Origin of the sequence: Burkholderia sp. Cy-637, from assembly GCF_011753175.1 — a bacterium.
GTDB lineage: Bacteria > Pseudomonadota > Gammaproteobacteria > Burkholderiales > Burkholderiaceae > Burkholderia > Burkholderia gladioli.
Genome location: NZ_VWWC01000002.1, coordinates 57,534 through 113,238, shown reverse-complemented (window position 1 = coordinate 113,238; position 55,705 = coordinate 57,534). Strand labels below are relative to the sequence as shown.

The window sequence follows — 55,705 nt, the reverse complement described above, 5'->3', positions numbered from 1 at the left end:
CGAGAATCGTGCGCGAGTCGATCTTCGAGGACACCTGGAAGGCCATGCGGGTCGGCACGTTGGCCTTGATCAGGCCGGTGATCACGTCCACCGAGGGGCGCTGGGTGGCGAGGATCAGGTGGATGCCGGCCGCGCGCGCCTTCTGCGCGATGCGCGCGATCAGCTCCTCGACCTTCTTGCCGACCACCATCATCAGGTCGGCCAGCTCGTCGATCACCACCACGATATTGGGCAGGCGGCCGAGCGGCTCGGGATCCTCGGGCGTCAGGCTGAACGGGTTCGGGATCTTCTCCTCGCGCTTGGTGGCCTCGTCGATCTTGTTGTTGTAGCCGCCCAGGTTGCGCACGCCGAGCTTGCTCATCAGCTTGTAGCGGCGCTCCATCTCGGCGACGGTCCAGTTCAGCGCGTTGCCGGCCTGGCGCATGTCGGTGACGACCGGGCAGAGCAGGTGCGGAATGCCTTCGTAGACGCTCATTTCCAGCATCTTCGGGTCGATCAGGATCAGCCGGACCTGGTCGGCGGTGGCCTTGTAGAGCAGCGAGAGGATCATCGCGTTGATCCCCACCGACTTGCCCGAGCCGGTGGTGCCGGCCACCAGCAGGTGGGGCATCTTGGCGAGGTCGGCGCATACCGGCTTGCCGCCGATGTCCTTGCCCAGGCCCATGGTGAGCGCCGAGGACGCGGCGGCATAGACCTCGGAGCCGAGGATCTCGGACAGGCGCACGGTCTGGCGGCGCGGGTTCGGCAGCTCCAGCGCCATGTAGTTCTTGCCGGGAATCGTCTCGACCACGCGGATCGACACCAGCGACAGCGAGCGCGCCAGGTCCTTGGCGAGCCCGACGATCTGGCTGCCCTTCACGCCGGTGGCCGGCTCGATCTCGTAGCGCGTCACCACCGGCCCCGGATAGGCGGCCACCACGCCGACCTCGACGCCGAAGTCCTTGAGCTTCTTCTCGATCAGGCGCGAGGTGAATTCCAGCGTGTCGGCGGGAATCGCCTCCTGGGACTGGGTGGCGGCATCGAGCAGGGAGATCGCCGGCAGGGTGGAGTCGCCCGGCAGGTCGGTGAACAGCGGCACCTGGCGCTCGCGCTCGACGCGCTCGGACTTGGCCGGCGTGACGATCGGCGGCACGATGGTGACCGGCTCGTGCTCCTCGATGCGCACCCGCTCCTCCTCGACCTTGCCCTCGCGACGCACCGCGGCGGCCTCGCCGAGCTTGCGGTCGCGCTCGGCCTCGCGGCGCAGCTTGGCCAGCGTGAAGGCGTTGATGATGGCGTCGCCCACGCGCTCGCAGACCGACAGCCAGGAGAAGCGGAAATACAGGGAAAGGCCGATCGCGAGCGCGACCAGCAGGAACAGGGTGCCGCCCGTGAAGCCGAGCGCGTGCGAGACGCCGCGCGCGACCATCTCGCCGACCACGCCGCCCGGCGCGCGCGGCAGCGGCACCTTCAGCGACCACATGCGCAGCGCCTCGATGCCGTCGCTGGCGAGCATCACCAGCACGAAGGCGAAGCCCTCGGCCAGCCAGCCGATCGGGCGGGCCGGCGGTTCCTCGTCGAGCGCCTCGTGGCGCGTGATACGGCGGTAGTTGGCGGCCACCCGGCGCGCCAGCAGCACCACCAGCCAGTAGGCGGAGATGCCGAACAGCAGCAGCAGGATATCGGCCGTCCAGGCGCCGACGCGCCCGGCCCAGTTCGAGATGTGGTCGATCTGGACCGCATGCGTCCAGCTCGGGTCGCGACGGCTGTAGCTCAGGAGCGCCATCAGCAGGAACGCGAACACCGCGACCTGCAGAATCCAGCGAATCTCGACGAACAGCCGCGACATACGATGCGGTAGCGCCTGCGCCTGAGCCGTAAAGGGAGCTTTTGCCATGAATCCGTGTAGAAGAGGCGGCCACGCCGGGCCGGCCGCCGATCGTTCGATCGCGATTATTGTAAACGCAGCCGCGACCGGGCAAGTGTAAATGACGGTAACCCGTCGATCGAGGCATGCTATCGGCGCGATAAAAACGCCGGTTCGGCAGTGCAGCAAACGCCCCTTTATAATGCGCGTCTGGTACCCATCTATGGCATCGTCCCCGGCGCGCAAGGCGCGGCCGGGCCGGCTTGCCGCCTTGCCGAGCGCCACGTCATCCGGGCGCCCGGCCGCTTTTAACGGATCCTGCACATGTCCACGCCCAAACACGCGAAAGTCCTGATTCTCGGTTCCGGCCCCGCCGGTTATACCGCGGCCGTCTATGCCGCCCGCGCCAACCTGTCGCCCCTGCTGATCACCGGCCTGGCACAGGGCGGCCAGCTGATGACCACGACCGACGTCGAGAACTGGCCGGCGGACCCGAACGGCGTGCAGGGCCCGGAACTGATGCAGCGCTTCCTGGAGCACGCCGAGCGCTTCAACACGGAAATCGTGTTCGATCACATCCACACGGCCAGGCTGGAGGAAAAGCCGATCCGCCTGATCGGCGATTCGGGCGAATACACCTGCGACTCGCTGATCATCTCGACCGGCGCCTCGGCCCAGTATCTCGGCCTGGCCTCGGAAGAAGCCTTCATGGGCAAGGGCGTGTCGGCCTGCGCGACCTGCGACGGCTTCTTCTACCGCAACCAGGAAGTGGCGGTGGTCGGCGGCGGCAACACCGCGGTCGAGGAAGCGCTCTACCTGACCGGCATCGCGAAGAAAGTGACCGTGATCCACCGCCGCGACAAGTTCCGCGCCGAGCCGATCCTGATCGACCGCCTGCTGGAGAAGGAAAAGGAAGGCAAGGTCGAGATCAAGTGGAACCACGTGCTCGACGAAGTGACCGGCGACGACTCGGGCGTCACCGGCGTGAAGATCAAGCACACCGGCACCGGCGAGACCGAGCAGCTCACGCTGCAGGGCGTGTTCGTGGCGATCGGCCACAAGCCGAACACGGACCTGTTCCAGGGCCAGCTCGAGATGAAGGACGGCTATATCGTCACCAAGAGCGGCCTGGCCGGCAATGCCACGGCCACCAACATCCCGGGCGTGTTCGCGGCGGGCGACGTGCAGGACCACATCTATCGCCAGGCGATCACCAGCGCCGGCACGGGCTGCATGGCCGCGCTCGACGCGCAGCGCTACCTGGAAAGCCTGCACGACGCGAAGTGAGCCGGCGGCCGGCCGGGCCGCGCGCGGCGACGTTACAATAGCGTCGCCACGCGCCGCAGCCCGCCTGGCCTTCCGAAGGCCGCTGCCCCGCGCAGCGGCCTTTTTCATTCCCGTCCCACCTTCGATCCGTAGACCATCATGGCGAAGAACCAGCCCCATCCGAGCGACCCGGCCAAGCGCCGCGCCGCCGCCCCCGCGGCCAAAGCGGCCGAGCCGATCGTGCCGAAACCCGAGCCCGGCGCCCTCCAGGGCGGCCTGGCCGGCCTCGGCGCCCTGCGCGATTCGCTCAAGGGCGAGGCCGAGCGGCGCGCCAGGCAGCAGGTGCAGGTCGCGCGCGAGACGCGCGAGGCCGAGCTCAACGCCAACCTGTTCCGCAACGAGATCGGCACGATCACGCCGCTGGCCGCGCCGCCGCGCGTGCCTGTCCGCCGCGAGCCGCCGCAGCCGGTGCCCAAGCAGACCCAGCTCGACGAGGAAGCGGTGCTCAGCGAGACGCTGTCCGACGAATTCGACCCCGAGACGCTACTCGACTCCGACGAAAGCCTCTATTACCACCGCCCCGGCATCAGTCGCGAGGTGGTGCGCAAGCTGCGCAGCGGCGCCTGGATCGTGCAGGCCCAGCTGGACCTGCACGGCATGCGCCGCGACGAGGCGCGCGAGGCGCTCGCCGTGTTCATCCGCGAGGCCGGCAAGAAGGGGCTGCGCTGCCTGCGCGTGATCCACGGCAAGGGGCTCGGCTCGGTCGGCAAGGAGCCGGTGCTCAAGGGCAAGGTACGGGCCTGGCTGGTGCAGAAGGAGGAAGTGATCGCCTTCTGCGAGGCGCGCGGCAACGACGGCGGCGCCGGCGCGGTGCTGGTGCTGCTGCAGCCGACCTCGATGCTGGGCCTGCTCAACGAGAGCGATCGCGGCACGCCGCGCGAGGTGCGCTGAAGCCGCGTCGAGAATCGATGGCGCGGCGGCGGCGTCGAGCACCGCGCCGCCCATGCGAAACGGGCCGCCCAAGGGCGGCCCGTTTTTTTTCGCTACGGCCTTCGCCGCGCCAGGCTCAGGCGATCCGCGCTTCCGTCGACGGATCGAACACCACCGCCTTCGAGACGTCGAACAGCAGCTTGAGCTGCTGCTTCGGCTGCGGGTTCGCGGCCGGGTGCACACGGCTCACGATGCGCTTGCCGTTGACCTGGGCGAACACGTGCGTATCCGGGCCGGTCGGCTCGGTCACGTCCACCACCACGTCGATCGGCTGCAGCGAGGAAGCCTGGCCGTCATGGGCATTGCGCGCGTCGGTGATGCGCTCCGGGCGCAGGCCCAGGATCACCTCGCGGCCCACGTGGCCGTTCATCTTCGAGCGCTCGAAGGGCAGGTTCAGCACGCCGCGCGAGGCGCCGGTGTCGATCTCCAGGCCCACGCCGCTGCCCTGCTCCACGACCCGGCCATTGATGAAGTTCATCGGCGGCGCGCCGATGAAGCCGGCCACGAACAGGTTCGAGGGCGAATCGTAGATGTCCTGCGGCGCGCCGAACTGCTGGACCACGCCGTCCTTCATCACCGCGATGCGGTCGCCCAGCGTCATCGCCTCGATCTGGTCGTGCGTCACGTAGACGATGGTGGTGCCCAGGCGCTGGTGCAGCAGCTTGATCTCGGCGCGCATCTCGATACGCAGCTTGGCGTCGAGGTTCGAGAGCGGCTCGTCGAACAGGAACAGCGAGGGATCGCGCGCGAGCGCCCGGCCCATCGCCACGCGCTGGCGCTGGCCGCCCGAGAGCTGGCCCGGCTTGCGGTCCAGCAGGTGCTCGATCTGCAGCATCGCGGCGACGCGATCGACGATCTGCTTCTGCTCGTTCTTGGGCACCTTGCGGATGTTCAGGCCGAAGGAGATGTTCTCCTTGACCGTCATCGACGGGTAGAGCGCGTACGACTGGAACACCATCGCGATGTCGCGATCCTTCGGCGAGAGATCGTTGACGACCTTGCCGCCGATGCGGATCTCGCCCTTGGTGACGGTCTCCAGGCCGGCGATCATGTTGAGCAGCGTCGACTTCCCGCAGCCCGAACCGCCGACCAGGATCAGGAACTGGCCGTCCTCGATGTCGATGTCGACGCCCTTCAGGACCGGCACCCCGTTCGGATAGGTCTTGTACACGTCACGGATGGAAAGGCTTGCCATGCTGTGAATCCTCTGTCTCAGGTGCGGCGTCTCGCGCCGCGTCGGTTCTGCTCGCCGCGCGGGACATGTGCCCGCGCGGCCGGTTCGTTCAGGAATACTGGCCGCGGATCAGCCCTTCACCGCGCCCGCCGTGAGGCCGCGCACGAAGTAGCGGCCGGCGACCACGTAGACCAGCAGCGTGGGCAGCGCGGCGATGATCGCGCCCGCCATGTCGACGTTGTATTCCTTCACGCCCGTCGACGTGTTCACGAGGTTGTTCAGGGCCACCGTGATCGGCATCGAATCGACGCCCGAGAACACGATGCCGAACAGGAAGTCGTTCCAGATCTGGGTGAACTGCCAGATCAGGCAGACCATGAAGATCGGCAGCGAGACCGGCATCAGGATCCGCGTGAAGATCGTGAAGAAGCCGGCGCCGTCGATCCGCGCGGCCTTCACCAGTTCCGCCGGCACGCTCACGTAGAAGTTGCGGAAGAACATGGTGGTGAAGGCGATGCCGTAGACCACGTGCACCAGCACCAGGCCGGCGGTGGTGTTGGCCAGGCCGAAGTAGCCCTCGACGCGCGCCATCGGCAGCAGGATCACCTGGAACGGGATGAAGCAGCCCACCAGCAGCAGCGTGAACAGCGCGTCGGCGCCGCGAAAGCGCCAGTGCGTGAGCACGTAGCCGTTGAACGCGCCGATCAGCGAGGAGATCAGCACGGCCGGGATCACCATCTTCAGCGAGTTGAAGAAGAACGGCTTCATGCCGTCGCAGCGCACGCCGGTACAGGCCGAGCCCCAGGCCTTGAGCCAGGGATCGATGGTCCAGCTGGTGGGCGGCGTCAGCAGGTTGCCGGTACGCAGCTGGTCGAGATCCTTGAAGGAGGTCGACAGCATCACGTACAGCGGGAGCAGGAAGTAAATCGCGAACAGGATCAGCACCGCGTAAATGACGGCGCGGCTGATCGTCATCTTAGGCTGCATTGCGGGTGCTCCTCGATTCCATATACATCAGCGGCACCAGCACCGCGACCACGGTCGCGAGCATCATCACCGACGAGGCCGCGCCGACGCCGAGCTGTCCGCGATTGAACGAATAGGTATACATGAACATGGCGGGCAGCGAGGACGAGGTGCCGGGGCCGCCGGCGGTCAGCGCGACCACCAGGTCGAAGGTCTTGATCGTGATGTGGCAGAGGATCAGCAGCACCGAGAAGAACACCGGGCGCATGCTCGGGATCACGATCTTGCGGTAGATGGTCGGCAGGGTCGCGCCGTCCACCTGGGCCGCCTTGAAGATCTCGCCGTCCACGCCGCGCAGGCCGGCCAGGAACAGCGCCATCACGAAGCCGGTCGATTGCCAGACCGCGGCGATCACCACGCAGAAGATCGCCTTGTCCGGATCGTCCAGCCAGTTGAACGAGAAGCTGGTCCAGCCCCAGTCGTGCAGCACCTTCTCCAGGCCCAGGCCCGGGTTCAGGATCCACTGCCAGGCCGTGCCGGTGACGATGAAGGACAGCGCCATCGGGTACAGGAACACCGCGCGCAGCGCGCCTTCGTTGCGGATCTGCTGGTCCAGCAGGATCGCCAGGAACAGGCCGAGCACCACGCACAGCACGATGAAGGGAATCCCGAACCAGCCGAGGTTGGCGGCCGAGGTCCACCAGACGTCGTTCTGGAACAGGTCCGTGTAGCGGCCGAAACCGTCGAAGGTGTAGTTGGGCAGCAGTCGCGACTTGGTCAGCGACAGGTAGCCGGTGATGACGATGAAGCCATAGATGAACACCACGGCGATCGCGATGCTGGGTGCGAGCACCAGCTTCGGTATCCAGCGATCGGCCAATGCCGAGAGCGGCGACGTGCGGCGGGCGACGTCAGCGCGGCCGGGTTCGTTTCCGCTGAGAGGGGCAGCCACTTGATTCGACTCCTGGAACGAGGGTGCCGCCGCCTTTGGGGCGAGGCGCGCGGCATCGGGTACGGCGCGGGCCGCATGCGGCCGGCCCGTTTGCGACGGTACGGGCGAGGCCAGGCCTCGCCCGTGCTGCCTTTACTTCACCTTCGCGGCCTTCACGAGCGCGGCGACGGCTTCCTTCGGATCCTGCTGCGAGTTCATGAACTTGGTCACGACGTCGCTGATCGCGCCGGCGGTGGCATCGCCCTGCGCCATGCCGTGGGCCAGCGAGGGCACGTAGCCGCCGGCCTTCAGCGCGGTCTGCTCATCCGCGTAGGACTTCTTCGCGCAGTCGTCGTACTTGTCCATCTTCACGCCCAGGCGCACCGGGATCGAGCCCTTCAGCAGGCTGAACTGCTCCTGGAAGTCCGGCGTCATGATGGTCTTGGCCAGCGCGAGCTGACCCGGCGTGGCGTTCTCCGAACCCTTCTGCTGGAAGAACACGAAGGAGTCGACGTTGAACGTGTAGGCGCTCGAGGTGCCCGGCACCGGCGCGCAGATGTAGTCCTTGCCCGACTTCTTGCCGGCGTTCTCGAACTCGCCCTTGGCCCAGTCGCCCATGAACTGCATGCCGGCCTTGCCGTTGATCACCATCGCCGTGGCCAGGTTCCAGTCGCGGCCGTTACGACCGGCATCGAAGTAACCCTGGATCTTGCGCACCGTGTTGAACACGTCGAGCATCTTCGGCGAGCCCAGCGTGGCCGGGTCGAGGTTGACGATCGCCTTCTTGTAGAAGTCGGCGCCTTCGGACAGCACCACGTCTTCCCACAGCGTCAGGTCCTGCCACGGCTGGCCGCCCATCGCGACCGGCTGGATGCCGGCGGCCTTGAGCTTGTCGGCCAGGGCGAAGAATTCCGGCCAGGTGGTCGGCACCTTGGCGCCGACCTTGTCGAGCGCGGCCTTGTTCAGGTACAGCCAGTTGACGCGGTGCACCGAGAACGGCGCCGCCACGTAGTGGCCCTTGTACTTGATGATCTTGTCGATTTCCGGCGGCAGGTTCTTGCCCCAGTCGCCGGCGGCCGAGTCGATGTTGACGAGCACGCCCTGGTCCGCCCAATCCTGGATCAGCGGGCCCTTGATCTGCGCGGCCGACGGAGCGTCGCCGCTGATCACCTTGGTCTTGAGCGCCGTCATGGCCGCGGCACCCGCGCCGCCCGCCACCGCGAAGTCCTTCCACACGTAACCTTGCTTCTGCAGGTCGTCCTTCAGCACGCCGACCGCCTTGGATTCACCGCCCGAGGTCCACCAGTGCAGCACCGTGACGTTCTCGGCAGCCTGCGCCGTGGCGGCGCCGATCATCAGGCCTGCGGCGCACAGCGCGCCCATCATCGCGCGAACTTTCATTACTCATCTCCTCCAGTTTGGATTAACCGACTCGTGAGGCTCTCGTGCGTGCGAGAGCCGGCTTGCTCAGGAACTTGCGAAACGAAACAACCGGGATATCGCGCCGCGAACGACCGGAAAACGGTCGGGCCGTGGCCGGCCGCGGGCGCTCAGGGACTGAGTGGATCGAGATTCAAAGAGTGTCTCCTCTGATCTGTTGGTTCCGGTCCCGCCGCCGCGCGGCGCCGAACCTCGGGGCCGTCGCGGACCGGCTCGTGATGCGTTTCGCCAATGTCCTTTAACATGCGGTCTCGGCGCGCTGCCGCACCGGCCGTCCCGTCCGAAGAGCGCGCTTCCCCGACATCCATCGTGTGCGCTTCTTTTTCTTCTTCCGGGTCTACCCCTTGCGGCGGATTGTAGTTAAACTACAATTCAGTGTCAAAAATATTTTTATCGCACTACGGCTCCGCTTGCCGCCGTCCGCGCCCGTCGGAACGGCCCAGCCAGGCGGCTTCCATCCATGCCGTGGTACGCGCATTTCCAACCGGGCGGAGACAATGCAAAACGATTCCAGCAGCTTCACCTTCGTATTGTTCGGCGGCACCGGCGACCTGTCGATGCGCAAGATCCTGCCGGCACTGTTCGAGGCCCATCGCGCCAACATGCTCGCCGAGTCCGGCCGCATCGTCGCGGTCGCGCGCCACGATGCGGATCGCGCCGGCTATCACGGCTGGGTCGAGGAGCACGTCAAGCCGCATGCGAGGAAGGCTTCCGGCAGCGCCTTCGACGAAGCCGCCTGGAAGCGGTTCCTGGAACGCATCGACTATCTCAACGTCGATCTCGGCCGCCCCGAGGATTACCAGGTCCTGCGCCAGGCGATCGGCGAGCTGCCCGGCACGCGCGTGTTCTACCTGGCCACCGGCCCTTCCCTGTTCGAACCGATCTGCAAGGCGCTGGCCGGCGTCGGCCTGAGCGAGGGCGCGCGCATCGTGCTGGAGAAGCCGCTCGGCTACGACCTGGCCTCCTCCAACGAGATCAACGACGCGGTCGGCGAGATCTTCGCGGAAGACCAGATCTACCGGATCGACCACTACCTCGGCAAGGAGCCGGTGCAGAACCTGCTCGCGCTGCGCTTCGGCAATGCGCTGTTCGAGCCGCTTTGGCGCCGCGAATGGGTCGAGAGCATCCAGATCACGATCGCCGAGGAACTGGGCGTGGAGGCGCGCGGCGACTTCTACGACAACACCGGCGCGCTGCGCGACATGGTGCAGAACCACCTGCTGCAATTGCTCTCGATCATCGCGATGGAGCCGCCGCATTCGATGGATTCGGATTCGGTGCGCGACGAGAAGCTGCGCGTGCTGCGCGCGCTCAAGCCGATCGATCCGCGCGACATCAGCAAGGTGGCGGTGCGCGGCCAGTATCACGCCGGCACCATCAAGGGCAACCCGGTGCCCGGCTACGCCACCGAACCCGGCGTGAAGCCCGACAGCAACACCGAAACCTACGTGGCGCTGAAGGTCGAGATCGAGAACTGGCGCTGGGCCGGCGTGCCCTTCTTCCTGCGCACCGGCAAGCGGCTGGCCGATCGCGTCGCCGAGATCGTGGTCAATTTCCGCGCGGTGCCGCATTCCGCGCTCGGCCCCAATGCGCTGCGCGCCGGCACCAACCGGCTGGTGATCCGCCTGCAGCCCAACGAGACGATCCGCCTGTATTGCCTGGCCAAGCAGCCCGGCGAGGGCATGAACCTGGCCAGCGTGCATCTCGACCTGGCCTTCGACCAGTTCTTCAAGGAAGGCCAGATGGAGGCCTACCAGCGCCTGCTGCTCGACGTGATCAACGGGCGCCTGGCGCTGTTCGTGCGGCGCGACGAGCAGGAGGCGGCCTGGCGCTGGGTCGAGCCGATCCAGAACGAATGGCAGAAATCGCTCAAGCCGCCCAAGCCCTACGCGGCCGGCACCTGGGGCCCCGCGGCGGCCAGCGCGATGCTCGCGCAGCACGGCACCTGCTGGCTCGAGGAAGAGAACTGAAACACGCGTTTGCAACATGCCTGACGCGGCCCGCCCCGGCCGCGACTCGCCGGAGTCCCCCGCATGACCACCGAATTCAATAAAAGCAGCCTGGAGGAGAAGTGATCGAGCTTCACGCATTCGAAAGCCCGCAAGCGCAGTGCGAGGCGCTCGCGCAGGCGGTGCGCGCGGCGCTGGCCGCGCCGCTCGCCGAGCACGCACGCGCGACGCTCGCCGTGTCGGGCGGCACCAGCCCGCGTCCGTTCCTGCAAACCCTGTCCACCGCCGAGCTCGACTGGGCCCGCGTGGACGTGAGCCTGGTCGACGACCGCTGGGTGGCCGACACCGACGGCGCCAGCAACGCGCAACTGGTGCACGACACGCTGCTCCAGAACGCCGCCGCCGGCGCGCGCTTCCTGCCGCTGGTCGACACCTCCGCCACGCTCGAGGCGCAGGTCGCCGCGCTCAACGCGAACCCGGCCTACCGGCTGCCGAACGTCGCCGTGCTCGGCATGGGCGAGGACGGCCATACCGCCTCGATCTTCGCCGACGCGCCCGAATGGGAGCTGGCGATCTCGACCACCGAGCGCTACCTCGCCGTGCACCCGGGCGCCGCGCCGCATCCGCGCGTGAGCCTCTCGCTCGACGCGCTGCGCCGCGTCGACCGGCTGTTCCTGCTGATCGCGGGCGCCCGCAAGCGCGAAGTGCTGGAGGCCGCCGCCGCGGCGCCGCAGCGCAACGCAATTTCCCAACTGGCCAACGACAAGGGGACCCAGCTCGATGTCTACTGGTGCGCAAACTAAACCGGCTGCCGGCCAGCACGCCGACGGCCCGCGCCTGCTCGCCGACGTCGGCGGCACGAACGCGCGCTTCGCGCTCGAGATCGGCCCCGGCGAGATCACGCAGATCCGCGTCTATCCCGGCGCCGACTACCCGACGCTGACCGATGCGATCCGCAAGTATCTGAAGGACGTCAAGATCGGCCGCGTCAACCACGCGGCGATCGCGATCGCCAACCCGGTCGACGGCGACCAGGTGCGCATGACCAACCACGACTGGAGCTTCTCGATCGAGGCCACGCGCCGCGCGCTGGGCTTCGACACGCTGCTGGTAGTCAACGACTTCACCGCGCTGGCGATGGCCCTGCCGGGCCTGACCGACGCGCAGCGCCAGCAGATCGGCGGCGGCACGCGCCGCCAGAACAGCGTGATCGGCCTGATGGGCCCGGGCACCGGCCTGGGCGTGTCGGGGCTGATCCCCGCCGACGACCGCTGGATCGCGCTGGGCAGCGAGGGCGGCCATGCCAGCTTCGCGCCGATGGACGAGCGCGAGGACCTGGTCATGCAGTACGCGCGCAAGAAGTGGCCGCATGTCTCGTTCGAGCGCGTGTGCGCCGGGCCCGGCATCGAGATCGTCTATCGCGCGCTGGCCGGTCGCGACAAGAAGCGCGTGCCCGCCAACTTCGGCACGCCCGAGATCGTCGATCGCGCGCATGAAGGCGACGCGCTCGCGCTCGAGGCGGTCGACGTGTTCTGCGCGATCCTCGGCACCTTCGCCGGCAACCTGGCGGTCACGCTCGGCGCGCTCGGCGGCGTATACATCGGCGGCGGCGTGGTGCTCAAGCTCGGCGAGCTGTTCCTGAAGTCGCGCTTTCGCGAGCGCTTCGAGTCGAAGGGCCGCTTCTCCGACTACTGCGCGAACGTGCCGACCTACCTGATCACGGCCGACTACCCGGCCTTCCTCGGCGTCTCGGCGATCCTCGCCGAGCAACTGTCGAACCGCTCGGGCGGCGCCTCCTCGGCGGTGTTCGAGCGGATCCGCCAGATGCGCGATGCGCTGACGCCGGCCGAGCGACGCGTGGCCGACCTCGCGCTCAATCACCCGCGCTCGATCATCAACGATCCGATCGTCGACATCGCGCGCAAGGCCGACGTCAGCCAGCCGACCGTGATCCGCTTCTGCCGCTCGCTGGGCTGCCAGGGCCTGTCGGACTTCAAGCTGAAGCTGGCCACCGGCCTGACCGGCACGATCCCGATGAGCCACAGCCAGGTGCACCTGGGCGACACCGCCACCGACTTCGGCGCGAAGGTGCTCGACAACACCGTGTCGGCGATCCTGCAGTTGCGCGAGCACCTGAACTTCGAGCACGTCGAGCATGCCATCGACATCCTCAACAATGCGCGGCGCATCGAGTTCTACGGCCTGGGCAACTCGAACATCGTGGCCCAGGACGCGCACTACAAGTTCTTCCGCTTCGGCATCCCGACCATCGCCTACGGCGACCTGTACATGCAGGCCGCCTCGGCCGCCCTGCTCGGCAAGGGCGACGTGATCGTGGCGGTGTCGAAGTCGGGCCGCGCGCCCGAGCTGCTGCGCGTGCTCGACGTGGCGATGCAGGCCGGCGCCAAGGTGATCGCGATCACCTCCAGCAATACGCCGCTGGCCAAGCGCGCCACCGTGGCGCTCGAGACCGATCACATCGAGATGCGCGAATCGCAGTTGTCGATGATCTCGCGGATCCTGCACCTGGTGATGATCGACATCCTCGCGGTGGGCGTCGCGATCCGGCGCGCCGCGCCGAACGCCGAGATCACCGAGGCGGTCGCGCAGGCCAAGGCGCGCGCCGGCGAGGACGAATCGGCCGACGTGCTCGACTGGCTCAGCCACGGCGCGGCCCCGGCCACGCGCGACTGAACGCGGCCGGCGGCGGTAGCCGCGATGAACGGCCGGAAACACGAAGGGCCGGCGCTTTCGGGCGCCGGCCCTTTGTTTTTGGCTGCTTTTGACTCGCGGTCGCGAACCCGAGCGAGCGCGCCGCGCGAACTCAGTCGCCGCGCACCGGCCGGCCGTGCCAGCGGATCACCAGCCGGCGCCCCAGGAAGCAGAGCGCGCCGGTGATCGCGATCGTCACGCCCATGCCGAACGGCGTGCCGTCGGCGAGCAGCCCCACCACGGCGCTGGCGACCGCGCCCAGGCCGAGCTGCATCGCGCCGAACACGGCCGCAGCCGCGCCTGCGTTGTGCGGATAACGATGCATCAGGTCGGTCGAGCAGTTCGCCGACAACAGCCCGATCACGCCGACCACGAAGAACAGGCCGGCGACGATCGACCAGAGCCCGCCGATGCCCGTCAGCGAGAAGAAGGCCACGCAGAACGAGGCGATGCAACTGATCAGCGAGGCCGCCGAGATCAGGCGCAGCGAACCGAAGCGGCCGACCGCGCGGGTGTTGATGAAGTTGCCGATCATGATGCCGGCGATGTTCAGGCCGAACAGCAGGCCGTAATGCTGCGGCGAGACGTGGAAATACTCGATGTAGACGAAGGGCGTGGCGGTGATGTAGGTGAGCATCGAGGCGAAGGCCATGCCGCCGCAGAGCATGTGCCCCCAGGCCACCGGATCGCGCAGGATGCGCCCATAGGCCATGAAGGACTGCAGGATCGCCGAGGACTTGCGGCGCTCCTTGGGCCAGGTTTCGGGCACCTTCAGGAAGGCCGCGATGGTGCAGCCGATGCCGAACAGCGTGAGCACCACGAACACCATGCGCCAGCCGGCGAAGCGCAGGATCTGGCCGCCCAGCAGCGGCGCGAGCAGCGGGCCGACCGAGGTGACGATCGCCACCATCGACAGCACCTTGGCCGCGTCGGCCGGCTCGTGCGCATCGCGCGCGATCGCCCGCGACAGCACCGAGGCGGCACCCGCGCCGAGCGCCTGCAGGAAGCGCAGCACGATCAGGCTGCCGATCGACGGAGCCACGAAGCAGCCCGCGCCGGCCACGGTGAACAGCACGATCCCGCCCAGCAGCACCGGGCGGCGCCCCAGCGAATCCGACAGCGGCCCATACAGCAGCATGCCCAGCGAGAAGCCCGACAGGAAGCTGGTCAGCGTCCACTGCACCGCCGATGCGCTGGTGCCCAGGCTCTCGGCCACCGAGGGCATGCTCGGCAGGTACATGTCGGTGCCGATCGGCCCGCACGCGGCCAGCGCACCGAGCAGCATGATCAACCGGGCGTCGGGCCGGCGCCGTATCGCGTTCGACATGGGAATTCTCGCGTGCGGCCGGGACCTCGCACGGCTAGGCGCCGCGCGGCCCGACTCGGTTTGAACGACGGCCGGGCGGCCGCCGCGAAGCCACGATTGTACGCGCGAGCCCGGCTTCGCGAGTCCAAGCCCACGCCGCGCGCCGGGCCTTGGCGTGTCGGTCGGCCACTCGCGCGCGGGCGATCGGGTAAGCTCGCGCTTTGCGTGCGCGCGCGCCGCCGGGCCCGCTTCCGGTCTTCTTTCCGTTCTCCCGTTGCCCCGACATGACTGCCTTCCTGCTGATCTGGAGCCCCAAGAAATGGCCCTGGCCCGAGCTGCCCGAGGTGGCCGCGCGCGTGCGCGCCGGCGAGGCCGTGCGCGACGTCTGGGGCTGCGGTTTCTCGCGCAGCATCCTGCCCGGCGACCGCGTGTTCCTGCATCGCGTCGCCCAGGAGCCGAAGGGCGTATTCGGCTCCGGCTACGTGACGCGCGCGCCCTACGAAGTGGCGGACCCGAACACGAAGCGCGGCTACCGGCTCTGCATCGATTTCGTCTACGACTGGCTGGTCGACGGCCACGGCGAGGTGGTGATCGCGCGCGACGCATTGCGCGTCCACCCGTTCTCGGTGCAGACCTGGGACGCCCAGACCTCCGGCACCTCGATCAAGCCCGTCGCCGAGGGCGCGCTGGAGAAACGCTGGGCCGAACTGACCGGCAAGCGCAAGCCGCCCAGGCTCTGAGGCACCCGCCCCCGCCCCCGCCCTCGTCCGCGGCCCGGCAGGCCCCACCCCGCGCAAGGGCCGGGCGGGCCGCGCCAGAACCGCCCCGGCGACTCTTCGGTACAATCTGACGATCGTTTCGTCCGCATCCGGCGCGGAAGATGCGGCCCCCGCCGCGCCCGCCCGGCTGCCGCCTCCGTCTAGCAGGACCTATCCATGTCGAACAATCAAACGCTCTTCGAACGCGCCCAGCGCACCATCCCGGGCGGCGTCAACTCGCCCGTGCGCGCCTTCCGCTCGGTCGGCGGCACGCCGCGCTTCGTGTCCCGGGCCCAGGGCCCCTACTTCTGGGACGCCGACGACAAGCGCTATATCGACTACATCGGCTCGTGGGGCCCGATGATCGTCGGCCACGTCCATCCCGAGGTGCTCGAGGCGGTGCAGCGCGTGCTGGCCGACGGCTTCTCGTTCGGCGCGCCGACCGAGGCCGAGATCGAGATCGCCGAGGAGATCTGCAAGCTGGTGCCCAGCATCGAGCAGGTGCGGATGGTGTCGAGCGGCACCGAGGCGACCATGAGCGCGCTGCGCCTGGCGCGCGGCTTCACCAACCGCAGCCGCATCGTCAAGTTCGAGGGCTGCTACCACGGTCACGCCGACAGCCTGCTGGTGAAGGCCGGCTCGGGCCTGCTGACCTTCGGCAACCCGACCTCGGCCGGCGTGCCGGCCGACATCGCCAAGCACACCACGGTGCTGGAGTACAACAACGTGGCGGCGCTGGAGGAAGCCTTCGGCGCGTTCGGCGACGAGATCGCCGCCGTGATCGTCGAGCCGGTGGCCGGCAACATGAACCTGGTGCGCGGCACCCCCGAATTCCTGCAGGCGCTGCGCGCGCTGTGCAGCAAGCACGGCGCCGTGCTGATCTTCGACGAGGTGATGTGCGGCTTCCGCGTCGCGCTCGGCGGCGCGCAGCAGCATTACGGCATCCAGGCCGACCTGACCTGCCTGGGCAAGGTGATCGGCGGCGGCATGCCGGCGGCCGCGTTCGGCGGACGTCGCGACATCATGGCCCAGCTCGCGCCGCTGGGCGGCGTCTACCAGGCCGGCACGCTGTCGGGCAATCCGATCGCGGTGGCCGCCGGCCTCAAGACCCTGCAACTGATCCAGGCGCCCGGCTTCTACGCGGCGCTCACCGCGCAGACCCAGCGCCTGGCCGACGGCCTCGCCGCCGAGGCGCGCGCCGCCGGCGTGCCGTTCGCGACCGACGCGATCGGCGCGATGTTCGGCCTCTACTTCACCGAGGCGGTGCCGACCAGCTTCGCCGAGGTGACCAAGAGCGACATCGCCAGCTTCAACCGCTTCTTCCACCTGATGCTCGACGAGGGCGTGTATTTCGCGCCCTCGGCCTACGAGGCCGGCTTCGTCTCCAGCGTGCACGACGACGCCGTGATCGATGCAACGCTCGCCGCCGCGCGCCGCGCCTTCGGCGCCCTGGCTGCCGCCTGACCACCGGATAGGGAGACGCGCATGTTCTCGGAATCGGATTTCGCGCATATGCAGCGCGCGCTCGACCTCTCGTCGCGCGGGATGTACACCACCTCGCCGAACCCGCGCGTGGGTTGCGTGATCGTCAAGGACGAGGTGGTGATCGGCGAGGGCTACACCCAGCCGGCCGGCCAGGACCACGCCGAGGTGCAGGCCATGAAGGACGCGCGCTCTCGCGGCCACGACCTGCGCGGCGCGACCGTCTACGTGACGCTGGAGCCCTGCAGCCACTTCGGGCGCACGCCGCCTTGCGCGCTGGGCCTGATCGACGCGCGCGTGGCCAAGGTGGTGGCGGCGATGGAGGACCCGAACCCGCTGGTCTCGGGCAAGGGCCTCGGGATGCTGCGCGACGCCGGCATCGACGTGCGCTGCGGGCTGCTCGCGCAGGAAGCGCGCGAGATGAACATCGGCTTCGTGTCGCGCATGACGCGCGGCCAGCCCTGGGTGCGCATGAAGTCGGCCATCTCGCTGGACGGCCGCACCGCGCTGCCCGACGGCCAGAGCCAGTGGATCACCGGCGAGGCCGCGCGCGCGGATGGGCACGCCTGGCGCGCACGCGCCTGCGCGATCCTGACCGGCATCGGCACGGTGCGCGAGGACGATCCGCAACTGACGGTGCGCGGCATCGACACGCCGCGCCAGCCGCTGCGCGTGCTGGTGGACAGCCGGCTCGAGGTTTCGCTGGAGGCGAAACTGCTGAGCGGCGCGCCGATCCTGATCTTCTGCGGCGAGCTCGACGCGGCCGGCGAAGGCCGCGCCGCCGCCCTGCGCGACCGCGGCGCCGAGGTGGTGCCGCTGGCCGGCCCGAACGGCAAGGTCGACCTGCCGGCCCTGCTGCAGGCGCTCGGCAAGCGCGGCATCAACGAGCTGCATGTCGAGGCCGGGCACAAGCTGAACGGCTCGCTGCTGCGCGAAGGCTGCGTCGACGAGCTGCTGATCTACGTCGCGCCGACCTTGCTCGGCGACAACGCGGCCGGCATGTTCAATCTCGCCGCGCCGGCCACGCTGGAACAGCGCACGCGCCTGCAATTCCATACCATCGACCGGATCGGCGACGAGCTGCGCATTCTCGCGCGCTTCGCCGCCGCGTCGGCCAACTGAATCTGCTTACGGGAATCTCACGATGTTTACCGGAATCGTCGCGGCGGTCGGCCGCATTGAATCGATCGCACCGCTCGGCACCGAGGCCGATGCCGGCGTTCGGCTGGTGGTCCGCGCCGGCGGGCTCGACCTGGGCGATGTCGCGCTCGGCGACAGCATCGCGATCCAGGGCGCCTGCATGACGGCAATCGAGACCACCGCCGAAACCTTCACCGTCGACGTATCGCGCGAGAGCCTGAACAAGACGGTCGGCCTGAGCGAGCCGGGCGAGGTCAATCTCGAGAAGGCGCTGCGCGCGCACGACCGGCTGGGCGGGCATATCGTGTCGGGCCATGTGGACGGGCTCGGGACGGTCACGCATTTCGCGCCGGTGGGCGAATCGCACGAGCTGCGCGTGCTGGCGCCGAAGGAGCTGGGCAAGTACCTGGCCTACAAGGGCTCGATCACGGTCAATGGCGTGAGCCTGACGGTCAATGCGGTGAAGGATCTCGCGGACGGCTGCGAGTTCTCGATCAACCTGATCCCGCATACGGTGCAGGTCACCACGCTGCGGCACCTGAAGGCGGGCTCGAAGGTGAATCTCGAGATCGATATGATTGCGCGGTATGTGGAGCGGATGCTTGGCGCCGGCCAGGATGGCGCCGCTGTCCTGAAATAATCCGGAGACTGGATGCGCCGGCGCCCTGCTGGCGTTTCGCCTGATCCATCCAGTTGCTGGAGACGGTAGACGGCCGTGTTCCGCGGCTCGTCTGCCGTCAGCTCTCCAAACGATCAACGCGAAGGCTCGCCGCGTGCGTCCGCCACGCGGGCAGCGCCGACGATCGTGCCATCGGGCGCCTCGAGCAAGACCGCCAGCTTCTCCCCGGCCGGGGGACTCGCCTGCAGCGTGAGCGCCGCGCCGGACCAGCTTCCGATGCTCGCCAGCGCTCGCACGATATTCGATTCGATGAGCGTGTTCCCGCTGTTCTCCCCGCGTCCGACCGGCGTCACATGACGCGTGTCGTAACCCACCAGCAGCACCTGGGCCTGTCCGCTTCCCGAACCGATCGACACTGTCACGCCCTTGCCGCTGGCCATTGCGCTGACGTTCGCGGCAGTCACGGTCGACGATCTCGCACGATCGATCGCGACATCCACCGCCGCGCGATTCGAACCCACCACGGCGGATTTCCCGTCCACCACCAGTTCGGGGGTATAGGCGAAGCCGTGGAAACGCTGCACATACCGATCCTGGCGCGCGTCGGAAATCGAAAGCGAGAACGGATCCTTCCATCCCAGCTGGTTCCAGTAGGTCACGTGAAAGGCCAGCGGCAACACGTCCTTGCGCGCGTCGCTCAGCTCGTTCAGGTAGCTGTCGGCCGGCGGGCAGGACGAGCAGCCCTGCGAGGTGAACAATTCGATGACGACCGGGCGAGGCGCGTCGGCAAACGCGGGGAATGCCAGCAAGCTGGCGGCGCTCGCGCAGATGACGGAAAGGAAACGGGCGAACATGGGCGGCTCCGGGGTGGCTGATCACGGTAGTTCGTTCGCCGGTGCCGTTCGGTTACGGATGGCGGTGATCAAGCATCGCGGAGGATTCGGCCCCTTGTCGTGCATGCGGCAACAGCCCGCGACATCGGAGCGTTCGACACCCGCCGATCGCGCCCCGACAATCCCCGCTTCCCCTCAATGGAATCGAGAACGCCCATGTCGATGGAATTCGAAGTCCCGCCGGGAATCGGGAATGTGGATCAGTGGCGCACGCATTGTCGAAGGATCCGCGCCCGGGCGGAGGATTTTCTCGCGGATCGCCTGAGTCTCGTCGAGACAGCGCGGGAGCTGTTGCGGCTGGCCTACTGGGCCAAGGTCGGCGGCGATCCGGAGTTCCAGGTGTTTCGGGCGATTGATACGGAGACGCGTTTCCTGCCCGTCGGCGAAGTCCGGAAATACTGGGCACCTGAAGCCCTGGAACGCGAGGACGTCCAGATCCGCGCGACCGAGGCAACCTGGAGCGAGCGCGCACGATACGCCGCCGAACGGCTGGTGGAGCGGTATCAATGGACACTCCCGCGCAACCGCCGCCTCGCGACACGACGCGAAACGCCCAGGCCGGCGGCCGGCCCCGATCAAGCTCCCCATTCTTGAAGGCATCGAGCACGCGCAGCATTTGCGCATGATTCGCCTCGCTCCTGCCGCCGCTCATCCGACATGGCGAGCCGCCCCCTCAAACCCCCGCGAACCAGTCATACCCCTGCTGCTCCCAATACCCGCCCGGGAACACGTTGGTGACCTCGATCGCCTCCAGGTTCTTCGCGCTCTTGAACCCCAGCTTGGTCGGGATCCGCAACCGCAGCGGCGCACCCCATTGCGGCTCGAGCGGCTTCGAATCGAAATCGAGCGCGAGGATCGTCTGGGGATGCAGGGCGCTGGCCATGTCGATGCTGGTCGAGTAGCCGTCGAAGCACTTGAAGGCGACGTAGCGCGAGTTCAGATCCGCGCCGACTCGCTCCAGGAACACGCGCAACGGGATACCGCTCCACTGCCCGATCTGGCTCCAGCCCTCGATGCAGATATGGCGGGTGATCTGGCTCGCCTGCGGCAGCGTCATCAGCTCGGGCAGGGTCCACGGCTGCTTGCGCGCCACCCGCCCGGCGACGCCGAGCGCCCAGTTGTCGGGCACGCCGCGCACCTGCCAATCGGGATAAAAGGCATTGAAGCGGAACGGGCGCGTGATATCGGCCGCGCTATAGGTTCTCGCCAGCCGCTGCGAACCGAACAGCGCCGCCTGCACGCGATCGTCGAAGCGCAGCATGGCTTCGAGCGCGGCGTCGACGCCCGAATGCGTGGACAGGTCGCAGCCGCTCAGCATGGCCAGGCCGCCGAGCGACAAGGTCCGTTTCAGGAAGCCGCGCCGGCTCGCGCGGCTCAGTTCCGCCTTGATGTCCTCTTGCCGGACGGCGACGGTTTTACGCTCGGCCATCAGTGCTGCTCCTCGGATTCCGCCGGCACCGGGGCGATCATCGCCACCAGCGTGCGCGGATGAATCGCTACCAGCGCCACATGCACGACGACGAAGGCGACGATGCCGAACATCAGGGCGAGATGGATATTGCGGGCGATCGCATACTGCCCGAACAACTCCACCAGCCATTGAAACTGCACGGGCTTCCAGATCGCCAGCCCCGTGACGACCTGGACGATCGCGGCCGTCACCACGCCGACATACATCGCGCGCTGCACCGCGTTGTAGTGCCCCTGCCGATGCGCGAGCCGGAACGCCAGCGCGGCTCGCAGATCGCGAATCACCGCCATCGGCGAAGGCAGGCGAAGATCGCGCCGGAAATGTCCCGACGCGATCCCGTAGACGAGATAGGCCAGCCCGTCGATCACCAGCAGCCACATGGCGCTCAGATGCCAGGCCAGCGCGCCGCCCAGCCAGCCGCCGAGCCCGGTCCATCGCGGAAACACGAAGGGCAGGTCCGGCGAGGCGTTGTAGATCGCCCAGCCGCTGAAGATCATGCATCCCATGGCATACACGCCGATCCAGTGCATGATCCGGATCGGGGCGGGGTGCGCGGGTCGTGGCGACCGGGAACGGGGGCGCATGAACGGGCTCCTTGGCGGTTAATCGGGTGGCGCGGGTGGCGCGGATGGCGTCGGTGACGGCCCGCCGTCTTACATCGGCGGCTTCAGCCCATCCTTGCCGATCGCGACCACGCCGGCCGTGGTCTTGTTCTGGTCCGTCGCGGCATTGATGAACACCGCCGCGCCCTTGGTCAGGTCGGCCGTGGTGGCGGGATGGAAGGTGACGATCGGCGCGGTGGGCGGCACCAGCACGACCTGCTCGCCGCCCTTGTAGCTGACCGTGAGCCGCTTCACGCCGCCCTGGTCGGTGGCCGCGCTGACGCTGCCGTTGGTCATCGCGCTCTTGACGGTGGTGCTCGACGGCGCGGCGACAGCCGTCACGCTGCCGTTGGTCATCGAGCTGGAGGTGGTGCCCGCGCCCGACAGCGTGGTGTCAGGAATCGTATCCCAGGCGTAATGGCCCTCGCCCACGCCCTTCATGGCCGGCGGGAACACCACCACTTCCAGCGCGATCTGGTTCGCGCCCGTGCTCTTGGTGGCGGTGCCGATATAGCTGCCCGGCTCGATATTGGCGAGGTCGGCCTTCACCACCTGCAGGTACTTCGTGTTGGCGCCCAGCGCGACCTGCACGTCGGCGCCGGCCGTCGTGTGGACCGTGATCTCGCTGGCGCTGACCGCGGCGATCGTGCCGCGGATGCGGGTGGGAGCCGGCGAGGCGGCAAGCGCCGAGCCGCTCAGCATGACGGCGAGAATGGCGACATGAATGCGTTTCATCTGTGCTCCTGGGTTTGAGGTGCCTGAAATCGGGCAGGATAGATCACCCGCCTTTCATAAGCATGAAGAAGCCCGACCCGGGCAGGTATCGGTCAAATGACCGATGCGCGGCCTGCAAGCCGCGCACAGCACCTGTTCCGCCCATGCGCTGCCGCGCGCCGGGCGCTCCCGCTATCGTGCAGGCCATCCATCGCCCATCGATATCCCAGGAGAACGCCATGACCGTCTTTTCCCTTCGCCACCTCGTGCGCCACCTGCTCCTCGCCTCGGCCGCCTCCATGCTGCCGGCAGCCGGCGCGGCAGCAGCCGACGCAAGAACCACCCCGGCCACGCCGACCATCCGCGCCATGGCCGGCGCACCGAGCCTCGACCATCTCGATGCGAAATCCACCGCCCTGCTCGTGATCGATTTCCAGAACGAGTACCTGAACGGCAGGATGCCGATCGCCGACATCGCCGGCGCGATCGCGAACACGCAACGCCTGCTTGCCTATGCCGATCGTCACGGCATGCGCGTATTCCAGATCCAGCACGTCGCGCCGGCGGGTTCGCCGCTGTTCGCCCTGGGCGGCGCCACGGTCGACTTCGTGCCCGCGATGCAGCCCCGCGCCACGGACACGGTCCTGCAGAAGCGCACGGTCAGCGTGTTCGCCAGCACCGACCTCGACCGGCGGCTGAAGGCCGACGGCGTGACCACCCTGCTGATCGCCGGCCTGATGACGCATGCCTGCGTGGCCGGCGCGGCGCGCGATGCGGTGCCGCTCGGTTATACCGTCGTGGTAGCATCCGACGCGTCGGCCACGCGCGGCATCGTCCTCGCGAACGGCCAGTCGATCGACAAGGACACGCTGCATCGCGCCGCGCTCGCGGAAATCGAGGATACCTTCGGCGAGGTGCTCGGCACCGACGAGATCCTCGCGCTGCCGGTGCGCTGATGCCGATCGCGCCGGGCCCGCACCGCCGGGCACGGCCTCGCGCCCAACTTCCCGGCCACGGAGCGCCCCTCCTCATGGATCAACTGCACGCGATGCGCGTCTATCGATGCCTGGTCGAGACGCGCAGCTTCACGGCCGCGGCCGAGCGCCTCGACACAACGCACTCCACCGTATCGCGCCAGTTGAAACAGCTCGAGGCCCGGCTCGGCGCGCAACTGCTGAATCGCAATTCCCGGCATTTCGCGCTGAGCGCGGCCGGCGAACGCTATTACGCGGCCTGCGTCGAGATTCTCGATCGCGTGGAGGCGGCTGCGGAGGAAGTGACGGAAGACGATCGCCGCGCTTCGGGCCTGCTGCGCGTGAGCATGCCGCTATCGGTCGGCACACTCGAGATGCCGGGCTGGCTGCCCGAGTTTCGCCGCGAATATCCGGCGATCCGCCTCGAGGTGTCGTGCAGCGACCGTTTCGTCAATCTGATCGAGGAAGGCTTCGATGTCGCGCTGCGCATCAGCGGCGACTTGCCGGATTCGGATCTGGTGGCGAAGACGCTGGCGCGCTCCGACGAGGTGCTGGTCGCCTCGCCCGGCTACATCGCCCGGCGCGGTCTGCCGCGCGCGCCGGAGGACCTGCCCGCGCATGAACTGCTGGTCTATCGCGGCGGCGGCGATGCCGCGCGCTGGCGGCTCACGGCCGCCGATGGCACGACCGCCAGCGTTGCACTGGACGGCCAGTTCGGCAGCGATGCCATCACCGCCCTTTACGCGCTCACGGTGGAAGGCAACGGCATCGGCGCCTTCACGCTGCACACCGTCAGCGCCGATATCGCGCGCGGCCGGCTGGTGCCTATCCTGCCCGGCCACCGCCTCGCGCAGCGCCGCTATTACGCGCTCTACCCGCGCTCCCGCCATGTGCCGCTGAAGGTGCGGGCCTTCATCGATTTCATCTCGGCGCGCTACGCCGAGGAACCCGCCACGCCGGCCGCCGGCTGAGGAACGACCGCGCGCATCCGGCCACCGCCAGCCAGGGCAGCGGCCGGCGAACGCGCGGACGTGGCCAGCGCGAACGTCGGCATGCCCTCGTCCGCCTGCCGGCGGCTCAGCCCTGGCTCAGCGCGCTGAACTTCGCCCGCTTGAGCTCGGCGAGGATCTCCAGCGCCTTGCCCTCGTCGCTCGTCAGGTCCGCGAGGAAGGCTTCGTTGTGCTGCTTGATCCACGACAGCGGCATGTCCCACCAGGCCAGTTCGAGCAGGCTCTCGCGCACCCGCTCCGGGAAGCGGAATCGCACCAGCCTGGCCGGCGAACCCACGTAGATCCCGTAAGGCTCGGCGCGGAAATTCGGCGGGATCACCGCGCGCGCGCCGATCACGCAGCCGCTCTCCACCACCGAGCCGCCCAGGAACAGGGCCTCGTCGCCGATCCAGACGTCGTTGTGGATCACGGTATCGGCATACTGCGGCGGCGGCGCATTGCGCAGGCCGTCGCCGAAGACGCTGAACATGGCGGTCGAGATGGTCCGCATGTCGTGCTGGCCATTGAGCAGGAAGCGCAGGCGCAGGCCGCCGGCCACGAACTTGCCCACGTTCAGCTTCTGCACACCTGCATCGTACTTGGCGATCGAGCCGACCCCGAATCCCGAGCCGCGGCCGATATAGAAACTGCCTTCGGTCGCTTCCTCGTCGAGCCAGTTGCGAAAGAAGTTGTTGGGGATCGACGAATACGCGCCGTCGCGATACCCGAACACGACGAAGTGCTTCGCGAGAGGGTGGTTGGACAGGATCCCGGTGCAGTCGTCCGAGGTGGTTACGTTCATGGCGGTCTATGAATAATGATGGCGATGGTTCGCATGGGCCTGGACGATGCCCCGTGACATCGTCCCGACAAGCCGGATCGCGTGGCAGCCAGCGCGACGCCGCCGATTCTATTACGAAAGAACCGCCGCCCCTCAGCGCTCGTCGAGCTTGCGGATCGCGCTGTTGGCGGCGTTCAGCGGCCGGCCGTCCTCGTGCTGCAGGGTCTGCTTGCGGATCTTGCGGCCGCTCTTGCGATCGACCATCACCGAATGCGGCTCGCCGGGCGCGAACAGGTTGGCCTCGCCCCACTGGCGCAGCATCACGATCACCGGGAACAGGCCCTCGCCCTTGCGGGTCAGCACGTATTCCTGGTAGGCGGAACCGTCCGATGCGGGCACGATCTCGAACACGCCCGCCTCCACCAGTTGCTTGAGCCGGTCGGACAGGATGTTGCGCGCCACGCCGAGGCTGGCGAGAAACTCGCCGAAGCGGCGCATGCCGTCGAACGCGTCGCGCACGATCAGCAGCATCCAGCGATCGCCGACGATGTCGGCCGCCCGGCCCACCGGGCATGGCGAATCCGCGAAACTTTTCTGCCTGGCCATCCCGCCCTCCTCGATGCGTCACGACAAGCCACGTCCAGCGGTCCTGCCGGATAAGAAGTTGCATTTTAAAACAAGCTTCCCTACACTTCCGACAAGTTTTGTTTTGCAACCAGATGAGAGGAATTGCCGGCATGAATGCCATCCTGCCTTCGGAAGCCGCGCTCGATCCTCGGCCGCCGCGATCCGTGCCCCGGTCGATCGTCATGCTGCTGTCGGCGTGCTGCGCGGCCAGCGTCGCCAATGTCTATTACGCCCAACCCTTGCTCGATTCGATTGCGCGTGACTTTCATATTTCGCACTCCGATGTAGGCGGCGTGATCACGGCGACCCAGCTCGGCTGCGCGCTGGCGCTGATGTTCGTGGTGCCGCTCGGCGACCTGCTCGATCGCAAGCGCCTGATCGCCGTCCAGCTCGTGTTGCTGGCGCTGGCCTGCGTGCTGGTTGCCGCCTCGCGCGGCCCGCTCATGCTGCTCGCCGGCATGGTCGGCGTCGGCCTGCTGGGCACGGCAATGACGCAGGGCCTGATCGCCTGCGCGGCGGCCCTCGCCAGTGAAGGCGAGCGCGGGCGGGTGGTCGGCGCGGCGCAAGGCGGCGTCGTGATCGGCCTGCTGCTGGCCCGCTCGGTGGCGGGCCTGCTCACCGATATCGCGGGCTGGCGCGCGGTCTACCTGGGCTCGGCCGCCATCGCGCTGGTGATGCTGGCCGTGCTCTCGGCCCGCCTGCCGCGGCCGACCGCGCCAAGGCCGCGGCTCGGCTACCCGCGGTTGCTGCGATCGATGCTCGACCTGCTGCTGCGCGAGCGTGTGCTCCAGGTACGCGGCATGATCGGCCTGATGATGTTCGCGGCCTTCAGCATCTTCTGGAGCGCGCTGGTGCTGCCGCTCAGCGCCCCGCCCTATTCGATGTCGCACACGGCGATCGGCGCCTTCGGGCTGGTGGGCGCGCTCGGCGCGCTGGCCGCCGCGCGCGCGGGCCGCCTCGCCGATCGCGGCCTGGGCCAGGCCGTCACCGGCATCGCCTTGCTGCTGCTCTGCCTGTCGTGGCTGCCGATCGCCTTCACGCCGCATTCGATCGCGGCGCTGGTGCTCGGCATCGTGCTGCTCGACATCGGCGGCCAGGCCGTGCACGTCGTCAACCAGAGCCTGATCTTCCGCACCCATCCCGAGGCGCATGCGCGCCTGGTCGGCTGCTACATGCTGTTCTACGCGGCGGGCAGCGGCCTCGGTTCGATCGCGTCGACGGCGACCTATGCACAGGCGGGATGGACCGGCGTCTGTGCGCTCGGCGCGTGCGTCAGCCTGCTGGCCCTGGCGTTCTGGTTCTTCAGCTCGGGCCCCGCCCGTCGCCACGCGCCAAGATAAGCACATGAAGTCTTTCCGGTTGTGATTCGCAACCCGATCGGGGACCATGCATCGCAAGCGCGCGTCCCCATCCACTCCTCATCGTCCTCGTCATGAAGCTTCGCGATACGCTGCTCGCCATCCTCGTCACGGCCATCTGGGGGCTCAACTTCTCGGTCATCAAGCTCGGGCTGCAATCGACCGATCCGTTCGTGCTCGCCGGCATCCGCTTCACGCTCAGCGCGCTGCCGGCGGTGCTGTTCATCCGTCGCCCGGCGGTGCCGCTGTCTTGCCTCGCCGCCTACGGGCTGCTGTTCGGCGTTGGCCTGTGGGGCATCGTCAACCTCGGCATCCAGGCCGGCCTGTCGGCCGGGATCGCCTCGCTGGTGCTGCAGTTCAGCGCCTTCCTGACGATCCTGCTCGGCGCCGCCGTGCTCCGCGAGGCCGTCTCGCGCTACCAGTTCGCCGGCATCGCGATCGCCCTGCTCGGCCTGGCCTGCGTGATCGCCATCACCGACGGCAGCGCCACGCCGGCCGGCATCGCGCTGGTGATCGTCGGCGCGCTGGCCTGGAGCGGCGCGAACCTGGTGATCAAGCTGTCCGGCACGCGAGAGGTGCTGGCCTTCCTGGTCTGGTCCAGCCTGTTCTCGCCGCTTCCGTTGTTCGCGATCGCCTGGCTGCAGCACGGCGCGGCCGTCTACGCGGCCACGTTCGCGCACTTCGACGGCAAGGCCGTGTTCTCGATCCTGTTCCAGGTCTACCCGACCACGCTGTTCGGTTATGGAGTCTGGAACCTGCTGCTCAGGAAGTACCCGGTGTCCACCGTCGCGCCCTTGTCGCTGCTGGTGCCGATCTTCGGTATGCTGGGCTCGGCCCTGATCTTCGGCGAACCGATCGGCCCGCTGAAGCTGCTCGCGACCGCCCTGATCGTGCTGGGGCTGGCCGTCGGCCTGTACGGCAAGCACCTCGGCGCCCGCCTCGCGAGGCGAGCCGGCACCTGAACCCGCTCCGGAGCCCCATGAACACCCACGCGCGCTACTTCAACCTGTTCGGCCGCATGGTCTCGATCGTGCACCAGCAGGGCCGCTGGCAAGCCTACGACTTCGGCGCGGAAGGCAAGCGCCGCCCGGCCGATTTCCAGATCCCCGACTTCGTCGAGGCCGACGAACTGCTCCAGTACCTCGACGACCTGTTCCACGAGGACGCAACGCCCAGGCACCCCACCGTGGTCGAGATGCCGCCGCCCGCGCCCTGAATCGCCGCCACCGCCAAGCAACCCGTCGCCACCGGCCCGGCCGCCCCGATTCCGGGCATCATCCGTCCCCGTCTTCGAAAAGCACTCGATCCGCCCGGCAACTGAAACTAAAATACCGACCTCGGCGGCGTCCGGGCCGACGCCCGCCGAGCCGCGATCCCCGGATCGCGCAGTATCGATGCTGCCCATAGCACGGCCGAATCGCCCGCGCGCCGCCATCCGGCAGGCGCCGCGGCGCCCGGCCGATAAAACATACAGGCATCAGCACGGGTTTCATGATGGGAATCTCGCAGCACCAAAAACGGGGCTCGACCGGCAGGCGCGCGCGCCGAGGCGCGCTGGCCGCCGCCAGCCTGCTGGTGGCGATGCCGGGCCTCGCGCGGGCCGACTGCATCGACGACGCGGCCAGCTTCCAGCACGTCAACGTCGGCCTGATGCGCGCGATCGCCCAGGTGGAATCGGGCACGCGCACCAATGTCATCAGCCCCAACAGCAACGGGACCTACGACATCGGCCTGATGCAGATCAACAGCTCCTGGCTGCCGCGCCTCGCGCGCGAGGGCATCACCCAGCAGAGCCTGCTCGATCCCTGCACCAATGCCTATGTGGGCGCCTGGATCCTGTCGCAGAACATCCAGCAGTTCGGGCCGACCTGGAACGCCATCGGCGCCTACAACGCGAGTTCGCCCGACAAGCGCCTCGCCTACGCGCAGAAGGTCTACGACACCGCGCAATCGATCACCAGCACGCAGGATGTGTCCATGCCTATCCTCCCGCCCTCGTTTACGCCGCCGCAAACCTACAATCCGTTCGCCAGCCTCGGCGTCTCGCAGGTGAAGATGGCGCCCGCCAACGGCGCGAGCGGCAGCACCCCGCGTCGCCCGGCGCCCGCCCCGGCACCGGACGCGGCGCCCGGCACCTACAACTTCGGCTGGACCGTGACGGGCGCCGACGACGCCAAGCCGGTGCAGGTGTTCGACGACGGCGCCCGCATCTACGTGCAGTTCAGCGACATGAAGCGGGTGCCGGCGATCTTCGGCGACACGCCGCGCGGCCGCGTGATCCTGCGCTGGGATCCGCAGCCGCCTTACGCGGTGATCGCCACGCTCGAGCCGAAGCTGGTGTTCCAGATCGGCCAGGCCGAGGCCATCGCGCAGCGGGCGCCGGCCGCGATCACGCCGAAATCCGCTGGTTCGACCTCGACCCAGGCCGGCGCCGCGCCGACGCGCGCTCCCGCCGTACCGGGCGGCAACGCCGTGCCCGCCACGGCAGCCGGCGCAAGCGCCGCCGCCGCGCGCAAAGCCGCCACCGCGTCGACCGACGCGCTCTGGTATCTCTCCACGCCCTCCTCGCGCGACAACAAGGACAAGGCCCTGGCGAGCCAGACGCTGCCGGTCGCCGACACCGGCACGCGCAACGACCCGCCGCCCGCCCCGCAGGCACCAGTGGCCACCGCCGCCGACAAGCCCGCCGCCAAGACGCCGTCGCCGCGCAACACCGGCACCGACGCGCTGTTCTACCTCACCAAATAAGCGCCCCATCACGCTTCGAAACCCGGTCCGCCTCATGCGGCGGACCGGGATCGCCCAGGCACGCTCCGGATTATCTCGCTTTAGGCATTTCCATTTCTTATAGCAATGGAATTTCGTAAGCATTTCTGAAAACCGGATTTCTCTTCGCCTCGTAATATTCAATCGTGCATGACGAGCACGAATAATTTCATTTCGCTTTCCATTTTTAAAAACATCGCGACCTGCACGGCTTCTCCCAGCCTGCAAGCAAGGGTGATCCCTTGCAAGCCGAATTACGATAGTAGGTCTAAACTTCGAGGAAGCCGCCGAGCGTCGAACCAGGAGGCATTAAAAATGTTCCCCAATAGGAGACATGGCTTCATATGAAAAACATAACAATTCGCCAACTCAAGACTTTCGAAAGTGTTGCGCGCAATTTGAGCTTTTCGCGTGCGGCCGAGGATCTGCACCTGACGCAGCCGGCCGTCTCGATGCAGATCAAGCAGATCGAGGACCATGCCGGCGTGCCCTTGTTCAACCACGTCGGCAAGCGCATCGTGCTGACCGAGGCCGGCAAGCTGATGCTGCGCCACAGCATGGCGATCCTCGCCGACCTGAAGGCCGCCGAGCAGTCCTTTGCGGTCTTGAAGACCGGCGCCGCGCAATGCCTGCGCGTCGGCCTGATCACCTCGGGCAGCTATTTCTTCCCGCACCTGATCGGTGCCTTCCTGCACGCGCAGCCCGGCATCGATCCCGAGATGACGGTGCGCAGCCGCGACCAGTTGATCGCCCTGCTGCGCGCCGACCGGATCGACCTCGCGATCATGGTGCAGCCGCCCGACGACGCGGCGATCGTCGCCGAGGCCTTCGCGCCCAACCCCTTCGTGCTGGTGGCCGCGCCCGATCATCCGCTGGCCGGCGCGCGCGACATTCCCTACGCGCGCATCGCCGACGAATGCCTGATCGTCAGGGAACGCGGCACCGATACGCGCGGCGTCGCCGACGAGACCTTCGGCACCCTGCCCTCGGCGCCGCGCTTCATGGAGATCGGCTGCGCGGAGGCGATCAAGCAGTCGGTGATGGCCGGCATGGGGATCAGCTTCCTGTCGGCGCAGACGGTTCAGTCCGAACTGCGCGCCGGCCTGCTGGTGGTGCTCGACGTGCAGGGTTTCCCGCGCAGGCGAAGCTGGTGCGTGATCCATCGCGCGGATCGCCACCTGCCGCCCGCCGCCGTCCATTTCCGCGAATTCCTTCTCGCCGAGGGCGGCGCGCGGCTCGAGCACTTCACGGGTATCGACAAGGTGCACACGGGCATGGATCTCCGGCGGGCCGAGCCCGCCGCTCCGGAAACGCGCGCGCTCGCCGCCGGCGGCGCGAGCCTAGAGGTGGCGCTGCGCACGCGCGCGCTGTTACGCGACGAGGGCCTGCCAGATCAGCGTTACGTTGAGCGCCAGGATCACGGCGGTGGCGACGGCCGCCGTGGCGATCAGCTTCCGGCTGGCGGTAAATCCACCCATCACTGAACGGCGCGAGGACAGCACCACCAGCGCGATCAGCGGCACCGGCAGGACGATGCTCAGCACGATCTGGCTGTCGATCATCGCCGTCATCGGGTTGCAGAACAGGCAGACGATCACGGCCGGCACCATGGTGATCAGGCGCCTCACCAGCACCGGCGTGCGGAAGCCGACGAAGCCCTGCATGATGCTCTGGCCGGCCATGGTGCCGACCACCGAGCTCGAGATGCCCGAGGCCAGCAGCGAAACCAGGAACAGCACCGCGGCACCGGTACCGAGCACCGGCGTGAGCGTGTGATAGGCGGCCGCGATGTCGGAGATGCCCGGCGCGTTCTTGCGGAACACCGAGGCCGACATCGCCACCATCGCCAGGTTGACGAAACCCGCGAAGCCGAGCGCGACCATCACCTCGCGATTCGAGAAGCGCACCAGCTTGCGGCGCTGGTAGTCGTTGCGAGCCGGCGCGCGATTCTGCGTAAGGCCGGAATGCAGGTAGATGGTGTGCGGCATGATGGTGGCGCCGACGATGCCGACCGCCAGCATCAGCGCATCGCCGTCGCGCAGGTGCGGCACCACCGTGTGGAAGATCGTGGCGTGCCAGTCGGGCGGCGCGATGATGAGCTCGCCCAGGTAGCTCAGGCCGATCACCGTGATGAAGGCGGCGATCACGATCTCGAGCGGGCGGAAGCCCTTCTTGTCCAGCGACAGGATGCCGACCGTGACCACGCCCGTGATCAGCAGCCCCCAGCCGAGCGCCAGGTGGAACAGCAGCGAGATGCCCATCGCGGCGCCCATGAATTCGGCGAGATCGGTCGCCATCGCGGCGATCTCCGAGCCGATCCACATCGCGATCACCAGCGGCCTGGGGAAGCTGTCGCGGCACAGCTCGGCCAGGCTGCGGCCGGTGACGATGCCCAGCTTGGCCGACATCGCCTGGAACAGCATCGCCACCAGCGAGGCCAGCAGCACCACCCACAGCAGCTCGTAGCCGTAGGTCGAGCCGGCCTGGATGTTGGTGGCGAAGTTGCCCGGGTCCATGTAGCCGACCGAGGCGATCACGGCCGGCCCCGCGAACGGCAGCAGCGCGCGGATCCCGCGACGCTCGTTGTCGAGCGCATCGCGCATGGCCGTCACGGTTGCGGTGCTTGCCGTGCCGGACAGCGCGTAGCTGGCGGTACGTTTGATTGCCATCAGCATGATGAACGCCTCTTGCGGGTGCGGGTGTCGATTCGATACGGGTGAGGAAAACCGGCGCGCGCCGTGCGGCAGGTCGGCGACCTGCGCGCACGCGGCGCGCGCGTGGCTTGACGCGCGCTCAGGCGATCACGTCGCGACGCTGCTTGAGCTTGTGGATCGCGTCGAGCGTCTCGTCGTCGACGCGCAGGTGCTCCCGGAGCAACTGGCGCGGCACGCTGGCGAGCCACTGCGAGAGCGTCACCTCGGAGAAGTGATCCGACTTGAAGATCTCGAGGAACACCAGATCCTCCTTGCCGGTGTTCTTGATGTAGTGCCCGAGGTTCTTCTCGACATAACCCACGTCGCCGGGATTGAAGTCGACGGTCTGCGCGGCCGGCCCGGTGTTGAACACCGTCATGCGGCCGGTGCCCTTGATGAAGTACTGCCACTCGTCGTTGTCCGGGTGCCAGTGCAGCTCGCGCAGGCCGCCCGGCTTGACCGTCACCAGGGCCGCCGCCACCGTCTTCGAGACCGGGAAGTTGTGGCTGTCGACGATGCGCACCTCGCCGCCGGCGGTCGAGATGGTCGGCGCCATCGCGCCCATGCGGAAGATGAAGGGATGGTCGGGGCGGCCTTCGGGCGAGGCGGCATAGGCCTGGTCGGCGGCCAGCGGGCCCGCCTTCGCGCCCTGGTAGATCCACAGCTGCTCGAGCGGAATCTCCTTGAACTTCTCGGCCGGCACGCCGAAGTTCTGCGCGAGGATGTCGGGCGGCGTGTGCGCGAGCCAGTCGGACACCATCAGCGTGTTGAATTCGCCGGCCGCGCCGTTATCGAAGGCCAGCACGAACTCGCCACCGTTGTCGCCGAGCCCCTGCAGCGAATGCGGCAGGCCGGGCGGGAAGTACCAGATGTCGCCGGCCGCCACGTCGGCCACCTCGGCGCGGCCGCGCGTGTCGATGGTGGTGATGCGCACCTCGCCGCTGACCATGATCGCCCACTCGGCCTGCTGATGCCAGTGCAGCTCGCGCACGCCGCCCGGCCCGAGGCGCATGTTCACGCCGGCGATGTCCTTCGACACCGGGAAGGCCTTGGTGGTTACCTCGCGCGCCCAGCCGCCGGCCTGGATGCGCTTGTGCGCCATGTTGAACGAGGCCCACGGGATCGGCATGCCGCCGACGTCGGTGGGCGGCGGGTTGTTGAACGAGGGCAGCACGTCGCGCAGTTGCGGGTTCTGCGGACCCGGCTCGGCGATCGCGATCGGCGTGGAGTTGATCGCGCCTTGCGCCGGCGTGTCGGGGTTGCCGAATTCGGCCGCCTTGGCGGCTGCCGCCGCACCGAGTGCCACCGCGCCGGCGGCCGCGCCGACCAGTACACTGCGACGTTTCAAATCGGTCATGTTTTGCTCTCCTGATGATCTCGTCTTGATGGTTTCCCGGTGCCGGGGGACCTCCCGGGTGACGCGGGTTGTGATCGGAAGCGGCATGGCGCCGTGCCTCGGTGAACCGTCGTTCGATGCATCGGCATGAACGGCTCACCGCGGCATCGGATGCTCGCCAGCCGCTCCGTGCCGCCAATAGTAGGAACGCATCAGGCCGATGACCAATCAGGATTTCTTGGCCAGATCATCAGGAGCTTTGATACATCGCCGGGCCGATCGCGCTTAGGATCGGCGCACGCGCTGACGGAGATATCGGCGCCTGGAACCGATCGAACCCGATACAAGGAGAGTGACCATGGGAAGTCTGAGCATCACGCATTGGCTGATCGTGCTGGCGATCGTTTCGCTGATCTTCGGTACCAAGAAGATCCGCAGCCTCGGCACGGACCTGGGAGGCGCCATCAAGGGCTTCAAGGAGGGGATGGGAGAAGGCGAGGAGGCAGCACGGCAGGCAGCGACACTGCCGGTGTCACGAGAAACGGCGCACGACGTGGGAGACAGTCCTGCCGTGACGCAGCATTGAATCGGCGCGAACAGCTACGAGAGCACGCGAGCGCCCGAGTTCCCAGGATGGGCGATCGCGGGCGTGGCCGCGGTCGCCTGGCGACGTCCAGACAGGGAAGACGACCGCCCCGCCGCCACGTGGAGGCGACGGCGACGCCTACAGGAACAGATAATCCTCGCTCGAACTACGCAGTTTCAGGTTCGCGGCATGCGCGGTACGTCCGATGATCCACTCCGCCAGCAGGCTCGATTCCTCGGCCGATTCGGCGACGATCTGAAAATGATAGGGACAGTAACTGCTATCCATGCGGCGCACATGTGTCCCGACCGCGGGATCGAAGCGCCAGGCCGCCACATGGCGTGCCAGGGGACGCTGCCATGCCAGGTCGACCTCGGCCTCGATCGTCGCCGCTTCCGCCGCGCCGATCATGCGCGTGGTCGCTGCACGGATGGCCGAGACGTCTCGGCAGCGAATCGGCATCCGTCGCGTCAGATACATCTCGTTGAGCAATTCATAGGCATCGACCCCCGTGGCCAATGCGAACACGGTCGGCATGTTGCCGCCCATGATCCGCGGATTGGCCTCGACCAGCACGGGCCCGCTGGGGCCGAGGATCAGCTCGATGTGGAAGATGCCGAAATCCAGGCCTAGATGCCTGGCGACCTGCAACGCAAAATCCGTCAGCTGGCGGGCTGTCTGCGGGCGAACCGGCGCCGGCATGGTGGTGCCCAGCTCGATCGAGGGCTCATCGGCACATCGCTTGCGCGCGGAGATCATGAGCGGAAGGACCTCTCCGCCGGCAGCGGCGACCTCCACGGAAAACAGCGGCCCTTCCACGTACTCCTCGAGCAGGGTCTGCGGGGAAATCGCGTCCGCAAGCCCCGGCGGGACGTCCGGCATGACGTCGAGCGAGGCGAAATACCGGCTCAGCGAAGCGGCATCGTCGATCCGCTCGGCGCGAATGCTGGCTCCGCCGCTGAGCGGCTTGGCGATCATCGGGTAACCGAGATCCCGCGCATGAACCGTCGCTTGCTCGAACGAATCCGCCACGCGATAGCGAACCGGCCGCATTCCCGCCGCCTCGATCCGCGCGCGCGCCGCCGCCTTGTCCTGGGCAAGCGCCACGGCCTCGGGATCGGTGCCCGCCAGCCCGAGACGCCGCGCACAACGCGCCACCGAGGCCGCGCAGTATTCGAGCGCGGTGACAACCGCATCCAGTGGCTGGTCCCGATGGATGGCGACCAGCGCATCGTGGAGTTCCGCGTCGTTGCGCGACGTATCGATCTCGACGATGCGGTCGGCCAGTTCACGACAACGCGCCATCGAGTCGGGATCCAGCAAGCCGGCGAACTGCCTGGAGGCCACGAAGGTGATCCGATGGCCGGCCGCACGTGCGGCGGCCAGTGCCTTGAGTCCCACCGGATTGCTGTCTACGAATGTGATATGCATCAGCCTGCCTCCCCCTTGAATCGTATTGGTTCGCGCCGCGCGACGGCTTTCAGGATCTGAATGGCAATCGGTACGCAGACGGCGACCAAGCCGGTACCGAAGGCCAGTGAGCCGAAGCTGACACGTTCCGCCAGAAAACTGCCCGCGATCGAAAACGACAGCATCAGCCCCAGCGCCCATGCATTGGCATTGGCCATGACGCGCGGCAAGCGTTCCCCGGGCACGGCCAGAATCAGGTAACGAAGATGCACGCAATACGCGAGTTCAAAGCCGAATGCAAAGACACCGTAGGCGAACACCCCGGCCTGCTCCCCCGTCACGACGACCAGCGGCAGCAGGGTCAGCAGCGCGAACACATGGGACAGCACCGCCGCCATGGCGTAGCGCCCCTTCTCCAGGCTCACGCGCGCGGCCACGAACGCGCCGATCACATAAGCGCCGTTGGTGACCGCCTGAAGAATGGGGATGCCGGTGGACGCCATGTGCATCTGATGGACGGCGAACACCGAGCGCGCGATATTGTGGAAACCCTGGAACAGGGCAACGCTCGCGACGAAGTAGACGATCGCCTGCCAGATCTCCTGCTCCGACGTCGGCGTCGAGGTGGCCCCGGAGGCCGCGGCGCGATCCGCCGGACGTCGCTCGCGCACCGTCAGGTAAATGACCGCCGACAGCACGTGCAGGGCGCAGCAGACAGCGACGATGGTGCCCAATGCCAGCCTGCCCAGCAGCGCGGCTCCGATCAGGGAGCCCACGCCGCCGCCCACCAGCATCGCGGTGTTGTAGTAAGACGCCGCGCGCGCGAGATCGCTGCCGTCGAACAACTGCTTCAGTGCCACGGGACGACTGACCTTGGACAGATTGTCGAAGGTTCCCTTCGCGATCAGCAGCGCCAGCATGGCGAATGTATTGTCGATTGCCACGGGAATCAGCACGATCGACAGCACCGCGCCGAACTCCGCCTGCACGAGCAGCTGCCGTGCATTCCGGCGCGCCACCAGCGAGCGGATCAGGGGCAGCGCGAGCACGGCCGGAATCCATTGGGTCAGGACTACGATGTTCGCCAGGGCCGCCGATCCCGTGCGCGTGATGACCACCGCCGACAAGGACATCAGCAGCAGGAAGGTCGCCAGCGAAGTGCAGAAAATCGACAACCAGATTTTCAGGAAGACGGCCTCTCGCTTCATCATTTCTTCTCACTTGTCATGTCGAATTCACGGCTCGCGTCGACTCGCCCCCCATGAAGCCTGGCGCTCGCGTCACTCAACGGCTGGCCTGTTCGGATGCCAGGGTGGAAAAGACCTGCTTCCATTCGAGAATGCGCCAGGCTTTTCGAAGCCCGGTCGGCCAGAACGGATCCTGCCTGATGTAGTCGAGCACGCGTTCGGCGGATTCGGCCTCGACCGTCCAGAGACCGCCCGCTGCCAGCCGGGTCGATGTGTCAACCAGCGGGCCGGCTTCGCGAATCCGGCCGCCCTGGGCGGCCAGGAAGGCCAGGTGGGCCTCCATGTTGGCGGCGCGTGCATGAGCAAACGCCTCGTCGTCTTCGAACAATACGCAGTAGATCATGATGACCTCGGAAGTTTTCTCGATCCTACACGCGGAATTTTCGGAATATCCAAGCATATTTGCCGGAGCGATCCGGCAAACTTGCCCGCCTCGACGCGCGACGATTCTCGTCGTGTTCAGGATGGCTGGATCAGCGGATCACGCGGTCGTATGGCATGAACCCATGCGTCACCGGTCACGGCCATGAACCAGGGATTCGCGAAATCAGTGTCGGTGGGCTGGTTCCGTTTTCCGTAGCGCAAGGGTTTGCCGTCAAGCGTCAGCACGCTGCCGCCGGCGGCGCGCAGGACGGCATCGCCGGCCGCGGTATCCCATTCCATGGTTCGGCCGAAGCGCGGATAAAGATCGGCATCCCCGGCCGCCATCAGACAGAACTTCAGCGACGAGCCGATGGCGGTCGTCGTCGCGCCCGGAATCCGCGCAATGAAGTCGCTGGTAGCGGTCGTCAGATGCGATCGGCTCACCGCGATCACCGGCGCATCCTCGCACCGCCGGACCTCGATCCGGATCCGTTGCTCGTATCCGTTGTCGAACCGGACCAACTCCGCATTCCGAGGCCGGCCGGCGTACAAACGCCCTTTCGCGGGCGCATGCACGACGCCGACGACGGGCACCCCGTCCCGCACCAGTGCGATGTTGACAGTGAAGTCGTCGCGACGCTCGATGAACTCCCGTGTGCCGTCCAGCGGATCGACGAGAAAAAATACACTGCCCAGGCTGGCTGGCAGATCGCCCGCCGACGCGGCTTCCTCGGCGACGCAAGGCACCCCTGGAAACGAGACGGCCAGCGCCTGCAGGATCAGCGCTTCGGCGACCCGATCGGCCTCGGTGACCGGCGAGGCGTCGTGCTTCAGCGTGGATTCGGCAGGCGCCTCGAAGCAGCGCATGATTTCCTCGCCCGCGGCAATCGCGATGAGTTCGAGGCGCGCCAACACCAGCGCGTCGTCCCACGCTTTCGAATTCAATTCATGCATTCAGATATCCCTTTTCCTGCAGCCAGCGTTCCAGCGTATCGACCGCCTCGACAACCGACCGGCCGGCGGTCTGCAAGCGGACTTCCGGCGCTTCCGGGGGCTCATATGGAGAGTCGATGCCGGTGAAATTGCGGAGCTCGCCGCTGAGGGCGCGCGCATAAAGCCCCTTGGGATCGCGGCGAACGCACTCCGCAATCGGCGCCTCGACGAAGATCTCGACAAACGCGCCCTCTCCTACCAGCCGGCGCGCCAATTCACGGTCGGAGCGAAACGGCGAGATGAACGACACGATCACCAGCAAGCCGGCATCCAGCATGAGCCGTGCGACTTCCGCGATGCGACGGATATTCTCGGAGCGATCCGCATCGGAAAAGCCCAGGTCCTGGTTCAGGCCGTGTCGCACATTGTCGCCGTCCAGCACGAAGGTATGAAAACCCCGGGCGTGGAGCCGCTGCTCCAGCAGGCTGGCGATCGTCGATTTCCCCGCTGCCGACAAACCCGTCATCCACAAGGCTGCCGCACGTTGTTTCTTCAGTTCGCTTCGCGCCCTGCGATCCACCGCCATCTGGTGCCACGTAATTTCATTGTCCGACGTGGCGCGAAACACGTCCGCATCCTCACGCACTGCCATCACGTTCCCCTGCAAGGAGTGCCGTCGCGAGCCAACCCGCCACATCACGACAACACGAATCATCCACGAGGCCGTCGCGCCCCCTCAATGCCCCGATGCCGTCGCCGATTCGCGCGCCGCCGCCGGCACATGGCGGTGAGCCCGGATTGCCGTTTCGGCCGCGGATTCGCCGCCTGCCGACGATGCGGCCTCTCGCAGCCATGCCTTGTCGACGATGAAGTCGCCCATGACCAGCGCGTCGAGTCCCGTCGAGAAGAAACATCGGATCGCGTCGATGGGAGACTCGATGATCGGTTGATCCATGATGTTGAAACTGGTGTTGAGGACCACCGGCACGCCGGACAATTTCTCGAATTCCTTGATCAGCCGGTGATAGCGCTCGCTGGCTTGCGGCGTGACGGTCTGCAGCCGGGCGGTGCCGTCGACGTGGGTGATCGCGGGCAGCAGATGCTGCTTCTCCGGCAGGACATCACAGACCATCAGCATGAACGGCGACTCGCCGTCGAAATCGAAGTAATGCGAAACATCCTCCGAAGCCACGGAGGGCGCGAAAGGACGAAATGCTTCTCGATGCTTGACCTCCGCATTGATCTTGTCCTTCATCTGCGGCAAGGTCGGATCGGCAAGAATGCTTCTACCGCCGAGCGAGCGGGGGCCGAACTCCATCTTCCCCTGGAACCAGGCAACGATCTTGCCTTCGCGCAGCAGCCGGGCGGTATCGCGGCAGACGTCCTCGGACTGGCGGTACACCAGCTTGGATTGCCGCAGCGCATGCTCGATCGCGGTATTCGTGTGTTCGGTACCGATATAGGGATGCAGGTGGTGATAGCGCTTCCGCTCGCCGAGCAGCCCGTTGTATAGATAGTAGGCCGCGCCGATGCAGGTGCCGTTGTCGCCGGCGCCGGGCATCACGTAGATGTTTTCGAAACGCGTCTCGCGCAGGATCCGGCCGTTCGCGACGCTGTTGAGCGATACCCCACCAGCAAGCACCAGGTTCCGGCTGGTCGTGCGCGCCTCGAGCACCCTGCAGAGTTCGAGGATCCGCTCCTCGAGGACGCGCTGGAACGCGGCCGCCATGTCGCGATGGCGATCCTCGAACGCCTCGCCTCGCCGGCGCGGCGCCCCGAATTCGCGATGAAAGTTCTCGCTGCAGAAGCGGCCCGTGACATTCGGAAAATCGAACATCGAGAAATCCATCTCGACATTGCCGTTCTCGGTGATCCTGACGAGCCGGCTGATCGGTTCGTAGAACCGATCAGGATCGCCGCATGGCGCGAGACCCATGGTCTTGCCTTCGTCATAGTTCGGCTTGAATCCGCAGAACTCGGTTGCGGCCGAGTAGAAACAGCCTAGCGAATGCGGAAAGAAGCTCTCGCTAAGCTTTTCCAGCGAATGCCCGCTCGCCTGCCCCAACCAGGTGGTCGACCACTCTCCCCAGCCATCGACGGAAAGCAGCGCAGCGTCGTCGAAAGGCGAGACGAAGTAGCTTCCGCCGATATGTGCCAGGTGATGATCGACGAAATGCACGGCCGGACGCCGTGCGCCCTTGCCCCAGGTCTTCCGGTACCAGCTCCAGAATGCTTTCTGCCGCGCACGGATACGCAGGAACTCGTATGAGATGAACGATCCCGCCGCCCGATGCAGCGAAGTCGCATAGAGCGCCTTGGTCACGACATGCTTCTTCGGATTGAACGACACCGCGATGTGATGAATCTCTTCGGGCGGCAGGCCCGCCACGCGCATGCACGCATCAATCGCCTTTTCGGGAAAGCGCTGCGTGTGTTTGTCTCCGGTCAGGCGCTCGTCCTCGATTGCCGCGATCAATTCGCCATCCTTGACGATGCAGGCTGACGAATCATGGAAGATGTAGTTCAGGCCGAGAATATTCATGACTGCCCTTTATGAATGGACGTGCCGAGGAAAATGGGATCAGCGCGCGGCAGGCGCAATGCCGGCCACGAATTCGCCATATCGCTCGAAACCTTCGGTGGATTGCGGCGCGTTGACATAGCCCGAGTCGCGGCGATTCTGGTCAAGCTGCATACGCCCCAGCACCTGCCGGTAGGCATCGCTCAGGTCGAGCCCCAGATCGCGATAGATCTGCTCGATGGTGCCCTGTATGTCGGTGGTGAATTGCTCGAAGGTGGTGAACGCAACCTCGCGCCGCTGCTTGAGTTCCGCGGCGAAATCGATCAGCTTCATGCATTCGTCGAGCCTGAAGCGAAGATTCGCCTCACTCCAGCCGGACAGGCCCGACGGATCGATCCCGTGCTTCGCGAGGGTACATACGTTCGACATCGTCACGTAGGAACGGACGAAACCCTGGGGAGGGCGCACGATGACGAGATAACGCGCGTCGGGGAAAGCCCGCCCTATCAAACGATAGAGCGCGACGCTCTCGTTCTCCTTGGTCAGCCAGGTACGGCCTTCGCCGCGATAATAGGCAACCTTCATCACGACCTGCCGAAAGGTTCGCATCAACTTGCGCTGTTCGCGCGTCGACAGTTCGTCGACTTTCGCAATGCGATCGAGTACCTCGACAAACGGGAAGCGTCGAAACGAGAAGTAATGGTGATACATTCTTTCTTCAAAAAAAATACCATGCTCCTCCACGCTGCCCAGCTTGTGATGGTGGATTTTCGAGGCAGTTTTCCCAACTTCGGTCCTGGGCCAATAGTCGATCGCTTCGATCCGGCTGCGCAGTTGAAAAAAATCGATAAGCTTCCACAGGCAGATGAATGGGAAACGCCACTCGAAATGCTTCAGCGAAAAGAAAGTATTTGGATCACTCGACAAGGTTCTCAGCAAAAACGTCGTCCCGCTGCGCGGCTGACTGGCGATGAACACCGGCCGGACCAGGCTGGCCTTGAGGTAGCGACGGAAAAACGCCAGATCCAGGTACCAGAGAATCGTGTAGAACGGGGCATAGATGAGTTCTTTCGCCAGATGCCGGAGCAATCTCGCTTTCTGAACCACATTGATTTCCCGATTGCACAGCGAAGCCTTCGTGAAAATAAAGAACGATCGCCAGAGATAGAACGGGCAGAAATAGACGAGAAATAGATATGCAAGCACGCAAACAGCAAAAATCATTGGCGCCCCCAGTTATTTTTCCGCGCTTCGTAACTCATCTCGATATGAGCCCGCGTGGTTTTCTTATGATATCCGCTGCTATAGCGACATAGTTCCGGCAAATTTGCCGACCGCCCATGCAAAAATGCGCATCGAATTCGAGTACGCGGGATTCCAAATAAATCGGCGGCGTTGCGAATTCGGAAATCGAACGGCGAACTTGAAATCAGGAGGCGAGAATACGGGAAGCAGGTAGTTTTTATTTATTCTTACATTTCATTAACATCCGAGCCAGGAATAAATTACTTGCCCGGCGCCAGCAAAAAACCGGCGCCGATGCTTGCCCGAATCGGCCTCATACCTCGAGCATTTGTCTCGACTGATTCACGACGGTAGACTGACCGCCAAAAAACGAACTAGAGCCAACATGCAAAAAGAAAACTGGGACGATCTGAGAGTGGTCCTGGCGGCGTTTCGGGGCGAGTCCGTGAGCGAAGCCGCACGTCTGCTGAACGTCAACGAAAGCACGGTGCTGCGACGCATCGCTCAACTCGAGGAGCGACTCGGCTCGCGGCTGTTCAATCGGATTCAGGGCAAATTGGCGGCCACCGACGATGGCCTGGGATTTGCCGAGTTGGCGGAGCGAATCGAAGTCGAGATCGAGGGAACCATGGGCTCGATAGGCGGCGCGGATGGTCGCGTCGCGGGCACCGTCCGCGTGACCGGGGTGCCGATCATGGTCAATCGGATTCTGATCCCGGCGCTGCCGGGCTTGCTGAAATCGCATCCCGATCTGCTGGTCGAACTGGTGGCCGAGCCCCGCTCGCTGAGCATGACCAAACGCGAGGCCGACGTGGCGATACGGCTTGCGCGACCGCGCGATGAATTGCGGATCATCGCGAAAAAGATCGGCGAACTCCCGTTCGCAGTCTATGCCCGCGACGACGGACAGGCCGCGCCGCTTTCGTGGGTGAGCTACGACGATCGCATGAACGACCTGCCCCAGGCCGAGTGGATCGCCCATGCCGTCATGCAACGCAACGAACCCGTCTGCCAGTTGAAGGTCAACGATGCGGAGGCCTTGCTGGCCTCGGTGCAGGCCGGCATCGGCAAGACGCTGCTGCCAAGGGCCGTCGGCGATGCGATGCCGGGCCTGCGCCGGCTGGATGATCATCCTTGCGATCTGTCGAGAGAAATCTGGATCCTCGTGCACCCGGACCTGCGCCGGCTCAATCGAATCCGCGCGGTGATCGATTGGGCGGCCGAAACCTGCCGCGCGGCCGATTCGGCCTGACAACCCGGACGCGAGAAGATGGATCGTCGCGCAGCCGGCTGGCCATCGGCTGCCTCAGTCCGCCAAGCCCAGCAAACGCCGCGTGTTGCGCATCGCGATCCGCAGCGATTGCCCGTCGCGATGGATCTTGTCGAGCAGCGTCGCGCCGAGCCACATGCCGTACAGCGCGCGCGCCGTCTCGGCGGGATCCTCGATGCCGCGCAGCGAGCCGTCCTCGAGCGCGGCCTCGATGCCGGCCGTCACGCGCGCGATGATGCCCTGCGTGCCGCGCTGCAATACCGCGCGCATCGGCTCCGACAGGTCGGCCACCTCGGCGCCGAGCTTCACCGCGAGGCACTTGCCTTGCGGATCGTCGCCGCATTGCGTGTCGAGCCAGTTGCGCCAGTAGCGCATCAGGCGATCGGCGGCCGTGCCTTCGGCATGCTGGAGCGTGTGGTCCAGATGCTGCGCATACTGCTCGAAGTAGACCTCGAGCAGCGCCTCGCCGAAGGCCTCCTTCGAACCGAAGTAGTGATAGAACGAGCCCTTCGGAATGCCGGCCGCGCCGAGGATCTCGTTGAGGCCGACGCCCGAGAATCCCTTGCGCAGGATGATCGGGCGCGCCACGCCGAGGATGTGCATGCGCATTTCCGCGCCGGTGGTGGTGGTCATGATCGCTTGCGCCTTGGAGAAGCTGAGGTTCGTATGCCGCCCGAGCGGCGGCACGGATAAAAGAAGCCGGCCCGCGCGTTCATGCCCGCGCCATCGCCATGCCGCGCTGGATCGCCTGCGGCGGCAGGCCCGCCTCGCGCAGGAAGGCCTGCCGCATCCGCTCGCGATTGCCGAAGCCGGTCTCGCGCGCCACGATCTCGACCGGATGCCGCCCGCTCTCGATCAGCACGCGCGCCGCCTCCACGCGCAATCGCTCGATCGCCTTGGCCGGCGACTGCCCGGTCGCCTCGCGAAAGCTGCGGCTGAACTGCCGCACGCTCAGGCGCGCCACGCCGGCCAGCGTATCGATCGTCAAGGCCTCCTTCAGATGCTCGCGAACATAGCCGAGCACGGCCTGGATGCGATCCGAGCGCGTATCCATCTCGAGCAGGGCCGAGACCTGGGGTTGCGCGCCGCGCCGCCGCTCGGTCACCACCAGCTTGCGCGCGACCTCGCGCGCAAGCTCGGCGCCGAGGTCCGCCTCGACCATCGCCAGCGCCAGGTCGAGGCCCGCGCTCATGCCCGCGCCGGTCCAGAACCTGCCGTCGGTCGCGAACAGATGATCGGCCTCGACCTGCACCTCGGCGAAGCGCTGCCGGAAGGCGCCGGCCTGGCACCAGTGCACGGCCGCGCGCATCCCGTCGAGCAGGCCCGTCTGCGCGAGCAGGAACACCCCGCTCGAGATCGCCGCGACGCGACGCGCCTGCCCGGCCGCCTCGCGCAGGCAGTCGACCCGCTCGGCCGGATGCACGGCCACCTCGCCGCACAGGATGTCGCCGGCCACGAACAGCGTGTCGCAGCGCAAGGCGCCCAGGCGCAGGCTGTCGACCGCGAAACCCTGCGAGCTCGGCACCGTGCCGCCGTGCTCGGAAAACAGGTGGAAGCGATAGAACGGCTCGCCGCGCAGCACGTTCGCGTATTCGAACACGCTGCCGACCGTCAGGCCGAGCGGCTGGAAGCCGGGATGAACCAGTACGCCAACTGTGTGCATGATGCGCGTGCCGTCCTGAGAAAGTGGGAAATCGAGTACCGGCGGCCGTCGCGGAACGTGATGGCCGAAAACCTTGCGCATTCGTCGTTGTGCGCTGCCGAGCCGCGCTCCTAGAATGAGCTCCATGTTCTAGACGACTGGTCTACTTAGAAGCGAATGCAAGGCCAGGCAAGGTTTTCGACCGAATCCTGGGTGCGAGGACCGCCGGAAAGGCGTCAGTCTACCTCGCTTCTAGACGACTGGTCTATTTTTGAATGAGCATCGCGCCCTTTTTCCCCGGACGCAACCCATTTTGGAGAAGCAACATGGCTTACCAGAGCGTCAATCCCGCCAACAACGAACTGATCCGTCAGTGGCCGAACCACACGGACGAACAGGTCGAGGCCGCCCTCGCGAGCGCGCATCGCCTCTACAAGTCCGAGTGGTCGAAAGGGCCGATCGCGCCGCGCCTCGCGGTCCTGCACCGGCTGGCCGAGATCGTCGAGTCGCGCGCCGAGGAGCTGGCCCGCATCATCACGCAGGAAATGGGCAAGCGCATCGTCGAGAGCCGCGGCGAGGTGCAGGTGGTGGCCGACATCGCGCGCTTCTACGCCGACAACGGCGAGCGTTTCCTCGCGCCGACGCGCATCGAGACCGCGCATGGCGAAGCCTGGCTCGAAAATCATCCGATCGGCGTGCTGGTGGCCGTCGAACCCTGGAATTTCCCGCTCTATCAACTGATGCGCGTGCTGGCGCCGAACCTGGCGGCGGGCAACCCGATCGTCTCGAAACACGCCAGCAACGTGCCGCACAGCGCGGCCGTGTTCGAGGAGATGGTGCTGGCGGCCGGTGCCCCGCAAGGCGCCTGGACCAATCTCTTCATCCATGCCGACCAGGTGGCCGCGCTGATCGCCGACGACCGCGTGCAGGGCGCCGCGCTGACGGGTTCCGAGAAGGCCGGCAGCGTCGTCGCGGCGCAAGCCGGCAAGTACCTCAAGAAGACCACGCTGGAACTGGGCGGCAACGACGTGTTCGTGGTGCTCGACGACGCCGATCTCGAGCGCGCCGTGAAGGTCGGCACCTCAGCCAGGCTCAACAACGCCGGCCAGGTCTGCACCAGCTCGAAGCGCTTCGTGGTCCACGCGAACATCGCCGAGGCCTTCCTGCGCCGCCTCACCGAATCGTTCGGCCAGGTGCGCATCGGCGATCCGCTCGACGAGCGCACCCAGCTCGGGCCGCTGTCCTCGGCCGCCGCGCGCGAAGGCATCGTGCGCCAGGTCGCGGCGGCCGTCGAGCACGGCGCCACGCTGCATTACGGCGGCCGCGCGATCGACGGCCCGGGCAACTACTTCGAGCCGACCATCCTGACCGGCATCACGCGCGACAACCCGGCCTACTTCGAGGAATTCTTCGGCCCGGTCGCGCAGGTCTACGTGGTGGCCGACGACGATGCCGCCGCCGAGCTGGCCAACGACTCGCATTACGGTCTGGCCGGCGTGGTGTTCTCGCGGGACATCGAACGCGCCCGCCGCCTGGCCTCGCGCATCGAGACCGGCGCCGTGTGGATCAACGCCCTGGCCGGCACCGCGCCGGAGCTGCCGTTCGGCGGCGTGAAGCGCTCGGGCCACGGCAAGGAGCTGTCCGAGCTCGGCATCAAGGAATTCGTGAACCAGAAGCTGGTGCTGGTCGCGAAGTCCTGAGCCGCCCGGCCCCGAATCCCCTGGCTCGCCCGGCGCAGCGCACGAACGCGAATGCGCCGGGCGGCATCCACCCGATCCTGACTATCCGAACCACCATGACCACGATCTTCGATCCCCTGCAGCTCGGCGAACTGACGCTGCCCAACCGCATCCTGATGGCCCCGCTCACGCGCAGCCGCGCGACCGGCCGCGTGCCGAACGCGCTGATGGCCCGCTACTACGCGCAACGCGCCGGCGCCGGCCTGATCTTCACCGAGGCCACCTCGGTCACGCCGATGGGCGTCGGCTACGCCGACACGCCCGGCATCTGGAACGACGAACAGATCCGCGGCTGGGCCGAGGTGACGCGCGCGGTCCACGAGGCCGGCGGGCGCATCGTGCTGCAGCTCTGGCACGTCGGCCGCATCTCGCATCCGATCTTCCTCGACGGGCAGCAGCCGGTCGGGCCGAGCGCGATCGCCGCGCAAGGCCACGTGAGCCGCGTGCGGCCGAAGGTGCCCTACCCGGTGCCGCGCGCGCTCGAGATCGACGAATTGCCGGGCATCGTCGAGAGCTATCGCCAGGGTGCCGCCAACGCGAAGGCGGCTGGCTTCGACGGCGTGCTGGTGCATGGCGCCAACGGCTACTTGCTCGACCAGTTCCTGCAGAGTTCGGCGAACCGGCGCAGCGACGCCTACGGCGGCTCGATCGAGAACCGCGCGCGGCTGCTGCTGGAGGTGACCGATGCCGTGATCGGCGTGTGGGGCGCGGGGCGCGTCGGCGTCCACTTCGCGCCGCGCGGCGACGGCGGCGTGGGCGGCTATGTCGACCACGGCATGGGCGACGAGGACCTGCGCGAGACCTTCCTGCACGTCGCCCGCGAATTGAAGCAACGCGGCGTGGCCTACCTGAGCACGCGCGAGAAGGAAGGCCCCGACAGCCTCGCGCCGGCCATCAAGCAGGCCTTCGGCGGCCCACTGATCGCCAACGAGGCCTTCACGCGCGACAGCGCCGATGCCTGGCTCGCGCAGGGCAAGGCCGACGCGGTGATGTGGGGCAACCTGTTCATCGCCAATCCCGACCTGCCCTCGCGGCTGCGCGAGGACGGGCCCTACAACGCGGTTCGCCGCGAGCATCTGTATGAAGGCGGCCCGGTCGGTTATGTCGATTACCCGACGCTGGCCGAAGCCGGCGCGGGTGTCGAAATTGCTGGCTGATCCGGCGCCCTGACCTGCATGGCCGCGTAGCGAACGCCGGGCGGCCGGCGCAGCGACATGTGACGGACCTGCACTGCCGCCGGCCCGTCACGCCGAGGCGCGACAATCGCCTCGCGCCCTGCCGCGCCTGCCCGGTTTCATCGCGGTCCATTACTCATTTACCGCAACCCTGGATGTCCCCTGGAGAAATGTCATGAAGATCCTGATGGTGCTGACCTCGCACGACCAACTCGGCGATACCGGTCGCAAGACGGGTTTCTGGCTCGAGGAACTGGCCGCCCCTTATTACGTGTTCAAGGATGCCGGCGCCGAGATCGTGCTGGCCTCGCCCCAAGGCGGCCAGCCGCCGCTCGACCCGAAGAGCAACGAACCCGATTTCCAGACCGAGGCGACGCATCGCTTCGAGGCCGACGCCGAGGCGAAGGCCGCGCTGGCTGACACGGTGCGGCTCGGCTCGGTGACGCACGACGCGTTCGACGCGGTGTTCTACCCGGGCGGCCACGGCCCGCTCTGGGACCTGGCCGAGGATCGCGATTCGATCGCGCTGATCGAATCCACCTTCGCCGCGCGCAAGCCGCTCGCGCTGGTCTGCCACGCGCCCGGCGTGCTGCGCCACGCCCAGGGCGAGGACGGCAAGCCGCTGGTGAACGGCCGGAAGGTGACCGGCTTCACGAATTCGGAGGAGGAAGCGGTGCAGTTGACCGAGGTCGTGCCCTTCCTCGTCGAGGACGAGTTGAAGCGCAAGGGCGGCGATTACTCGAAGGGCGCCGACTGGCAGTCCTACGTGGTGACCGACGGGCTGCTGATCACGGGGCAGAACCCGGCCTCGTCGGAGCAGGCGGCGAAGGTGGTGCTGGAGAAGCTGGGCGGGAAGTAGGCCGCGGCGCGCTCGCGCCTAACGACCGGCGGCGGCACGGAAAACCCGTGCCGCAGCTCTTTCCACGTCTCAAATGTGAGCATCCACTTTCAAGATTTCCCTTGACCTTCGTCGGTAGCCTCGCGCGCGACCAGGTTCAAGGCTGCTTCGCCGTCAACAGCTCGACGCCAAAACCGACGAACACCAGCCCCGTCACGCGCCGCATCGCCGCCACCGCCCGGCCCGCGCGCAGGCGCCCATGCAGATGGCGCACGCCGGTCGAGTAGATCGTGTGCACCACCAGCACCAGCAGCGCGATGGTCAGGTACATCTGCGCGAACTGCAGCGGCAGCGAGCGCTGGTGGTCGATGAACTGGGGCATGAAGGCCGACAGGAAGATCATCGTCTTGGGATTGCCGCCGGCCACCAGGATCGACTCGCGAAACAGCCTGAGGCGGCTCACCGGCACCGCCGCGGCCACGGCCTCGCCCGGGGCCGCCGCGTTCGTCCCGGCGGCGGGCCGCCCGCCCTCGCGCCACTGGCGGATGCCGATCAGGATCAGGTAGGCGGCGCCGGCCAGCTTCAGGGCCACGAACAGCGGCGGCATGGCCGCCAGCAAGGCGCCCACGCCGAGGGCCACCAGCGTCACCACCACCAGTTGCACCAGCAGGTTGCCGAGGATCGAGGCCACCGTGCCGCGCGCGCCGTGGCGCACCGTGTTGCGCACCACCAGCAGCACGTTCGGCCCCGGCGTGAGCGTGGTCAGCAGGTAGGCGAAGGCAAACAGCAACCAGGTGTGGACGGACATTCGAGGCTCCAGGCAGGCGATTCGAAACAGGGCGGCGAGAATGGCGGACGAACGGCGGACGAATGGCAGACGCGACGCGGCCACCGCGGCGCGGCCGGCCCGGCGACGGCATGCGCGCCGGACGGCGCCAGCGCCGATCATGCCACGCCGCCCGATTTCCAAGGCAGCCGGGCCGGCCTGACGTAAAATAGCGCTTTTCCCCAGCGGACACCCTTTTTCTGATATGACGCTCGCCTCCACGCCCGACATCATCGCCGAGCTGAAAGCCGGCCGCATGGTGATCCTCGTCGACGAGGAAGACCGCGAAAACGAGGGCGACCTGGTCGTCGCCGCCGAATTCGTCACGCCGGAAGCGATCAACTTCATGGCCCGCTACGGTCGCGGCCTGATCTGCCTGACGCTCACCCAGGAGCGCTGCAAGCAGCTCAACCTGCCGCTGATGACCTACCGCAACGGCACGCAATACGGCACGGCGTTCACGGTCAGCATCGAGGCGGCCGAGGGCGTGACCACCGGCATTTCCGCCGCCGACCGCGCCCATACCATCGCCACGGCCGTCGCGCGCGACACCCGCGCCGACCAGATCGTGCAGCCGGGCCACGTGTTCCCGATCATGGCCCAGCCGGGCGGCGTGCTGGTGCGCGCCGGCCACACCGAGGCCGGCTGCGACCTGACGGCCCTGGCCGGGCTCACGCCGGCCGCCGTGATCTGCGAGGTGATCAAGGACGACGGCTCGATGGCGCGCCTGCCCGACCTGATCGAGTTCAGCAAGGAACACGGCATCAAGATCGGCACCATCGCCGACCTGATCCACTACCGCAGCCGCACCGAATCGATCGTCGAGCGCGTCTCCGAGCGCACCATGCAGACCGCCCACGGCGCATTCCAGGCAGTGCTCTATCGCGACAAGCCGACCGGCTCGCCGCATATCGCCCTGGTGCGCGGCACGCCCTCGCCCGAGGTCGACACGCCGGTGCGCGTGCACGAGCCGCTGTCGGTGCTCGACCTGCTCGAGACCGGCGCCTCGACCCACTCCTGGACGCTCGACGCGGCCATGAAGGAAATCGCCGCGCGCGACCTCGGCGCGGTGGTGCTGCTCAATTGCGGCGATACCAAGGAACATCTGGTCGACGTGTTTCTCGCGTTCGACGAAGAGGAGAAGGCGGCCGCGCTCAAGCGCCGGCCGGTCGATTTCAAGACGTTCGGCATCGGCGCGCAGATCCTGCGCGACGTCGGCGTCGGCAAGATGCAGGTCCTCGCGAACCCGCGCAAGCTCGGCAGCATGTCGGGCTGGGGTCTCGAGGTGACGGGCTTCGTGCCGATGCCCGGCGGCGCGGCGTCCGAGCTCTGATGTCGACGCAAGCCGCTGAGCGCCGCTCCCAATCACGCTGAATCCAACCACGGAAAGAACATGGAAATCGGACAATACCAACCGAATCTCGAGGGTGAAGGCCTGCGCATCGGCATCGTGCAGTCGCGCTTCAACGAGCCCGTCTGCAACGGCCTGGCCGATGCCTGCGTCGAGGAACTCGAACGCCTGGGCGTCACCGGCGAGGACGTGCTGCTGGTCACCGTACCCGGCGCGCTGGAAATCCCGCTGGCGCTGCAGAAGCTCGCGGAAAGCAACCAGTTCGACGCGCTGATCGCGCTCGGCGCGGTGATCCGCGGCGAGACCTACCATTTCGAACTCGTCTCGAACGAAAGCGGCGCCGGCATCTCGCGCATCGCGCTGGACTTCAACACGCCGATCGCCAACGCGGTGCTGACCACCGAGAACGACGAGCAGGCCATCGCGCGCATGACCGAGAAGGGTCGCGACGCGGCCCGCACGGCCGTCGAGATGGCCAACCTCACGATGACGCTCGACCAACTGAGCGACGATGAGGAAGACGAGGACGAGGAAGAAGAAGACGAAGAGGAAAACGAATGAAGAAGAGCGCACGCCGACAATCGCGCGAACTGGCGACGCAAGGCCTGTATCAGTGGCTGCTGTCGAACGCGTCCACCGGCGAGATCGACGCGCAGTTGCGCGGCGCGCAGGGTTACGAGAAGGCGGATCGCGAGCTGCTGGAAACCATCGTGTACGGCGTGGTCCGCGAGCATGCGGATCTGGCCGCGATCCTGGCGCCCAACCTCGATCGTCCGATCGAGCAGCTCTCGCCGGTCGAGCGCGCGGTGCTGCTGATGGCCACCTTCGAGCTCAAGCACCAGATCGAGACGCCCTACCGCGTGGTGATCAACGAAGCCATCGAGCTGACCAAGACCTTCGGCGGCTCGGACGGCCACAAGTACGTCAATGGCGTGCTCGACAAGCTGGCCCTCAAGCTGCGCCCGGAAGAAGCCGCCGCGCGCCGCTCCTGATGTGACCTGTGGCGGGCGCCCCGGCGCCCGCTTTTCCTTACCCCCTCCCCGCTGCCCGACATGAATACCGCTGCCGAATCGCTGATCCGGCTGGCTTCGCGCGTCGACGCGATCCAGCCGTTCTATGTGATGGAAGTCGTCAAGCAGGCCGCGCGGCTCGAACAGGCCGGGCGCGACGTGATCCACATGAGCATCGGCGAGCCGGACTTCACGGCGCCCGAGCCGGTGGTCGAGGCCGCCGCGGCGGCGATGCGGCGCGGCGTGACGCAGTACACCAGCGCGCTCGGCATCGCGCCGCTGCGCGAGGCGATCGCCGCGCATTACGCACGCGCCTACGGACTCGAGATCGCGCCCGAGCGCGTGATCGTCACGGCCGGCGCCTCGGCCGCGCTGCTGCTGGCCTGCCTGGCCCTGGTCGGCCGCGACGACGAAGTGCTGATGCCGGATCCGTCCTACCCCTGCAACCGGCACTTCGTGGCAGCCGCCGAAGGCCGGCCGGTGCTGGTGCCGAGCGGCCCCGAGGCGCGCTTCCAGTTGAGCGCGAAGGACGTGCGCGAGCGCTGGGGCGAGCGCACGCGCGGCGTGCTGCTGGCCTCGCCGTCGAATCCGACCGGCACCTCGCTCGCGCCCGACGAACTCGGCCGGATCCTGCAGGCGGTGCGCGAGCGCGGCGGCTTCGCGATCATCGACGAGATCTACCAGGGCCTCAGCTATGACGGCCCGCCCGTCTCGGCGCTGTCCTTCAGCGACGAGGTGATCACCGTCAACAGCTTCTCCAAGTACTTCAACATGACGGGCTGGCGGCTCGGCTGGCTGGTGGTGCCGCCCGCGCTGGTCGGCACCTTCGAGAAGCTCGCGCAGAACCTGTTCATCTGCGCCTCGGCGCTCGCCCAGCATGCCGCGCTGGCCTGCTTCGAACCCGACACGCTGGCGATCTACGAGGCGCGGCGGCTGGAATTCATGCGCCGCCGCGACTACATCGTGCCGGCGCTGGCCTCGCTCGGCTTCGAGGTTCCGGTGACGCCCGACGGCGCCTTCTATGTTTACGCGCGCTGCGGCGGCGTCGCGCATCCGGCGGCCGGCGACAGTGCCAAACTGGTCGACGCGATGCTGGAGGATGCCGGCGTGGTGCTGGTGCCGGGGATGGATTTCGGCGTGCATGCGCCGCGCGATTACATCCGGCTGTCGTATGCGACCGCCTACGAGCGTCTCGAGGAAGCCGTCGCGCGGCTGCGCAAGCTGTTCGGCGGCTGAGCGAAGGCTCGCGGCCGGAAACAGAAAGTTGCAAATTCGGGGACGGGAAGCGCCTGGCGCGACCGGCTCCGGAAAACAAACAGGGCGCCCGAGGGCGCCCTGTTTTTTCGTATTCGTCGACCGTGCTTCGCGAGGCGGACCAGTCGGCCCGCCCGGCTCGATCAGGTCCCGACTTCCGACGAGCCGTCGTGCTTCGCGCCCGTCTCGTTGCTCGCGTCGGCCTGCGGCGTGGCGGCCGGCTTGGACTCGGCCGGCGAGCTGGCCTTGATGGTGATCGGGTGGGCGCCGTCCAGCGTCGCCTGCACGCGCTTGCCGCCCGAGGAGGCGGTCGTCGAGGCCGTGGTGGTCACCGGCGTGGGCAGCAGCGGCGCGTAGATCGACACGTTGCGGCCGCGCGAAACATCGCGCAGGCGAGCGCGTTCGGCCATCACCTTGGCGCTGTAGCCGCCGTCGTCGGTTCCCGTCACGCCGTTGTAGAGGCGCAGGCCGCCGGCCAGCGAGCCGCCGCGCGCGATGCAGTCCTTCAGCACCAGCGCGCCGACCTGGATGTTCACCACCGGGCGCAGCGCCGCATCGGTGCCGCCCGCGTATTCGAACTTGTCGGAATGGATCTTCGACATCACCTGCATCAGCCCTTGCGCGCCGACGCCGCTTTCCGCGTAGGGATTGAAGCCCGACTCGATCGCCATCACCGACAGCAGCAGCAGCGGGTCCAGGCCGATATCGTGGCCGGTCTGGAAGGCGGCCGTGACCAGGCGGCCGACGGGCTCCTGCGCGACGTGGTAACGGCGCGCCAGGTAGTTGGCCACCAGCGACTGCTCGCGGCTGGTGAAGACGCGGTCGCTGCGGGCGTCGAGGGCGACGCGCTGCAGCGGGATCAGCTTGGCCAGGGTGACCGGCGACTGGCTGTTGTGGGCCGCATCGGCGGCGGCCGCGTCGGCAGCGGCGTCAACCGCGTTGCCGCCGGCCTCGCCCGTTGGGTTGTACGAGACCGGCGAGGTGCGGCCGTCGGCGTCGAGGTCCTCGTCGGCATTGCCGGGACCGAAGGCAGGCAGCGGGTGCCCGGACAGCAGCCGCGCCGGGCCGGCCTTGACGGCGGCCGACAGCACGGGCATCAGCTTCGCGGCGAGCGTGCCGCGGGCGTTCGGCATCATCCAGAGCGCGAACGCGGTGACGACGGCCAGGCCGCCGACCACGCTGAATAGATGGTGGCTGACACGCGTCCCGCGACGCAGCACTTCGCGCAGCAGCTGCGCATGCCGTTCGTTGGGACGCCACGATAACCAAGCGTTCATTCAGATCTCCCATGAACATGACTCGTGCGGCTCGCTCGACTCGAAGCGAGAAGGACGCGTGGCCGCGGAATCAGGACACCGCTCGCCCGGACGGGGCGGCGACATCGGAGAAACGGTATGTGTACCGTTCGGGGGCCACGGCGGATTGCTTCAGCGCCCGGCGGGCAGGCTGACGCGCGGTGGCTCCCACGCAAAAAACCAGCGTCGCGAAGGCGCTGGCTAGGACGACTACAACCGTCGAGTGCCGTGCAGGTCGCGGCGGACGGCGACGCGGAGCGTCTGAGGAACCGGAGCGGACTGGCTGGCTGCCAGGGCCCGGCGATCAATGTGAGCGGATTCTAGGGACGGTTTTATAGATCGTCAACACTATAAAGTCCCGAAATCATAACAAAAAGTAATCATTTATTACGCACCGGATCGAAAAGCCGCGTGCCGTCTGGCTTTCACGGACGCTTCACAAATTTTCGGGACACATTCGTCCAAACGCTTCGGCGGGTAGAATCGGTGCTCGATCCGTGGCGCCTGGCGCCGCCTCCCGCACCGCCGGCGCCGCCGGATCCAGCGAACATTTCCATGAAATACAAAGACTTACGCGATTTCACCCAGCGTCTCGAAGGCATCGGCGAGTTGCGCCGCGTCACCCAGCCGGTGTCGCCCGTGCTCGAAATGACCGAGCTGTGCGACCGGGTATTGCGCGCCGGCGGCCCGGCGCTGCTGTTCGACCCGCCCACCGGCTACCGGTTTCCGGTGCTCGGCAACCTGTTCGGCACGCCGCGCCGCGTCGCGCTAGGCATGGGTGTCGACGCCGAGCACGCCGACGACGCCAGCGCACTCACCTCGCTGCGCGAGGTCGGCCACCTGCTGTCGGCCCTGAAGGAGCCGGACCCGCCCAAGCGCCTGGCCGATGCCGGCAAGCTGCTGTCGATGGCCAAGGCCGTGTGGGACATGGCGCCGAAGACGGTGTCCTCGCCGCCGTGCCAGGAGATCGTCTGGGAAGGCCAGGACGTCGACCTGAACAGGCTGCCGATCCAGACCTGCTGGCCCGGCGACGCCGGCCCGCTGCTGACCTGGGGGCTGACCGTCACGCGCGGCCCGAACAAGACGCGGCAGAACCTCGGCATCTATCGCCAGCAGCTGATCGGACGCAACAAACTGATCATGCGCTGGCTCGCCCATCGTGGCGGCGCGCTCGACTTCCGCGAGTTCGCGCTGGCCAATCCCGGCAAGCCCTATCC

The 55,705-nt window shown here is 67.1% G+C and carries 51 protein-coding genes and 1 pseudogene (2 of these 52 only partly in view); 27 read left to right on the top strand and 25 right to left on the bottom strand.

Features of this window, described 5'->3' with window-relative positions:
* Positions 1–1,876, bottom strand: partial view of a DNA translocase FtsK gene (locus tag F3J10_RS01405; protein WP_025098115.1) — the 5' portion only. The gene continues 437 nt to the left of window position 1, outside the view; 1,876 of the gene's 2,313 nt are visible here — the first part of the coding sequence; its start codon is at positions 1,874–1,876; the stop codon falls past the left edge of the window.
* 294 nt (positions 1,877–2,170) lie between these two features.
* Here F3J10_RS01405 and trxB point away from each other — a divergent pair, with 294 nt between their 5' ends.
* Both trxB and F3J10_RS01395 read left to right on the top strand, forming a co-directional pair.
* Positions 2,171–3,133: a thioredoxin-disulfide reductase gene (gene trxB / locus F3J10_RS01400; RefSeq protein WP_167240694.1), complete on the top strand. Its 963-nt coding sequence runs from the start codon at positions 2,171–2,173 to the stop codon at positions 3,131–3,133.
* Positions 3,134–3,271: 138 nt separating this feature from the next.
* Positions 3,272–4,063 carry a Smr/MutS family protein gene (locus F3J10_RS01395; RefSeq protein ID WP_167240691.1) on the top strand — a complete coding sequence of 264 codons (792 nt, stop codon included), beginning with the start codon at positions 3,272–3,274 and terminating at the stop codon, positions 4,061–4,063.
* A gap of 115 nt (positions 4,064–4,178) precedes the next feature.
* Here F3J10_RS01395 and ugpC read toward each other — a convergent pair whose 3' ends face one another.
* From ugpC to F3J10_RS01375, 4 genes are all read right to left on the bottom strand, one after another.
* Positions 4,179–5,297 carry a sn-glycerol-3-phosphate ABC transporter ATP-binding protein UgpC gene (gene ugpC, locus F3J10_RS01390; protein ID WP_013696917.1) on the bottom strand — a complete coding sequence of 373 codons (1,119 nt, stop codon included), beginning with the start codon at positions 5,295–5,297 and terminating at the stop codon, positions 4,179–4,181.
* 108 nt (positions 5,298–5,405) lie between these two features.
* A complete protein-coding gene (locus tag F3J10_RS01385) occupies positions 5,406–6,263 on the bottom strand; it encodes a carbohydrate ABC transporter permease (RefSeq protein WP_025098118.1) in 858 nt (285 codons plus the stop codon).
* Positions 6,253–7,194 carry a sugar ABC transporter permease gene (locus tag F3J10_RS01380; RefSeq protein WP_013696915.1) on the bottom strand — a complete coding sequence of 314 codons (942 nt, stop codon included), beginning with the start codon at positions 7,192–7,194 and terminating at the stop codon, positions 6,253–6,255. Before F3J10_RS01380 ends, F3J10_RS01385 begins: the two co-directional genes overlap by 11 nt.
* 132 nt (positions 7,195–7,326) lie before the next feature.
* Positions 7,327–8,574 carry an ABC transporter substrate-binding protein gene (locus F3J10_RS01375; RefSeq protein WP_025098119.1) on the bottom strand — a complete coding sequence of 416 codons (1,248 nt, stop codon included), beginning with the start codon at positions 8,572–8,574 and terminating at the stop codon, positions 7,327–7,329.
* A 536-nt stretch (positions 8,575–9,110) separates the two neighbouring features.
* Between F3J10_RS01375 and zwf the strand changes: the two genes are divergently transcribed.
* The 3 genes from zwf (at position 9,111) to F3J10_RS01360 (ending at position 13,256) form a co-directional block, all read left to right on the top strand.
* Positions 9,111–10,583, top strand: coding sequence for a glucose-6-phosphate dehydrogenase (gene zwf, locus F3J10_RS01370; RefSeq protein ID WP_167240689.1), 1,473 nt, complete (start codon positions 9,111–9,113; stop codon positions 10,581–10,583).
* Positions 10,584–10,684: 101 nt separating this feature from the next.
* Complete coding sequence (gene pgl, locus F3J10_RS01365) at positions 10,685–11,365, top strand: 6-phosphogluconolactonase (protein WP_025098121.1); 681 nt, start codon at positions 10,685–10,687, stop codon at positions 11,363–11,365.
* A complete protein-coding gene (locus tag F3J10_RS01360; RefSeq protein WP_025098122.1) occupies positions 11,343–13,256 on the top strand; it encodes a bifunctional transcriptional regulator/glucokinase in 1,914 nt (637 codons plus the stop codon). The genes pgl and F3J10_RS01360 overlap by 23 nt, the downstream gene beginning before the upstream one ends.
* A 130-nt stretch (positions 13,257–13,386) precedes the next feature.
* Here F3J10_RS01360 and F3J10_RS01355 read toward each other — a convergent pair whose 3' ends face one another.
* Positions 13,387–14,601: a Bcr/CflA family multidrug efflux MFS transporter gene (locus F3J10_RS01355; RefSeq protein ID WP_025098123.1), complete on the bottom strand. Its 1,215-nt coding sequence runs from the start codon at positions 14,599–14,601 to the stop codon at positions 13,387–13,389.
* 263 nt (positions 14,602–14,864) lie between these two features.
* Here F3J10_RS01355 and F3J10_RS01350 point away from each other — a divergent pair, with 263 nt between their 5' ends.
* From F3J10_RS01350 to F3J10_RS01335, 4 genes are all read left to right on the top strand, one after another.
* Entirely contained in the window at positions 14,865–15,320 is a 456-nt protein-coding gene (locus tag F3J10_RS01350) for a hypothetical protein (RefSeq protein ID WP_013696909.1), read from the top strand.
* 195 nt (positions 15,321–15,515) lie between these two features.
* Positions 15,516–16,802, top strand: a complete 1,287-nt coding sequence (gene hemL / locus F3J10_RS01345; RefSeq protein WP_025098124.1) for a glutamate-1-semialdehyde 2,1-aminomutase — start codon at positions 15,516–15,518, stop codon at positions 16,800–16,802.
* Positions 16,803–16,823: 21 nt separating this feature from the next.
* On the top strand, positions 16,824–17,942 hold the full coding sequence (gene ribD, locus F3J10_RS01340; protein ID WP_025098125.1) for a bifunctional diaminohydroxyphosphoribosylaminopyrimidine deaminase/5-amino-6-(5-phosphoribosylamino)uracil reductase RibD: 1,119 nt from the start codon (positions 16,824–16,826) through the stop codon (positions 17,940–17,942).
* Positions 17,943–17,964: 22 nt separating this feature from the next.
* Positions 17,965–18,600, top strand: a complete 636-nt coding sequence (locus F3J10_RS01335; RefSeq protein WP_166910781.1) for a riboflavin synthase — start codon at positions 17,965–17,967, stop codon at positions 18,598–18,600.
* A 113-nt stretch (positions 18,601–18,713) separates the two neighbouring features.
* Here the strand turns inward: F3J10_RS01335 and F3J10_RS01330 are convergent, their stop codons facing one another.
* A complete protein-coding gene (locus F3J10_RS01330; RefSeq protein ID WP_167240687.1) occupies positions 18,714–19,433 on the bottom strand; it encodes a DUF1223 domain-containing protein in 720 nt (239 codons plus the stop codon).
* Positions 19,434–19,628: 195 nt separating this feature from the next.
* On the opposite strand from F3J10_RS01330, the gene F3J10_RS01325 reads away from it, so the two are divergent.
* Positions 19,629–20,066, top strand: a complete 438-nt coding sequence (locus F3J10_RS01325; RefSeq protein WP_096749586.1) for a hypothetical protein — start codon at positions 19,629–19,631, stop codon at positions 20,064–20,066.
* A gap of 79 nt (positions 20,067–20,145) precedes the next feature.
* Here F3J10_RS01325 and F3J10_RS01320 read toward each other — a convergent pair whose 3' ends face one another.
* The 3 genes from F3J10_RS01320 to F3J10_RS01310 all read right to left on the bottom strand — a co-directional run bounded on the left by F3J10_RS01320 (position 20,146) and on the right by F3J10_RS01310 (position 22,280).
* On the bottom strand, positions 20,146–20,901 hold the full coding sequence (locus F3J10_RS01320) for a molybdopterin-dependent oxidoreductase (RefSeq protein ID WP_036034318.1): 756 nt from the start codon (positions 20,899–20,901) through the stop codon (positions 20,146–20,148).
* Complete coding sequence (locus F3J10_RS01315) at positions 20,901–21,527, bottom strand: cytochrome b/b6 domain-containing protein (protein ID WP_025098130.1); 627 nt, start codon at positions 21,525–21,527, stop codon at positions 20,901–20,903. The genes F3J10_RS01320 and F3J10_RS01315 overlap by 1 nt, the downstream gene beginning before the upstream one ends.
* Positions 21,528–21,596: 69 nt before the next feature.
* Positions 21,597–22,280: a hypothetical protein gene (locus F3J10_RS01310; RefSeq protein ID WP_013696901.1), complete on the bottom strand. Its 684-nt coding sequence runs from the start codon at positions 22,278–22,280 to the stop codon at positions 21,597–21,599.
* Positions 22,281–22,498: 218 nt separating this feature from the next.
* Here F3J10_RS01310 and F3J10_RS01305 point away from each other — a divergent pair, with 218 nt between their 5' ends.
* Together F3J10_RS01305 and F3J10_RS01300 are read left to right on the top strand one after the other, a co-directional pair.
* Positions 22,499–23,215 (top strand): isochorismatase family protein, encoded by a 717-nt coding sequence (locus F3J10_RS01305; RefSeq protein ID WP_167240684.1) that lies wholly within the window; start codon positions 22,499–22,501, stop codon positions 23,213–23,215.
* A 74-nt stretch (positions 23,216–23,289) separates the two neighbouring features.
* Complete coding sequence (locus F3J10_RS01300; RefSeq protein ID WP_167240682.1) at positions 23,290–24,204, top strand: LysR family transcriptional regulator; 915 nt, start codon at positions 23,290–23,292, stop codon at positions 24,202–24,204.
* Between the two features lie 106 nt (positions 24,205–24,310).
* Here the strand turns inward: F3J10_RS01300 and F3J10_RS01295 are convergent, their stop codons facing one another.
* Positions 24,311–25,024, bottom strand: a complete 714-nt coding sequence (locus F3J10_RS01295) for an acetyltransferase (RefSeq protein WP_167240680.1) — start codon at positions 25,022–25,024, stop codon at positions 24,311–24,313.
* A 132-nt stretch (positions 25,025–25,156) separates the two neighbouring features.
* Positions 25,157–25,609: a helix-turn-helix domain-containing protein gene (locus F3J10_RS01290; protein ID WP_025098134.1), complete on the bottom strand. Its 453-nt coding sequence runs from the start codon at positions 25,607–25,609 to the stop codon at positions 25,157–25,159.
* Between the two features lie 203 nt (positions 25,610–25,812).
* Here F3J10_RS01290 and F3J10_RS01285 point away from each other — a divergent pair, with 203 nt between their 5' ends.
* The 5 genes from F3J10_RS01285 to F3J10_RS01265 all read left to right on the top strand — a co-directional run bounded on the left by F3J10_RS01285 (position 25,813) and on the right by F3J10_RS01265 (position 31,238).
* A complete protein-coding gene (locus F3J10_RS01285) occupies positions 25,813–26,970 on the top strand; it encodes an MFS transporter (protein ID WP_240155309.1) in 1,158 nt (385 codons plus the stop codon).
* A gap of 92 nt (positions 26,971–27,062) precedes the next feature.
* Entirely contained in the window at positions 27,063–27,950 is an 888-nt protein-coding gene (locus F3J10_RS01280) for an EamA family transporter (protein WP_167240675.1), read from the top strand.
* Between the two features lie 17 nt (positions 27,951–27,967).
* Positions 27,968–28,204: a hypothetical protein gene (locus F3J10_RS01275; RefSeq protein ID WP_167240673.1), complete on the top strand. Its 237-nt coding sequence runs from the start codon at positions 27,968–27,970 to the stop codon at positions 28,202–28,204.
* A 275-nt stretch (positions 28,205–28,479) separates the two neighbouring features.
* Complete coding sequence (locus F3J10_RS01270; RefSeq protein WP_167240671.1) at positions 28,480–29,736, top strand: transglycosylase SLT domain-containing protein; 1,257 nt, start codon at positions 28,480–28,482, stop codon at positions 29,734–29,736.
* Positions 29,737–30,098: 362 nt separating this feature from the next.
* Positions 30,099–31,238: a LysR family transcriptional regulator gene (locus F3J10_RS01265; RefSeq protein ID WP_084152457.1), complete on the top strand. Its 1,140-nt coding sequence runs from the start codon at positions 30,099–30,101 to the stop codon at positions 31,236–31,238.
* Here F3J10_RS01265 and F3J10_RS01260 read toward each other — a convergent pair.
* Positions 31,125–32,429 (bottom strand): Nramp family divalent metal transporter, encoded by a 1,305-nt coding sequence (locus F3J10_RS01260; protein WP_167240669.1) that lies wholly within the window; start codon positions 32,427–32,429, stop codon positions 31,125–31,127. The two genes, F3J10_RS01265 and F3J10_RS01260, sit on opposite strands and share 114 nt — an antisense overlap.
* Before the next feature lie 118 nt (positions 32,430–32,547).
* A complete protein-coding gene (locus F3J10_RS01255) occupies positions 32,548–33,804 on the bottom strand; it encodes a cupin domain-containing protein (protein ID WP_013696893.1) in 1,257 nt (418 codons plus the stop codon).
* Positions 33,805–34,141: 337 nt separating this feature from the next.
* On the opposite strand from F3J10_RS01255, the gene tatA reads away from it, so the two are divergent.
* Positions 34,142–34,369 carry a Sec-independent protein translocase subunit TatA gene (gene tatA / locus F3J10_RS01250; RefSeq protein WP_025098141.1) on the top strand — a complete coding sequence of 76 codons (228 nt, stop codon included), beginning with the start codon at positions 34,142–34,144 and terminating at the stop codon, positions 34,367–34,369.
* Between the two features lie 138 nt (positions 34,370–34,507).
* Here the strand turns inward: tatA and F3J10_RS01245 are convergent, their stop codons facing one another.
* The 7 genes and pseudogenes from F3J10_RS01245 to F3J10_RS01215 form a co-directional block, all read right to left on the bottom strand.
* Positions 34,508–35,800 carry an ATP-grasp domain-containing protein gene (locus F3J10_RS01245; RefSeq protein WP_025098142.1) on the bottom strand — a complete coding sequence of 431 codons (1,293 nt, stop codon included), beginning with the start codon at positions 35,798–35,800 and terminating at the stop codon, positions 34,508–34,510.
* Positions 35,800–36,990, bottom strand: coding sequence for an MFS transporter (locus tag F3J10_RS01240; RefSeq protein WP_167240667.1), 1,191 nt, complete (start codon positions 36,988–36,990; stop codon positions 35,800–35,802). Before F3J10_RS01240 ends, F3J10_RS01245 begins: the two co-directional genes overlap by 1 nt.
* A 73-nt stretch (positions 36,991–37,063) precedes the next feature.
* Positions 37,064–37,369: a YciI family protein gene (locus F3J10_RS01235; RefSeq protein ID WP_029949878.1), complete on the bottom strand. Its 306-nt coding sequence runs from the start codon at positions 37,367–37,369 to the stop codon at positions 37,064–37,066.
* Between the two features lie 116 nt (positions 37,370–37,485).
* A complete protein-coding gene (gene cysQ, locus F3J10_RS01230; RefSeq protein WP_025098145.1) occupies positions 37,486–38,343 on the bottom strand; it encodes a 3'(2'),5'-bisphosphate nucleotidase CysQ in 858 nt (285 codons plus the stop codon).
* Positions 38,336–38,932 (bottom strand): annotated as a pseudogene (cysC, locus tag F3J10_RS01225) (adenylyl-sulfate kinase); the annotation flags it as partial. The pseudogene cysC and the gene cysQ, both read right to left, overlap by 8 nt.
* 126 nt (positions 38,933–39,058) lie before the next feature.
* A complete protein-coding gene (locus F3J10_RS01220) occupies positions 39,059–40,864 on the bottom strand; it encodes a carbamoyltransferase C-terminal domain-containing protein (RefSeq protein WP_025098147.1) in 1,806 nt (601 codons plus the stop codon).
* A gap of 39 nt (positions 40,865–40,903) precedes the next feature.
* Entirely contained in the window at positions 40,904–42,067 is a 1,164-nt protein-coding gene (locus F3J10_RS01215) for a sulfotransferase (RefSeq protein WP_167240662.1), read from the bottom strand.
* Positions 42,068–42,473: 406 nt separating this feature from the next.
* Between F3J10_RS01215 and F3J10_RS01210 the strand changes: the two genes are divergently transcribed.
* Entirely contained in the window at positions 42,474–43,340 is an 867-nt protein-coding gene (locus F3J10_RS01210) for a LysR family transcriptional regulator (protein WP_166910755.1), read from the top strand.
* Between the two features lie 54 nt (positions 43,341–43,394).
* On the opposite strand, the gene F3J10_RS01205 is transcribed toward F3J10_RS01210, so the two are convergent.
* Positions 43,395–43,991 (bottom strand): TetR/AcrR family transcriptional regulator, encoded by a 597-nt coding sequence (locus F3J10_RS01205; RefSeq protein ID WP_167240659.1) that lies wholly within the window; start codon positions 43,989–43,991, stop codon positions 43,395–43,397.
* Positions 43,992–44,070: 79 nt separating this feature from the next.
* Positions 44,071–45,021 (bottom strand): helix-turn-helix domain-containing protein, encoded by a 951-nt coding sequence (locus F3J10_RS01200; RefSeq protein WP_025098149.1) that lies wholly within the window; start codon positions 45,019–45,021, stop codon positions 44,071–44,073.
* A gap of 305 nt (positions 45,022–45,326) precedes the next feature.
* On the opposite strand from F3J10_RS01200, the gene F3J10_RS01195 reads away from it, so the two are divergent.
* The 3 genes from F3J10_RS01195 (at position 45,327) to F3J10_RS01185 (ending at position 48,773) form a co-directional block, all read left to right on the top strand.
* The gene (locus F3J10_RS01195; protein WP_025098150.1) at positions 45,327–46,700 is read left to right on the top strand and encodes an NAD-dependent succinate-semialdehyde dehydrogenase; all 1,374 of its coding nucleotides are present in this window, start codon (positions 45,327–45,329) and stop codon (positions 46,698–46,700) included.
* Positions 46,701–46,795: 95 nt separating this feature from the next.
* The gene (locus F3J10_RS01190) at positions 46,796–47,896 is read left to right on the top strand and encodes an alkene reductase (protein ID WP_167240657.1); all 1,101 of its coding nucleotides are present in this window, start codon (positions 46,796–46,798) and stop codon (positions 47,894–47,896) included.
* Positions 47,897–48,089: 193 nt separating this feature from the next.
* Positions 48,090–48,773: a type 1 glutamine amidotransferase domain-containing protein gene (locus tag F3J10_RS01185; RefSeq protein ID WP_167240655.1), complete on the top strand. Its 684-nt coding sequence runs from the start codon at positions 48,090–48,092 to the stop codon at positions 48,771–48,773.
* A gap of 136 nt (positions 48,774–48,909) precedes the next feature.
* On the opposite strand, the gene F3J10_RS01180 is transcribed toward F3J10_RS01185, so the two are convergent.
* Positions 48,910–49,560, bottom strand: a complete 651-nt coding sequence (locus F3J10_RS01180; protein WP_167240653.1) for a LysE family translocator — start codon at positions 49,558–49,560, stop codon at positions 48,910–48,912.
* Between the two features lie 223 nt (positions 49,561–49,783).
* Here F3J10_RS01180 and ribBA point away from each other — a divergent pair, with 223 nt between their 5' ends.
* From ribBA to F3J10_RS01160, 4 genes are read left to right on the top strand one after another with little or no spacing between them, the layout of a single operon-like run.
* On the top strand, positions 49,784–50,911 hold the full coding sequence (ribBA, locus tag F3J10_RS01175) for a bifunctional 3,4-dihydroxy-2-butanone-4-phosphate synthase/GTP cyclohydrolase II (RefSeq protein WP_013696889.1): 1,128 nt from the start codon (positions 49,784–49,786) through the stop codon (positions 50,909–50,911).
* Between the two features lie 60 nt (positions 50,912–50,971).
* Complete coding sequence (ribH, locus tag F3J10_RS01170; protein ID WP_017920341.1) at positions 50,972–51,490, top strand: 6,7-dimethyl-8-ribityllumazine synthase; 519 nt, start codon at positions 50,972–50,974, stop codon at positions 51,488–51,490.
* Entirely contained in the window at positions 51,487–51,921 is a 435-nt protein-coding gene (gene nusB, locus F3J10_RS01165; RefSeq protein ID WP_013696887.1) for a transcription antitermination factor NusB, read from the top strand. The genes ribH and nusB overlap by 4 nt, the downstream gene beginning before the upstream one ends.
* A gap of 60 nt (positions 51,922–51,981) precedes the next feature.
* Positions 51,982–53,175 carry a pyridoxal phosphate-dependent aminotransferase gene (locus F3J10_RS01160; RefSeq protein ID WP_025101551.1) on the top strand — a complete coding sequence of 398 codons (1,194 nt, stop codon included), beginning with the start codon at positions 51,982–51,984 and terminating at the stop codon, positions 53,173–53,175.
* A 161-nt stretch (positions 53,176–53,336) separates the two neighbouring features.
* On the opposite strand, the gene F3J10_RS01155 is transcribed toward F3J10_RS01160, so the two are convergent.
* Entirely contained in the window at positions 53,337–54,470 is a 1,134-nt protein-coding gene (locus F3J10_RS01155) for a transglycosylase SLT domain-containing protein (RefSeq protein ID WP_166910740.1), read from the bottom strand.
* Positions 54,471–55,043: 573 nt separating this feature from the next.
* Here F3J10_RS01155 and F3J10_RS01150 point away from each other — a divergent pair.
* Positions 55,044–55,705, top strand: the start of a protein-coding gene (locus F3J10_RS01150; RefSeq protein WP_167240651.1) for a UbiD family decarboxylase. It continues 910 nt past the right edge of the window; only the first 662 of its 1,572 coding nucleotides appear in the window; the start codon lies at positions 55,044–55,046; the stop codon falls past the right edge of the window.

Excerpts from the sequence above, each read along its gene's own strand:
- trxB (WP_167240694.1), top strand. The coding sequence starts at position 2,171 with ATGTCCACGCCCAAACACGCGAAAGTCCTGATTCTCGGTTCCGGCCCC.
- F3J10_RS01395 (WP_167240691.1), top strand. The coding sequence starts at position 3,272 with ATGGCGAAGAACCAGCCCCATCCGAGCGACCCGGCCAAGCGCCGCGCC.
- ugpC (WP_013696917.1), bottom strand. The coding sequence starts at position 5,297 with ATGGCAAGCCTTTCCATCCGTGACGTGTACAAGACCTATCCGAACGGG.
- F3J10_RS01385 (WP_025098118.1), bottom strand. The coding sequence starts at position 6,263 with ATGCAGCCTAAGATGACGATCAGCCGCGCCGTCATTTACGCGGTGCTG.
- F3J10_RS01375 (WP_025098119.1), bottom strand. The coding sequence starts at position 8,574 with ATGAAAGTTCGCGCGATGATGGGCGCGCTGTGCGCCGCAGGCCTGATG.
- zwf (WP_167240689.1), top strand. The coding sequence starts at position 9,111 with ATGCAAAACGATTCCAGCAGCTTCACCTTCGTATTGTTCGGCGGCACC.
- F3J10_RS01360 (WP_025098122.1), top strand. The coding sequence starts at position 11,343 with ATGTCTACTGGTGCGCAAACTAAACCGGCTGCCGGCCAGCACGCCGAC.
- F3J10_RS01355 (WP_025098123.1), bottom strand. The coding sequence starts at position 14,601 with ATGTCGAACGCGATACGGCGCCGGCCCGACGCCCGGTTGATCATGCTG.
- F3J10_RS01350 (WP_013696909.1), top strand. The coding sequence starts at position 14,865 with ATGACTGCCTTCCTGCTGATCTGGAGCCCCAAGAAATGGCCCTGGCCC.
- hemL (WP_025098124.1), top strand. The coding sequence starts at position 15,516 with ATGTCGAACAATCAAACGCTCTTCGAACGCGCCCAGCGCACCATCCCG.
- ribD (WP_025098125.1), top strand. The coding sequence starts at position 16,824 with ATGTTCTCGGAATCGGATTTCGCGCATATGCAGCGCGCGCTCGACCTC.
- F3J10_RS01335 (WP_166910781.1), top strand. The coding sequence starts at position 17,965 with ATGTTTACCGGAATCGTCGCGGCGGTCGGCCGCATTGAATCGATCGCA.
- F3J10_RS01330 (WP_167240687.1), bottom strand. The coding sequence starts at position 19,433 with ATGTTCGCCCGTTTCCTTTCCGTCATCTGCGCGAGCGCCGCCAGCTTG.
- F3J10_RS01325 (WP_096749586.1), top strand. The coding sequence starts at position 19,629 with ATGTCGATGGAATTCGAAGTCCCGCCGGGAATCGGGAATGTGGATCAG.
- F3J10_RS01320 (WP_036034318.1), bottom strand. The coding sequence starts at position 20,901 with ATGGCCGAGCGTAAAACCGTCGCCGTCCGGCAAGAGGACATCAAGGCG.
- F3J10_RS01315 (WP_025098130.1), bottom strand. The coding sequence starts at position 21,527 with ATGCGCCCCCGTTCCCGGTCGCCACGACCCGCGCACCCCGCCCCGATC.
- F3J10_RS01310 (WP_013696901.1), bottom strand. The coding sequence starts at position 22,280 with ATGAAACGCATTCATGTCGCCATTCTCGCCGTCATGCTGAGCGGCTCG.
- F3J10_RS01305 (WP_167240684.1), top strand. The coding sequence starts at position 22,499 with ATGACCGTCTTTTCCCTTCGCCACCTCGTGCGCCACCTGCTCCTCGCC.
- F3J10_RS01300 (WP_167240682.1), top strand. The coding sequence starts at position 23,290 with ATGGATCAACTGCACGCGATGCGCGTCTATCGATGCCTGGTCGAGACG.
- F3J10_RS01295 (WP_167240680.1), bottom strand. The coding sequence starts at position 25,024 with ATGAACGTAACCACCTCGGACGACTGCACCGGGATCCTGTCCAACCAC.
- F3J10_RS01290 (WP_025098134.1), bottom strand. The coding sequence starts at position 25,609 with ATGGCCAGGCAGAAAAGTTTCGCGGATTCGCCATGCCCGGTGGGCCGG.
- F3J10_RS01285 (WP_240155309.1), top strand. The coding sequence starts at position 25,813 with ATGCTGCTGTCGGCGTGCTGCGCGGCCAGCGTCGCCAATGTCTATTAC.
- F3J10_RS01280 (WP_167240675.1), top strand. The coding sequence starts at position 27,063 with ATGAAGCTTCGCGATACGCTGCTCGCCATCCTCGTCACGGCCATCTGG.
- F3J10_RS01275 (WP_167240673.1), top strand. The coding sequence starts at position 27,968 with ATGAACACCCACGCGCGCTACTTCAACCTGTTCGGCCGCATGGTCTCG.
- F3J10_RS01270 (WP_167240671.1), top strand. The coding sequence starts at position 28,480 with ATGATGGGAATCTCGCAGCACCAAAAACGGGGCTCGACCGGCAGGCGC.
- F3J10_RS01265 (WP_084152457.1), top strand. The coding sequence starts at position 30,099 with ATGAAAAACATAACAATTCGCCAACTCAAGACTTTCGAAAGTGTTGCG.
- F3J10_RS01260 (WP_167240669.1), bottom strand. The coding sequence starts at position 32,429 with ATGCTGATGGCAATCAAACGTACCGCCAGCTACGCGCTGTCCGGCACG.
- F3J10_RS01255 (WP_013696893.1), bottom strand. The coding sequence starts at position 33,804 with ATGACCGATTTGAAACGTCGCAGTGTACTGGTCGGCGCGGCCGCCGGC.
- tatA (WP_025098141.1), top strand. The coding sequence starts at position 34,142 with ATGGGAAGTCTGAGCATCACGCATTGGCTGATCGTGCTGGCGATCGTT.
- F3J10_RS01245 (WP_025098142.1), bottom strand. The coding sequence starts at position 35,800 with ATGCATATCACATTCGTAGACAGCAATCCGGTGGGACTCAAGGCACTG.
- F3J10_RS01240 (WP_167240667.1), bottom strand. The coding sequence starts at position 36,990 with ATGATGAAGCGAGAGGCCGTCTTCCTGAAAATCTGGTTGTCGATTTTC.
- F3J10_RS01235 (WP_029949878.1), bottom strand. The coding sequence starts at position 37,369 with ATGATCTACTGCGTATTGTTCGAAGACGACGAGGCGTTTGCTCATGCA.
- cysQ (WP_025098145.1), bottom strand. The coding sequence starts at position 38,343 with ATGCATGAATTGAATTCGAAAGCGTGGGACGACGCGCTGGTGTTGGCG.
- F3J10_RS01220 (WP_025098147.1), bottom strand. The coding sequence starts at position 40,864 with ATGAATATTCTCGGCCTGAACTACATCTTCCATGATTCGTCAGCCTGC.
- F3J10_RS01215 (WP_167240662.1), bottom strand. The coding sequence starts at position 42,067 with ATGATTTTTGCTGTTTGCGTGCTTGCATATCTATTTCTCGTCTATTTC.
- F3J10_RS01210 (WP_166910755.1), top strand. The coding sequence starts at position 42,474 with ATGCAAAAAGAAAACTGGGACGATCTGAGAGTGGTCCTGGCGGCGTTT.
- F3J10_RS01205 (WP_167240659.1), bottom strand. The coding sequence starts at position 43,991 with ATGACCACCACCACCGGCGCGGAAATGCGCATGCACATCCTCGGCGTG.
- F3J10_RS01200 (WP_025098149.1), bottom strand. The coding sequence starts at position 45,021 with ATGCACACAGTTGGCGTACTGGTTCATCCCGGCTTCCAGCCGCTCGGC.
- F3J10_RS01195 (WP_025098150.1), top strand. The coding sequence starts at position 45,327 with ATGGCTTACCAGAGCGTCAATCCCGCCAACAACGAACTGATCCGTCAG.
- F3J10_RS01190 (WP_167240657.1), top strand. The coding sequence starts at position 46,796 with ATGACCACGATCTTCGATCCCCTGCAGCTCGGCGAACTGACGCTGCCC.
- F3J10_RS01185 (WP_167240655.1), top strand. The coding sequence starts at position 48,090 with ATGAAGATCCTGATGGTGCTGACCTCGCACGACCAACTCGGCGATACC.
- F3J10_RS01180 (WP_167240653.1), bottom strand. The coding sequence starts at position 49,560 with ATGTCCGTCCACACCTGGTTGCTGTTTGCCTTCGCCTACCTGCTGACC.
- ribBA (WP_013696889.1), top strand. The coding sequence starts at position 49,784 with ATGACGCTCGCCTCCACGCCCGACATCATCGCCGAGCTGAAAGCCGGC.
- ribH (WP_017920341.1), top strand. The coding sequence starts at position 50,972 with ATGGAAATCGGACAATACCAACCGAATCTCGAGGGTGAAGGCCTGCGC.
- nusB (WP_013696887.1), top strand. The coding sequence starts at position 51,487 with ATGAAGAAGAGCGCACGCCGACAATCGCGCGAACTGGCGACGCAAGGC.
- F3J10_RS01160 (WP_025101551.1), top strand. The coding sequence starts at position 51,982 with ATGAATACCGCTGCCGAATCGCTGATCCGGCTGGCTTCGCGCGTCGAC.
- F3J10_RS01155 (WP_166910740.1), bottom strand. The coding sequence starts at position 54,470 with ATGAACGCTTGGTTATCGTGGCGTCCCAACGAACGGCATGCGCAGCTG.